The sequence below is a fragment of the Macromonas bipunctata genome (assembly GCF_002837135.1).
GTDB lineage: Bacteria > Pseudomonadota > Gammaproteobacteria > Burkholderiales > Burkholderiaceae_C > Macromonas_A > Macromonas_A bipunctata.
The window spans coordinates 1-48,252 of the sequence record NZ_NWBQ01000038.1 but is presented as its reverse complement, the minus strand read 5'-3'; the positions used below and the strand labels follow the sequence as shown (position 1 = coordinate 48,252).

The window sequence follows — 48,252 nt, the reverse complement described above, 5'->3', positions numbered from 1 at the left end:
TTCAAATGCGATTGCCCTGGTACGCGCAAGGCCCCTGGCAGTGGGGCGGCGTGTACCAGACCCTGCAAGCCCCCACCACCACCAGCGGCCAACCCGCCCGCTGGACGGGCCAGACGCAACAGCGCGAGGATGTGTTGCTGGGCCTGCGCCATACCTTGCCACGCTGGTCGTGGAGCGCGGGCGTGTACCAGGCCCGCACGCAGGTGGCGCAGCGCAACCTGTGGCTGGGCGCGGCCTGGCCACTCAATCCAGCGTCGCGCGTGGCCACGCAGGTGCAACGCCTGCGTGCCGAATCGGCCACCGGCGGCGCCACGGCCCACGCCACTGTGTGGGGCGTGAACTACGTGCAGCAGTTGTCCAAACGCACCGCCCTGTTCGCCACCTATGGCCGCACCTACAACGACGCCCACGGCAACTTCTGGCTGTTCGGCGGCGATCTGGTCGTGATGCCCACCGCCACCGGCCAGCAGCCCCGCGCGCTGGGGCTGGGTGTCTCGCACCGTTTTTAAGGTGACGTCAGGGGCGCTGGCGCAGTAGCGGCCATCTGTGCCACGGCCCAGCCCCGCAGCGCCAGCGCCAGCGCGTCGCTGGTCTGGCCTAAAGCCTGTACCGCTTGTGCCACGCTGGTGCCCGCCAGGGGCTGTTGCAGGTCAAAACGGCGGCTGGCCACAATGCGGCCGGTATCGGTGCGCACCAGGCGGGCGTCCAAGCGCAATACAGCGTAGGGCGCGCCGCTGCGGTACTCGACTTGGAACGCGCGCAGGTCGCTGTCGATCTCGAAGTCGGCCTGCAGGATGCGATCGTCGCTGCTCAGGGCGCTCAGGCGGGCATCGGCCTGGAACACGTCCAGCAGCCGGTTGCGCACCAGCAGCGGCGCCGGGTCGTTCCAGCTTGCGCCTTGGTACACGCTCAGGCGGCCGTCGGGCGGCAGCACCGCAATGCGCCGCCCCGCCAGGTGTCCGGCGCTGGCGGGGCGCGTGATCCGCAGCGACCACGGCCAGCGCGCAGCACCCGCTTCGGCAGGCGCAGCGGCAACGGTGCCCGCCGGGGTGGCGGCTTGGGCCAAGGCCGCACCGGGCAACAGGTACACCTCCACCGGCTCGCGCTCAGGCAGGATGGAGCATCCGGCCAGCGCACACGTGGCGCCCCACAGCAGGGCGTGGCGGCGCCACGTGGGCCACCGCTTCAAGACAGGCAAATTCACGGTTGAAACTCCCGGGTCGGTTCGGCGCCCAGCACGTAGTCGGCCGGGCTGTCTTCGAGCTGGCGCGTGATGACGCGCAACGACGCCAGCGTGCCGCGCAGCTCGCCCAGCGCCGGGCCAATCTGCGTCAGGCCATGGGCACCGCTTTGCAGCGCGGCGCGGTTGTCGGCCACTAGCTGCTCCACCCCGCCCAGCGTGCGCTCCAGCGCCTGCAAGGAGCGTTGTGCCTGCACCAGCGTCTGTGCGCCCGGGCCTTCCAGTAGCCGCTGGCTGCTTTGCAGCGCCTGTGTGGCCTCCAGCAGCGCGGTGTTGGCCTGGGCGCTGGCCTGCGTCAGGTTGTGCAGCAGCAGCTCCACCTGCTGGCGCTGCCCGGCCAGGGCGCGGCTGCCTTGCTCCAGGTGTTGCAGCGTGTTGGCGATGCGCTGCACGTTGCCGTCGGACAGCACCGCGCGCGCCTGCACCAGCAGCTCGTTGACGTTGAACACCACGTCCTCGCCGTTGGCCAGCAGCTTGCTCATCGGCGATGGTATGGCCACGATGACCGGCACCGGCTGGTCAGGTTGGGCCTGCAAGGGCTGGCTGGTGGCAGCGTTGCCGCTGCTCAGGCGGATCAGCGACAACCCGGTGATGCCCGCTGGCACCAGCCGCGCGCGGGTGTCGGTGCGCATGGGCGCGCTGGCGTCCACCTGGATGCGGGCGCGCACGCGGCGTGGGTCCTCGGGGTCGAGCTGCAGCTGCGCCACCTCGCCCACCTTGATGCCGTTGAACTCCACCGTGCTGCCCTTGGACAGGCCCGACACCGCTTCCTCGAACACGATGTCGTACTGCCCACCGGGCTGGCGGCGCTCGCTCTGGCCCAGCCACAGGCCAAACAGCAGCGCCGCACCCACCATCAGCACCGTGAACAACCCTATCAGCACATGGTGTGCGCGTGTTTCCATCCTGTTGCCTTCTTCTGTTGTTTATGCCGTGCGGTCAGGCGTCAAACTGCCCCGGGTGGCAGCACCTGCCGCCGCCCGGCCACGCGGCCCGTGAAAATACGCCTGGATCCAGGCGTCGTCGGTGGCGGCCACCACCGCCAGCGTGTCGTTGACCAGCACCCGTTTTTGCCCCAGCACCGCCACGCGGTCGGTGATGGTGTAGATGGTATCGAGGTCGTGCGTGACCATGAACACGCTCAGGCCCAGCGCGTTGCGCAGCGTCAGGATCAGCTGGTCGAACGCGGCGGCGCCGATGGGGTCGAGCCCGGCGGTGGGCTCGTCGAGCAGCAGCACCTCGGGGTCCAGCGCCAGCGCGCGGGCCAGCGCAGCGCGCTTGACCATGCCGCCCGACAGCTCCGCCGGGTACTTGGCCCCGGCGTTGGCGGGCAGGCCCACCAGCGCGATCTTGAGCGCCGCCAGCCGCCGCGCCTGCGCCTTGGGCAGCCGGGCGTGCTCCAGCAGCGGCAGCATCACGTTCTCGGCCACCGTCAGCGACGAAAACAGCGCCCCCTGCTGGAACAGCACCCCCAGCCGGCGCTCCAGCTGCGAACGCTGCGCCGCGCCCAGGCTCAGCAGCTCCTGCCCCAGCACCCGCACCGACCCCACCGCTGGCCGCTGCAGCCCGATCAGCGTGCGCAGCAGCACCGACTTGCCCGTGCCCGAGCCGCCCACCACGCTCAGGACCTCGCCCCGGCGCAGATCCAAGTCCAGCTGGTCGTGCACCACCTGGGGGCCAAACTGGTTGCGCAGGCCGCGCACCTCAATCACGTTCCCGTCCATGCTCACCAGCCCATCTGCATGCAGAACAGCGCCGCCAGCGCGTCCACCACAATCACCACAAAGATGGACTGCACCACCGCCGACGTGGTGTGCTCGCCCACCGACTGCGCGCTGCCCTCCACCTTGAAGCCTTCCAGGCAACCAATCACCGCAATCAGGAACGCAAAGATGGGCGCCTTGGCCATGCCAATCACGAAATGGCGCAGCGCCACGTGGCTTTCCACCACCGACACAAACAGCGTGGGCGCAATGTCCAGCGCCAGCGCGCACACCAGCAACCCGCCCACCAGGCCGCTGGCCATGGCAACAAAACTCAGCATCGGCAGCGCCAGCAGCAGCGCGCACACCCGTGGCAGCACCAGCAGCTCCACCGGGTTGAGGCCCTGCACCCGCAAGGCGTCGATTTCCTCGTTGGCGCGCATGGAGCCTATCTGCGCCGTGAACGCGCTGGCGGTGCGCCCCGCCACCAGAATCGCCGCCAGCAGGGTGCCGAACTCGCGCAGGAACGAGAACGCCACCAGATCGACCGTAAAGATGCTGGCACCAAAGCGCGACAGCACCGTCGCGCCCAGAAACGCCACCACCGCCCCCACCAGAAACGTCAGCAGCGCCACGATGGGCACCGCGTCCAGCGCCGTGCGCTCCAAGTGCGCCGCCCAGGCCGTCAGGCGCCAGCGCCGGGGTTGCCACAGCAGCCGGGCCACCGTCTGCAAAACCAGCCCGATGAAGCCCAGCAGCTCCCACAGGTGGCGGCCCAGCACCAGCACCGTCTGTCCGATGTGGGCCAGCACCTCCAGCACCGCGTTGCCCGCCGGGGCCTCGGGGGCGGGGGGCGCTTCCAGCGCCTCGGCCACGGCACACAGCAAAGCGCGCTGCGCCGGTTGCAGCGCGGTGGCGTCCTGGCTCATGGCGCACAGACGCTCCTGGCCCAGCAGGGTGTGCAGCAGGCTGGCGCCGGCGGTGTCGATGCGGCCCAGCGCCTGTGTGTCGATCTCGGTTTCGGGCGGCAGTGGTGTAGGCAGCGGCGCCAGCTGGCGCGTCAGGCGGGCGTGGTGGGCCAGCGTCCAGTCGCCGCTCAGGCGCAACCGCGCCGCGCCAGCGTCCGCCGACGCGCCCTGCCACTGCACCTGTCCTGCTGCACCTTGTTCCATTGCCATGGGGGCAGACTATACCCAACCGTTGCCACGTTGCACAAAAACTATGGAGCAGATTGGCATTTGCCATCCAACATACTCCGGGGAGTGTGTACACTAAGTCCTGTCGGTGGTTGATGCAGGTGCCCGGCACCCGCCAAGCACCACTGGCATCCGGTATTTTGTTTGCACCTACACACAGGAGTCACCTCATGAGCAACGTTTCCGTCGGCCTGCCGCGCATCAACGAACCCGCGCCCGCCTTCAACGTCAAGACCACGCACGGCGAGCGCAGCCTGGCCGACTACAAGGGCAAGTGGCTGATCCTGTTCTCGCACCCGGCCGACTTCACCCCCGTGTGTACCACCGAATTCATCGGCTTTGCCAAGGCCGCCGACCAGTTCAAGGCCATGAACTGCGAGCTGCTGGGCCTGTCCATCGACAGCATTTACTCGCACCTGGCCTGGATGCAAAGCATCAAGAACAACTTTGGCGTCGAGATCCCCTTCCCCATCATCGACGACATCAAGATGGAAGTGGCGCAGGCCTACGGCATGATCCACCCCGGTGCCGCCGACACGCAGGCCGTGCGCGCCACCTTCTTCATCGACCCCAACGGCACGCTGCGCGCCATGGTGTACTACCCGATGAGCAACGGGCGCTCCATTGACGAGTTCGTGCGCCTGCTGACCGCAATGCAGACCAGCGACGCCAACCAGGTCGCCACCCCGGCGGGCTGGACGCCGGGCTGCGACGTGATCGTGCCCCCGCCCAAGACGCCTGAAGCGATTGCCAAGCGCATGGGCGAAGGCTACGACACCAAGGACTGGTACTTCTCCACCAAGTCGCTGTAACCGCGCCTGCAGCACCGGCTTGCCGGTGTGAGGTTGATGGCCCGGCGCTTTGCCGGGCCTGTTTTTTTTGCGGATCGCACCTTGACCGCCACCGCTTGTACCCGAGGACAATGGCGTCAGCTACCTCAAGATCCCCCTGAACGCCCTCTGAAAGCCGCACCATGCGCCCTACCCTGACCCAATGGCTGCCCATCCTCGGCTGGGGCCGACGCTACCGGGGTGAACACCTGGCCGCCGATGGCGTGGCCGCTGCGGTGGTCACGCTGATGCTGATCCCGCAAAGCCTGGCCTACGCGCTGCTGGCAGGCCTGCCGCCCCAGGCCGGGCTGTACGCCAGCATGGCACCGCTGGTGCTGTACGCGCTGTTTGGCAGCAGCAGCACGCTGGCGGTGGGGCCAGCGGCGGTCACATCGTTGATGACGGCGGCCGCCGCTGGCTCGGTGGCGGCGGCAGGCAGCATGGGTTACGCGCAGGCCACGCTGTGGCTGGCCTTGCTCAGCGGTGCCATCATGACGCTGATGGGGGTGCTGCGGTTGGGCTTTATCGCCAATTTTTTGAGCCACCCGGTGGTATCGGGGTTTGTGTCGGCCTCTGGGCTGCTGATTGCCTCCAGCCAACTCAAGCACCTGCTGGGCGTGCCGCTGCACGGCGAAACGTTGCTGGAACTGTTGCCTCAACTGGCGCAACGCTGGCCGCAGACCCACCTACCCACGCTGGCGATGGGCCTGAGTGTGCTCGGATTTTTGGTCTGGGCCCGCAAGCGCGTCAAACCCTTGCTGCGCGGCTGGGGCGCATCCCCCTTTGTGGCCGACCTGGGCGCCAAGGCCGCGCCAGTGTTGGCGCTGCTGGCCAGCATCGCCGTGGCGTGGCAGGCCGACCTGGCCGCGCACGGCATGAAGGTGGTGGGCCACGTGCCCGGCGGCCTGCCCGGCTGGAGCTGGCCCGGCTGGGACGCCCAGACCTGGAGCGCCAGTGTGCAACCGCTGCTGGTGCCTGCGCTGCTGATTTCCCTGGTCGGGTTTGTTGAGTCGGTGTCGGTGGGGCAGTCGCTGGCGGCGCGGCGGCGTGAACGCATCGACCCCGATGCCGAACTGCGTGGGCTGGGCCTGAGCAACCTTGGCGCGGGGCTGACCGGCGGCTTTCCTGTCACGGGGGGGTTCTCGCGTTCGGTGGTCAATTTTGACGCAGGCGCACGTACCCCAGCGGCGGGGGTCTATACCGCCTTTGGGCTGGCGCTGGCCGCACTGTGCTTGACCCCAGCGCTGTACCACCTGCCACAGGCCACGCTGGCCGCCACCATTGTGGTGGCGGTGCTGTCGTTGGTGGATTGGAGCGCCTTTGCGCACACGTGGCGTTATTCGCGCACCGACTTCACGGCCTTGGCGCTCACCTTTGGCCTGACGCTGACCGTGGGTGTGGACGTGGGCTTGCTGGCGGGCGTGGGCAGCTCCATCCTGTGGTTGCTGTACCGCAGCAGCCGCCCCCACATCGCCACGGTGGGCCAAGTGCCGGGCACCGAACATTACCGCAATGTGCAACGCCACGCCGTGCTGACGCAGCCGCACATCCTGGGCCTGCGGGTCGATGAAAGCCTGTACTTTGCCAACGCGCGCTACTTGGAAGACCACATCGCCGCCGCCGTGGCCGCGCAGCCAGCGCTGCGCCACGTGGTGCTGCAATGCACCGCCGTCAACGACATCGACGCCAGCGCGCTTGAAAGCCTGGAGGCCATCAACGAACGCCTGCGCGAGGCCGGGCTGCAGCTGCACCTGTCCGAAGTCAAGGGCCCGGTGATGGACCGCCTGCAACACAGCCACCTGCTGCAACACCTTGGCGGCCAGGTGTTCCTCAGCCACCACCAGGCGATAAAAACCCTGCTGGCGCCCGCACAGGCGGGGGCGGTGCAGCAGGGTTGAGTGCAACCGGTCGGCCCGATAGGCCAATGAACCGATCAGTTAAACGGCGTCGGGCGCGGTGTGTTGTCGGCCGACGGCGGCAGGATCGGCAGCATGAAGCTGGGCTGCTGGCCGGTCAGGGTCTTGAGGAAGGCCACGATCTTCTGGTTCTCGTCGGCGGTGAACTTCTTGCCCAGCTGCAGGCGGCCCATCACGTCCACGGTCTCGGCCAGGGTGTTGGCCGCACCGTCGTGGAAGTAGGGATAGGTCAGCTCGACGTTGCGCAGCGTGGGCACCTTGAAGTTGAAGCGGTCGGCGTCCTTGCCGGTCACGCCGGCGCGGCCCGCCACGGTGGTGTCACCCTTGTAGGGCTCCACGATGCCCATTTTCTGGAACGAGTTGCCGCCCAGGTTGGGGCCGTTGTGGCAGCCCACACAACCGCTCTCGTTGAACAGCTTGTAGCCCGCCAGTTCGTCGGGTTTGAGGGCGGTCTTATCGCCCAGCAGCCATTGGTCGAAGCGCGCGCCCGGTGTGACCAGGGTTTTTTCGAACTCGGCAATAGCCTCGGTCACCTGGCCAATGTCCATCTTGTCTTTGCCAAACACCAGTTTGAACTCACGTGCGTAGGCTGGGATGGATTCAAGCACGTCGATGGCCAGTGTGTGGCTAAAGGCCATCTCGCCGGGGTTGGCAATCGGGCCACCGGCCTGTTCTTTGAGGTCAGCGGCGCGGCCATCCCAGAACTGGGCCAAGTTGAGGCTGGAGTTAAGCACCGTGGGCGAGTTGATTGGGCCTTGCTGCCACTTGTCGCCAATCGAAGTGCGGATGTTGTCGGCGCCGCCCATGCTCAGGTTGTGGCACGAGTTGCACGAAATGAAGCCGGACTTGGACAGGCGCGGATCGAAGAACAGCTTCTTGCCCAGCTCGGCCTTGCCCACGTCGATGGACTTGGGTGGGCTGATGGGGGAGTACAGCGCCTCGAACTGCTGTGCAGCGGCGTAGCCGCCCAGGCTGGCCACACTGGCCACAGCCAGCGACATCGCGATTTTCTTGAGTTTCATGGTGTTTCTCCTGTGGTTCTTGTGCAAAGGAACGAACCGCACAAATACTACCATTGGTATTGTGCATTGGGTAGCAATGCTATACCCCCGGCAGTGTGTATACTTTGACGTATGACAAAACCTGCACCCTTCGCCCCCGCCGCTGCGGGCCACACCGCCCCGCTGGCCGATCGGCTGGCCCATTTTCCGGTGGCGCTGTTTTCCAGCGTGATGGGCGTGGCCGGACTGGCGCTGGCCTGGACCAAGGCGCACCACGTGCTGGGCGCACCCGCCGAGCTTGGCCTGGCACTGCGCTGGGCGGCCACCGCGCTGTACGTGCTGCTGTGGGCGCTGCTCCTGGTCAAGTGCGTGCGGCATCCGCAAGCGCTGCGCGCCGACCTGGGCCACCCGGTCAAGATCAACTTCTTTGCCGCCATCTCCATCGGCTTGCTGATGCTGTCCATGCTGTGGTGGCCCAGCCAGCCGCAGCTGGCGCAGTGGTTGTGGGGCGTGGGGGCGCTGGCGCACTTGCTCGTCACGCTGTACGCGATGAGCAGCTGGATCTTCCACACCCACTACGCCATCCTGCACGCCAACCCGGCGTGGTTTATGCCGGTGGTGGGCAACATCCTGGTGCCGGTGGCCGGGGCCGCGTTTGCGCCGCTGGAGCTGCGCTGGTTCTTCTTCAGTATCGGGTTGGTGTTCTGGCCCATGATGAAAACCATCGTCCTGTACCGTCTGTTCTTCCACGAGCCGCTGCCGCCCAAGCTCATGCCCACGCTGTTTATTCTGATCGCGCCGCCGGCGGTGGGCTGCCTGGCCTACATCGGGCTGGTGAACGACCTGGACGCGTTCGCGCGCATCCTGTACACGGTGGCGCTGTTCATTACACTGCTGCTGGCCAGCAACATGCTGCGCTTTGTGCGGCTGCCGTTTGCCATATCGGCCTGGGCCTACACCTTCCCGCTGGCGGCGATGGCGCTGGCCTCCTTCACTATGGCCGCGCGTACGGGCGTGGCGGCCTACGGCTGGCTGGCCCAAACCTGTCTGGCAGTATTGAGCGTACTGGTGCTTTTGCTGGCCTTCAAGACCGTGCAGGCCGCGTGGCACGGGCACGTGCTGGTAGCCGAATAAAAAAAGAGCCGGTCAATGCCGGCCTTTTCCATGCCTTGCGCAGAGGTCAGCGGCGGTCGACGCGGAACACCTTGTCGGGGTTGAGCTTGCTGCTCCAGGGCAGGCCACTGTTTTGCCAGCCGTTGAGGGTGCGCATGCCTTTTTGCGGCCCGTCCTTGCGCGCGTCGCCCTGGAAGCCGTGGATCACGTAGCGCGCATTCGCAAAACCGTTGGCGCGCAGGAAGGCTGCGCTGGGTTCACCCCGGTCGTTGCCAGAACGGCACAGGGTGATGATCTCGGCGTCCTTGCCCAGGCCGCGCCTGGCCAGCTCGCGCTCCAGCTGCGCCACAAAGTCCGGATTGGGCTCCAGCGCAAAAATGCCACGCTTGTCGTCCCACTGCTGGCGGTTGATGAGCAGGAATGGCACGTTGACGTGCGCCACGTCGGTGCCACCGATCAGCATGATTTCCACCGGATCGCGCACGTCCACGAACAGCACCTGGCTGTTGGGCTGCTGCACCTTGGCCAGGGTGTCGGTGGCGGAGATGGGCATCTCCACCGCCCAGCCCGCAGCGGCGGCGGTGGCCAAACCGATGGCCAGTGCCCAGGGCTTGAGTTGCTTGAGGCTCATTTTTTCATCCTTTCAGTTTTTGGAATCAGCGCGCCAGGCCCAGCGCCGCGCGCAGTTCGGCTTCGGTCTTGGCGTAGCGTACGGCGCGCACCACCTGTTGCTCCAGCTCCAGCAGCGTCACGCTGTCGGGCTGGGTGGGCCAGCCGCTCAGGGCGTTGTCCTGCGTCGACACGCCCACCACAAATGGCTGCTCGCGCAGGGCCGGCAGCGCAAAGGTGCGGGTGATGAAGCCTGGCATGCGGCTCATGTCGGCCAGGTACACCGCGCGCTGGCTGGCCAGAAAACCCTTGGGCTGGCTCCCCAGTACCGTCAGCACGGTGTTGGAGGCGGTGCGCCCTGCGGCCAGCAACACCAGCCGCGTGTCGGGTTGGATGCGCCAGTCCTGACCGTGCTGGTCTTGCAGTGTCAAGGTCGGCAGGGGCTGGCCCACCGCCACCGGGCTGGCGGCGGCGGGCAGGGCCAGCGACAGCGCCAAGCCCATCAGGCACAAAAGTTTCTTCATGGTGTGGGGTCTCCGTGGTGTGGCCCGGGTCAAGCGGGGATGCCGTTGGCGTCCTCGCCAATGACCAGCGTGGTGTCGCCGGTGTACATGTGTGGCGGAATGTCGAGGTTGGTGGGCGCGGGTTTGTTGACGAACACACGTCCGGCCAAGTCGAACGTGGAGCCGTGGCAGGGGCAGAAAAACCCGCCCGGCCAGTCGGCGGGCACACTGGGGTTGTTGCTGCCCTTGGCCACGTGGCTGGGTGAGCAACCCAAGTGGGTGCAGATGCCCACCGCCACCAGCACCTCAGGCTTGATGGAGCGGTGCGTGTTGCGCGCGTACTCGGGCTGCACGCTCTTGGCAGAGGCGGGGTCGGCCAAGCCGTTGATCTTTTCCAGATCGGCCAGCTGTTCGGGGGTGCGCTTGAGCAGCCACACCGGCTTGCCGCGCCATTCCACCACCTTGGTCACGCCTGGCACCAGTGCGCTGGTGTCCACCTCGACCGCTGCGCCCATGGCCTTGGCGCGTTCGCTGGGGGCCAGGCTTGATACGAGTGGCAGCGCCACACCAGCGGCAGCGGCCACGCCCAGCGCAGCCGTGCCTTGCAACCACTGGCGGCGTTGCGGGTCGTTGCCAGCATTGGCGGGAACATCATGCCTCAATGTTGCAGTTGTCATGTCCATCTCCTTCATGTGGCCCCCATCGGGGCCGGTTCACCACAGCCAGCGCCAGGACAGCGCGGCTCCCAGACTCAAGGCGCAGGCCCAGCCGCCAAACAGCCAGCGCCATCCCCTCCAGCACGGCACAAACCCCACACCGCGTATAAAGCCTGCACTCATAGACCAAAAATACAGCAGGGCCAGCCCGTGGTGGGCCTTGCCCTGTGCATCGGCCAGGTAGACAGGGGCTACCGAGCCCAGCACCATCAGCCCCAGCGCCACCAACAAGGCGGGCAGGTGCATCCCCGGCATGGGTGGCTCGGTGTCAGTGCGGGGCAGGTCGGTCATGGTCTGCCCCTACACCACGGTCTGGCGGGCCGTCGTGCGCTGCTGCCAGCGCGCGCGCGTCCTCGTTTTCCCCCCACATGGCGTTGATGATGGCCAGCAACACCGCAAAACCCACCCCCAGTACCCAAGCGAAATACCACATCGTTGTTTCCTTTGGTTGTTGCGTTCAGTACGCGCTGTGCTCGTTGGCGTGGATGTGCGCCTCCGTGACCTTGCCGCGCATCACGCGGTAGGCCCAGCTGGTGTACATCACGATCAGAGGCATGAAAATCACCGTGGCCCCCAGCATGATGCCCAAGGTCAGGTGGCTTGAAACACTGTCCCACACCGTCAGCGAGGCGTTGGGCATGGTGGAGGACGGCATCACGAACGGGAACATGGCCGCCCCGGCGGTGCCAATAACCCCCACCACCGCCAGCGACGAGCTGATGAACGCGCACAACGTGCGGCGCGCCTGCACCAGCACCGCCGCCAGCAGCGCCCCGACCACCCCCAGCGCGGGCAACAACCACAACGCCGGTGCGGCCTGGTAATTGCGCCACCAGCCATCGGCGCTGCGCACCACCGTCTTGGTCAGCGGATCGGGCAAAGCGGCACGGTCCACCACCGACGTGATGGCAAAACCTTCAATGCCACCCCAGCGCAACCACAGCCCGGCGGCCACAAACGATGCGACCATCACCAGCGCCGCGCCCACCGTGGCCCGCACCGTGCGCGCCTGCACCACGCCCTCGGTGCGGTGGGCCAGGTAGGTGCCGCCTTGCAGCGTGATCATGGCGCTGGACACCACCCCGGCCAGCAGGCCAAACGGGTTGAGCAACTGCCAGAAACTGCCGGTGTAGTGCGAGACCAGGTTGTCGTCAAAGTGGAACGGCACCCCCTGCAACAGGTTGCCAAACGCCACGCCAAAAATCACCGGTGGCACAAACCCGCCAATGAACAGGCCCCAGTCCCACGTGCTGCGCCAGGTGGCGTTGTGGATCTTGCTGCGGTAATCAAACCCCACCGGGCGAAAGAACAGCGCCCACAGCACCGCCAGCATGGCCCAGTAAAAACCGCTGAACGCGGTGGCGTACACCAGCGGCCAAGCCGCAAAGATGGCCCCGCCGCCGGTGATGAACCAGACTTGGTTGCCGTCCCAATGTGGCCCCACGGTGTTGATCACAACACGGCGTTCGGTGTCGCTGCGGCCCACAAACGGCAGCAGCGTGCCCACACCCATGTCGTGACCGTCCATGATGGCAAAGCCCACCAGCAGCACGCCCACCAGCAGCCACCAAACAATCTTGAGGGTTTCGTAGTCGATCATGATGTTGTTTCTCCCGGTCTCAAGCGTGGGCAACGTGGTGTACGTCGCGGTCGTAGCGGCCCGTGCCCAGGCTGCCCGGCCCTTGGCGCGCAAACTTGACCATCAGGTACATCTCGACGATCAGCAGCACGGTGTAAAAGCCCACAAATCCGGCCAACGAGCCGTACAGGCTCTCCACGCTCAAGGTCGAGACACTCAAGTGTGTGGGCAGCACACCGTAGATCGTCCAGGGTTGGCGGCCATACTCGGCGACAAACCAGCCCACCTCACACGCAATCCACGGGGCGGGCAGCATCCACAGCGCCCATTTCAGCAGCCAGGGCCGCTGCGTCATGCCGTTGGGCTTGAAGGTGCTGGCAAACGCCAGCGCAAACAGCAGCAACATGGCAAAGCCCAGCCCCACCATCAGGCGGAAAGCCCAAAACATGGGGGCCACGCGCGGCACCGTGCTGTCCACCGCCTTCTGGACCATCTCGGGCGTGGCCTGGCGCACGTCCACCACGTACTTCTTGAGCAACAGGCCAAACCCCAGATCGGCTTGGTGACGCTGGAACACCGCCAGCGCGGCCGCGTCCTGGCGGTTCTTGCGCAACGCTTCCAGCGCCACGACCGCCTCGATGCCGCTGACAATGCGCTCGCGGTTCTTGGCCTTGATCTCGCGGATGCCTGGAATCTCCTTGTCCAGCGAACGGGTACCGATGATGCCCATCACCCACGGAATGTGCACGGCCCAGTCGTTGGCCTGCTTCTCCTCGTTGGGCCAGGCGATCACGTTGAAGCCTGCCGGGGCCGGTTCGGTTTCCCACATCGCCTCAATCGCGGCCATCTTGGTTTGCTGTGCTTCGCCCACCACGTAGCCCGACTCGTCGCCCAGTACGATCACACTCAGCACCGAGGCCAGGCCGAACGCCGAGGCCACACGGAAGCTGCGTTTGGCAAATTCCACATTGCGGCCCTTGAGCAGGTACCAGCTCGAGATCGACAGCACAAACATGGCCCCGGTCACGTAACCGGCCGATACGGTGTGGACAAACTTGGCCTGCGCGTCCGGGTTGAACACCACGGCCCAGAAGTCCACCATCTCCATGCGCATGGTGTGGAAGCTGAACTCCGCCCCGACCGGGTTTTGCATCCAGCCGTTGGCGATCAAAATCCACAGCGCGCTCAAATTGGTGCCCACCGCCATCAGCGTCGTCACCAGCAAGTGCTGCGGCTTGGACAAGCGATCCCAGCCAAAGAAAAACAGGCCGATGAAGGTGGACTCCAGAAAGAAGGCCATCAAGCCTTCAATGGCCAGCGGCGCACCAAACACATCGCCCACATAGTGCGAGTAGTAGGCCCAGTTGGTGCCGAACTGGAATTCCAGCGTGATGCCGGTCGTCACGCCCAGCGCAAAGTTGATGCCAAACAACTTGCCCCAGAAGCGCGTCATGTCCTTCCAGATGATGTTGCCTGTCATCACGTACACACTTTCCATGATCACCAGCAGCCAGACCATGCCTATCGTCAAAGGCACAAACAGGAAGTGGTACATGGCCGTGGCGGCAAACTGCAGCCGCGAGAGATCCACCAATTGATCGGAAATCATGGGGTTGCCTCCTTTGAAGGCGTGCTGGCCGGGGTGGTGCCAGAAGCAGCTTGGCCGCTGATGAGGTGCGCCGCTGCACGTTCATGGTCCACCGCCACCCGGTGCTGGCTGAAGAACGCCCACCACAGGGCGGTGATCACGCACAGCTTGACCACAACGGCCAAGGCGAGCTTGCGTACCAGGACGCGGTGATGGTGGTGCATGGCGTGGCCATCCCAACACAGAAGAAACTGAGGAAAAATCCAGCCCCAGCAAGGGGCTGGCAGAGGCGGCAAGGAAACGAGGAGCGTTTGCCGCAGAACTTTGGAGAATGTTCCGAACCACACGCACCAGCGTACGGGGTGTGGCCAAGGAAAGCTAAAGAAATAGCCAGTAAATCAGGAGAGCGCAGTGCCCAGCGGCGGCGCGCGTGATTGCGACGGTTGCCACACCGCCACCAGCGCCGCGTTGCGGTACATGGACTTCAACCAGCGCGCCGACGACACATCCACCAGCGCCACATCCAGCACGCCAGGGGGCGTCAGGCCCAAGTCACCGTGGTGCAGGCAGCACCACACACACGAATCCGCGGTGTGCGGCACGGTATCGCCGCCCGCATCGGCATCGGCCACCACACGCACCATGCCTGAGCTGGTGCAGACCTCCAGCCAGGCTGGCAAGGGAGCCGCCCCCGCCAGATCCGGCAGCACGCGGTTGAGGCCAGGCACCAGCGCCGCGCACAACAAGCACCACACAGCAAACCATGCTGTCCATCGGTGGTGTGTGCGGTTGTTCGACATGGCGTCCATTCTATGACAAACCAGGCACCCCTGGGGGTATATTGACGGTGGGTGGCCTGCAAATAGTCGAGGCTTTGACTAAGGTATTGCCTGGCGCTGGCCAAGCGACACCTGGCCGTCACATAATACGCGCGCCAGTATCTCCTGGTGCTTTTCCGTTCGGTTGTCCATCATGAATTCCACCACCCACACCTCCAAGTCCAGCCGTCGCGTGTTCATGCTGCAAGCCGTGGCCGCCACCGGCGCGCTGGCTGCGCTGGGTTCGGCCCACGCCGCTGCACCGATGCTGGCCGAAACCGACGCCCAAGCCACCGCGCTGGGTTACAAGGCCGACGCCACCAAGGTCGACAAGACCAAGCAAGCCAAGTTCGTGGCTGGCAGCAACTGCGCCAACTGCGGCCTGTACCAAGGCAAGGCCGGTGACGCTGCTGGCGGCTGCCCGCTGTTTGCTGGCAAGCAGGTGTCGGCCAAGGGCTGGTGCAACGCCTGGGTGAAGAAGGCCTAAGCCGCTTTCCCCCAGCCTTGCCGCAGGCACAAGCACGGGTTGTCCCGTGCTTTTTTTTTGAACCTTCCGTTTGCCACCATGCACCGTCCCTTTCCGCTGCTCCTGACCACCACCCTGTTGCTGGCGGCCTGCCAGCCATCGTCCGAGCCCCCCGCTGCCGCCGCAGCCCCGCCGCCCTGGGTGCGCACCGCCAGCCTGGGCACCGACCAGGCCAGCGCCGAACTGGGCTTGTCGGGCACGGTGCGGGCGCGGGTGGAGTCGCCGCTGGCGTTCCAGGTGGGCGGGCGCATTGCGCGCCGTCTGGCGGATGCGGGCCAGAGCGTGCCAGCGGGCCAGCCCCTGTTCGAGCTGGACAAGCGCGACCTGGAGCAAAGCGTGCTGGCCGCCCAGGCCGATGTGGCCGCAGCCGATGCCGCCTTGGCCACGGCAGACGCCGAACTGGCGCGCCAGCGCCAGCTGCACAGCCAGCAATTCGTCAGCGCACAGGCGCTGGAGCGCGCGCAACTGGCCCGGCGCGAGGCCCAGACCCGCCGCGACGCCACCGCCGCCCGCCTGGTGCAGGCGCAGCACGCGCTGGGCTATGGCCGCCTGAGCGCCCCGCACGCGGGCGTGCTGGTGGACGTCAGCGGCGAGGCTGGCCAGGTGGTGGGCGCCGGGCAGCCGGTGGCGCTGCTGGCCCAGTCCGGTGAGCGCGAGGTCGAAGTCCACTTCCCCGACGGCGCCACCCCGCCCGCCCGTGGCACCGTGCTGGTGGATGGTGCCACCGAATGGCCGCTGCAACTGCGCGAGACCGCCGGCGCCGTCGATGCGCAAAGCCGCACCCGCCGCGCCCGCTACACCGTGCAAGTGTCCGCCCAGGCCCCGGCGCTGGTGCTGGGCGCCGTGCTGCGCACCCGTTTTGCCACTGTTGCCAATACGGCAACCGCACCATCCACCACCACCTGGCGCGTGCCGATGGGCGCCATCGACGAACGTGGCCAAGGCCCGCGCGTGTGGCAGGTGCAGGCCAAGGGCGAGCAAGTCCACGTGGTGCCGGTGCCGGTGCAGGTGCTGGGCCTCAACGGCGACAGCGCGCGCATCCAGGCCGCGCTGCCAGCCCAGACGCGGGTGGTGGCCCTGGGCACCCACCTGCTCACCCCCAACATGCTGGTGCGGGAGCTGCCGCAATGATGGCCTTCAACCTCTCGGCGCTGGCGGTGCGCGAGCGCGCCGTCACGCTGTTCTTCCTGATCCTGGCGGTGTTCGCGGGCATGTACGCCTTTGTGGCGCTGGGCCGCGCCGAAGACCCCGCCTTCACCGTGCGCGTGATGATGGTCACGGCCCAATGGCCCGGCGCCACGCCGCAACAGCTGCAGGAGCAGGTGGTGGACCGCCTCGAAAAACGCCTGCAGGAAGTCGAGAACCTCTACCGCATCGACACCACCATCCGCCCCGGCCAGGCCACGCTGCAGGTGGAGTTCGAGGACTACACGCCGCAGCGCCAGATCCCCGAGCTGTTCTACCAGGTGCGCAAGCGCATGCAGGACGAGGCCGCGCAACTGCCCGCTGGCGTCATCGGCCCATTCGTCAACGACGACTTTGGCGATGTGTACTTCAAGCTGATCGCCGTGACCGCACCGGGCCTGCCGCTGCGCGAACTCAGCCGCGAGGCCGAACACATCCGCGACCGGCTGCAGCGCGTGCCTGGCGTGCAAAAGGCCGTGCTGCTGGGCGAGCGCGCCGAGCGCGTGTTCATCGAATTCAACGCCGCCCAGCTCAACAACCTGGGCCTGAGCCCGCAGGCCGTGTTCGACGCCATTGGCGCGCACAACCGGCTGCAACCCGCCGGGCGCATGGAAACCTTGGGGCCGCGCCTGTACCTGCGCCTGGACGCCGACCTGGCCGACCCCGAACAGCTCGCCGCCGTGCCGCTGCGCGTGGGCCAGCGCGTGTTCAAGCTCTCCGACATCGCCACCGTACACCGGGGCTACGAAGACCCGCCGTCCTACCTGGTGCGCTCGCGCGGCCAGGATGCGTTGCTGCTGGGCGTGGTCATGCAAAAAGGCCACAACGGTCTGGCGCTGGGCGAGCGGCTCGACGCCTTCCTGGCCGCCGAACGCGCCGCGCTGCCGCTGGGCCTGTCGCTGGAGGTGCTGACCAACCAGGCCGACGCCATCAAGGGCGCGGTCAACCTGTTCCAGGTCAAGTTCCTGGTCGCGGTGGCGGTGGTGGTGGCCATCAGCATGCTGGCCATCGGCGTCAAGGCCGGGCTGATCGTGGGCATTGCGGTGCCGCTCACGCTGGGCATCACCTTTTTGGTGATGCTGCTGATGGGCATCAACCTGGACCGCATCACGCTGGGCGCACTCATCATTGCGCTGGGGCTGCTGGTGGACGACGCCATCATCGCCGTGGAAATGATGCTGGTGAAAATGGAAGAAGGCTGGGACCGCATCCGCGCCGCCGCCTACGCCTGGAGCGTGACCGCTGCGCCCATGCTGTTTGGCACGCTGGTGACGGTGGCCGGTTTCTTCCCGATTGGTTTTGCACGCTCTGGCGTGGGCGAATACGCGGGCAACATTTTTTGGGTGCTCGGGATTGCACTGCTGGTGTCGTGGCTGGTGGCGGTCACGTTCGTGCCGTACCTGGGCGTCAAGATGCTGCCCGAGGTGGACAAGGCGCACCAGCACGGCCACGACGGCATCTACCACACCCCCCTGTACCGCCGCCTGCGTGCGGTGGTGACGTGGTGCGTCACCTACCGCAAGACCGTGGTCGGTGCCACGGTGGGCCTGCTGGCGCTGTCGGTGGCGGGCATGGCGCTGCTGGTCGAAAAACAATTCTTCCCCGGCTCCGACCGCACCGAGGTGCTCGTCAGCATCTACCAGCCTCCGGGCAGCAGCGTGGAGGCGTCCAACCGCACCGTGCGCAAGATCGAGGCCATCCTCAACCCGATGGAGGAGGTCAAGACCTTGTCGACGTATGTGGGCGCGGGCGCGCCGCGCTTCTTCATCTCGGCCAACCCCGAGCCACCGGACCCGGCCTTTGCCAAGGTGCTGGCCGTCACGCACGACGTGGCCGCGCGTGAGCGTGTGATGCAGGCGCTCAACGACCAGATTGCCGCCGGCGCGTTCCCCGAGGCGCGCGTGCGCGTGTACCGGCTGCTGTACGGCCCGCCGGTGATCTGGCCGGTGGCGTTCCGTGTGCTGGGGCCGGACCTGGTCAAGCTGCGCGAGATCGCGCACCAGGTGCGCAACGTCATGGCCGCCCACCCCAACGTGGTCGATCCGCACCTGGAATGGGACAACCGCACCCCTGCCCTGCACCTGGCCATGGAACCTGAGCGCCTGCGCCTGCTGGGCCTGACGCCGCAGGACGTGGCGCAGCAGCTGCAATTCCAGCTCGACGGCGTGGTGGTGACACAGGCGCGCCAGGACATCCGCACCGTCAACGTGGTGGCGCGCGCCACCGAAGCGGGCCGCCGCCTCGACGCCGACACCCTGCACACGGTCGAGATCCGCACCCAGGACGGCAAGAAACTGCCGCTGGGCCAGCTCGGCCAGCTGGAGGTGCGCTTCGAGGATCCCGTCATCAAGCGCTACAACCGCCAACCCTACATTGCGGTGCAGGCCGACATCCAAGGCGCCCAGCCCAACGACGTCACCGCCGCCGTGGAACAAGCCCTGGCCGGGCTGCGCGCCCAGCTGCCTGCGGGCTACCGCATCGACACCGCCGGTTCGGTCGAGCAATCCGGCAAGGCCAACGCCTCGATCCAGAAACTGCAACCGGCCATGCTGGCCTTCATGCTGATCTTCATCATGCTGCAGATGCGCTCGTTCTCGGGCATCTTCATGGTGGTGGCCACGGCGCCGCTGGGCCTGATTGGCGCGGTGCTGGCGCTGCTGCTGTTCGGGCAGCCGTTCGGCTTTGTGGCGCTGCTGGGCCTGACCGGGCTGGCGGGCATCCTGATGCGCAACACGCTGATCCTGACGCAGCAGGTGGCCGACAACTTCGAGGCCGGCATGCCCCCCTTCGACGGCGTGGTGGAAGCCGCCGTGCAACGCTCGCGCCCGGTGGTGCTGACGGCGTTGGCCGCCGTGCTGGCCTTCATCCCGCTGACGCAGGACAGCTTCTGGGGCCCGCTGGCCTATGTGCTGATTGGCGGCGTGGCGGTGGGCACCGTCATCACGCTGCTGTTCGTGCCCGCGCTGTACGCCTGGTGGTTCCGCCTGGCCACGCCGGGCGCAGCCCCGGCGCACTGACGCTGCGGTCAACTACCCATCCGCGCGGCCAGCGTGCCTCACGGTGCAATGGCCGCCAGCAACGGCGCCGCCGACACCGCCACCGGGTGCTGGAACGGGTTGCCCTGCACCAGCACGATCGCGGCCGTGGGCGCCGCCGAGAGCGCAAACAGCACCATCGCGGCGGTGGCGGCGCGGGGGTGTTCCACATGCACCAGCGCCACCGCCAACAGTGTCAACAGCCCCAGAAACGCCATTGCCAGCCACTTGAGCGGGTTGATGTGGATCTGGCTCAGGCCCACACGCAGGTTGCGCTCGTCGCGCATGCTGGAGGCCTTTTGCAGCATCAGCGCCTGCACTTGCGGCCCTGCCGCTGCCGTGATCTGGGGGCTGCCCAGCAACAGCAACAGCGCGTCGGCCTGGTCGGCCACCGCCGCGCTGGACTGGCGCCGCGCCAGCAACGGCCATTCGGCCACGCTGGCCTGCGCGTAGGCGCGCAAGTCCAAGTGCAAGCGGTGCTGCAGCAGCGGATCTTGCACCCGGGCGCTCAGCACCACCAGGCTGCGCAGGGCATCGGCCTCGCGGAACACAGCGTTGGTGGCACGGTCGTGCGCGTTCCAGGTGTCGTTGGCCACGAAGGCCAGCGTCAGGCCAAACAGCACCCCGGTGATGTTGATGAAGGGCGGTACCACACCGCGCAGCGCGTGCAAGCTGGCCTGCCAGCGTGGCACCCGCATGGCCCAGGCCACGATCCACAATGCCAGCAGCGTGCCCAGCAAGGCCACCGCCGCGTAGCCGTAATGATCGTAAGTCAACAAGGTTTGCATGCGGCCGATTGTCCGGTATCGCACCGGTTACCATTCCGGCCCATGATGAAACCAGCTGTTCTTCACCGCTTGCGGTGCGGCGTGTGGCCGTTGCTGCTGGCCGCTGCCCTGTGCGGCCACGGTGCCCTGGCCCAGGCGGCGCAGCGCGCAGGTCACGCACCGGCAGCGAGCTCCGCCAAGGCCACCCAGGCAAGCCCCAAGCGCCATGCGACTCGATCCCAGACCACGGCCAAGCCCGGGGTCAAGCTCCGGCAGCGCCAGGCACCCGCCGTCCTGTCCCAGCCGCCACGGCGATCCGCCGCAGGGCGCATGGTGTCGGCTGCCCGTACGCCGTCGGCGGTGCCGCAACGTGTGCGCACCGTTCTCAAGAAGCGCGCCCGGCCTGTGCGGCCCAGTACCTACCGCATCCAACGGCGCATGGCGCTCAAGCGCCAGGACTTTCAGTGCCTGGCGCGCAACATCTACCACGAGGCCCGGGGCGAGCCCAGAGTGGGCAAGCTGGCGGTGGCACAGATCACGCTGAACCGGGTGCAGGCGGGCACCTGGGGCAAGTCGGTGTGCCAGGTGGTCTATGCCCCGGCCCAGTTTTCCTGGACGGGTCAGCCCAGCAAGCGCCGCGCCAAGCCACAAGGCCCGGATTGGGACGAAAGTGTGCGCGTGGCACAGGCGTTTCTGGGCGGTGAGCGGGTGCGCCAGCTGGAGGCCAGCACCCACTTCCACAGCCAGTCCATCCGGCCGCCAGGCTGGACGCGCCAGATGCGGCTGGCCCAGCAGGTGGGCCAGCACATCTTCTTCTACGACCGGCCGCTCGACGCCTCCTGAGCCCCACTACACCCCGCGTTGGGCCACGTCGTGGCGCACCAAGGTGTAGCCTTGCCCGCTGTACCAGCGCCAGCGTTGCCGCGCACTGTGGCGCTCCGCCTCGTCCAGGCCCACGATCTCCAGCACGCGCGCAAAGCGCTCAAACCCCGCCGGCACCTCCGGCAAGGTGTTGATGAGCACGTCGGCGTGCGCCACCTCGCACGGCGCGCTGGCCAGCAGCACAGGGGAACGCATCCGCACCAGCTCCGGCGCCGACGCCAACGCGTGCGGCACAAAGTCCTGCTGAGAAAACGTCCACAAGCCGCGGTCCAGCGTCTCCAGCATCGACTCTGGCACCAGCACCAGGGCCTGACGCTGTGCCGCCAGCACCTTGCGCAGCAGGCGGCACAGGTAGTCCATGCGGTCGGCCACGTTGAAGTGGAACGCCACCTCGGGTGTGGCGGCGTTCGCGGCAGTGGTGGCGCTCAAGCCGCGCCCTTGCGTTTCTTGGCGGGCTTGGCGGCCTTGTCGGTTTTCTTGGCCTCGCTGCTGGCGCTGTGGGCCTTTCTGGCGCTGGCCTTGGCGGCCAGTTTGGGGCTGGGCGCGCTGTCGCGGGCCGGTGCCTGGGCCTGGATGCGCGCCGCCTCGTCCAGCAGGTACTGCACCAGCAGCGCCACGGGGCGCCCGGTGGCGCCCTTGGCCTGTCCCCCCTTCCAGGCCACGCCGGCAATGTCCAGGTGCGCCCAGTTCAGGCCCTGCGTGAACTTTTGCAGGAACTTGGCCGCCGTTACCGCCCCCGCCGGGCGCCCACCCACGTTGCCCATGTCGGCAAAGTTGGACTTCAACCCTTCGGCGTACTCGTCGTCCAGAGGCATGCGCCAGCACGGATCCAGCGCCGCCGCACCGGCTTCCGTCAGGTGCTGCGCCAACTCGTCCTCGGGCGAGAACAACCCCGCACGCACGCTGCCCAGCGCAATCACGCAGGCCCCGGTCAGGGTGGCAATGTCGATCACGGCGCGCGGCTTGAAGCGTTGCGCGTAGGTCAGCGCGTCGCACAGGATCAGGCGCCCCTCGGCGTCGGTGTTGAGGATCTCGATGGTCTGGCCGCTCATGCTCGTCACCACATCGCCGGGCTTGATGGCGCGGCCGTCGGGCATGTTCTCGCAGGCCGGAATCAGCCCCACCACGTTGATGGCAGGCTGCAGCTCGGCCAGCGCGGCAAAGGTGCCCAGCACGCTGGCCGCGCCGCCCATGTCGAACTTCATCTCGTCCATCTCCGGTCCCGGCTTGAGCGAGATGCCGCCAGTGTCAAAGGTGATGCCCTTGCCCACCAGCACCACCGGCGCGTCGTGCTTGGCGCCGCCCTGGTACTTGAGCACGATGAAGCGCAGCGGCTGCTCCGAGCCCTGGGCCACCGCCAGGAACGCGCCCATGCCGAGCTTGGCCACCTCCTTGGGGCCCAGCACCTCCACCGCCATGCGGTTTTTCTTGCCCAGCTGCTGCGCCACCGTGGCCAGGTGCGTGGGCGTGGCGTGGTTGCCGGGGCGGTTGGCCCATTCCTTGGCCAGCTCCACCCCCTGCACCGTGGCGCAGGCGCGCTCGAACGCCCCTTGCACGGCCAGGCTGTCGGCCACCGCGAGCACCACATGCTGCAGCTGGCGCGGCTTGGGCTTGGACAGCGTGGTGGTGTAGCTGTACGAGGCATCGGCCAGCGCCTGCATGGCCGCCTGCAGCGCCGGGCCCGTCACCGCACCCAGGTACAGCCCCAGCCGTGCGGGTGCGGGCGACTTCAGCGCCGCCCAGGCCGCCGCCACGGCCTTGCGGATCTGGGCCGGGCTTTGCGCGCCGGTGCGCACCAGCACCACGCGGCGCGCCTGCACGCCGGGCAGGCGGTGCGCCACCAGGCATTGGCCCACTTCGGCCCCAATGTCGTGCTGCGCCACGGCGTCCTGCGCCCAGTCGTGCAGCGGGCCACTCGCCGGTGCTTCTGCCGCCACCGGGCCGCACGCATCCGGCCACAACACCACCCACGCATCGACCGCCAACGCGCTTGCCTGCGACCCACCGAGGTCTTGAAGTTCAAAGTCCATAATACACACCCAAATTAGAACCGCAACATGTTATTCCATTCCTCTGTCCGGCAAGAGCTGGCCCGCAGTTTCGGCGCCACTTTGCTGATCCTGTTCACCATCGTCATCACTATGCTGCTCATCCGCACGCTGGGGCTGGCCAACAAGGGCAGCGTCAACCCGCAAGAGATCGTGCTGGTGCTGACCTACACCGTGCTGGGCCGTCTGCCCATGGTGCTGACGCTGGCGCTGTTCATCGCCATTGTCTCCACCCTGTCGCGCATGTACCGCGACAGCGAGATGGTGATCTGGTTTGGCAGTGGCAGGGGCGTGCTGCACCTGGTGCGCCCGGTGCTGGCCTTTGCGTGGCCGGTGCTGGTGGCGGTCACGGTGCTGACGCTGTGGGTCTGGCCGTGGGCCAACCGTCAGATCGACCAGTTGACCGACCGTTACGAGCGCCGGGGCGATCTGGAGCGCGTGGCGCCGGGCCAGTTCCAGGAATCGGCCGATGGCCGGCGCGTGTTCTTCATCGACAAGGACGGCACCCAGGGCCGGGAAGGCCGCAACGTCTTCATCTCCAGCGTGGAGCCCGACGGCAGCGAAAGCGTGACCTCCGCCCGCGCGGGCCGCATCGAATGGCTGTACGACAGCCAGTTCCTGGTGCTCGACCACGGCCAGCGCCTGGACCGCGCCCCCGACGGCGGCCTCAAGATCAGCGAATTCGAGCGCTACGGCCTGCGCATTGGCGACAAGCCAAGCGCACAGACGGGCCAGCTGCAGCTCAAGTCGCTCTCCAGCATCAGCCTGTGGCAGCGCCCCGACCGCGCGCGCCTGGCCGAACTGGGCTGGCGCATCGGCATGGCGCTGACCGCGCTCAACTTCACGGTGCTGGGCATTGCGGTGGCGGCGGGCAACCCGCGCGCCGGGCGCGGCGGCAACCTGGCCTTCATGCTGTTTGCCTTCATCTGCTACTACAACCTGCTCAACGTCGGGCAGACCTGGGCCAGCCGGGGCCTGGTGGGCTTCTGGCCGCTGATGCTGGGCCTGCACGGCAGCGTGCTGGCGCTGTCGGTGGCGTGGCTGCTGCTGCGCCACCACAACCTGAGCCTGACCCACCCCTGGGAAGCTTTGCAACGCTGGAGGGCCACTCCATGAAAACCATGCGCCGCCTCATCTATGGCGAAATCCTGCGCGCGGTGGGCTTTGTGCTGCTGGCCTTCATCGCCCTGTTCTCGTTTTTTGACCTGGTGGACGAACTCTCGGCGCTGGGCCGCGTCTCGCCCTTCAACCCCGAGCTGGTGTACGGCCTGCAGCACGCGCTGTGGTACGTGACGCTGTTCACGCCCAACCGCATCTACGAGCTGCTGCCGATCTCGGTGCTGATTGGCACCGTGTTCGTGCTGGCGCGGCTGGCCGAAAGCTCCGAATACACCATCCTGCGCACCAGCGGGCTGGGGCCGTGGCGTGCACTGCGCCTGCTGCTGGGCCTGGGCGCCGTGTTCGTGGTGCTGACCTTTGCCATGGGCGACTACGTGGCACCGTGGGCCGACCGCCAGGCGCAGCTGCTCAAGGCCCAGTTCAAGGGCGGCATCAGCATCGGGCGCACCGGCGCTTGGCTCAAGGAGCGCGACGACGCGCGGCAATACTCCGTCAACGTGGGCGCGCTGCAGCCCGACGGCACACTGGAGCAGGTGCGCCTGTTCGAGTTCACGCCCGAGGGGCGCCTGCTGTCCACCACCCAGGCCCAGCGCGGGCGCATTGTGGCCACGGACGGGCGCACGCACTGGGCGCTGGCACAGGTGCAACGCCACATCTTCCACACCCAGGCCGCCAGTACCGCCTACATCGAGACCCAGGCCCTGCCACAGTACGACTGGCCCACCCACATCAGCGCTGACATGGTGTCGGTGGCTCTGCTCAAGCCCGACCGCATGCGCACGCTCGACCTCTTCACCTGCATCCAGCACCTGCAGGCCAACAACCAGAACGCCCAGAGCTACGCCATCGAGTTCTGGCGCAAGGTGTTCTACCCCCTAAGCTGCCTGGTGATGGTGGTGCTGGCGCTGCCGTTCGCCTACCTGCATTTCCGCAGCGGTGGCGTGGCCGCCTACGTCTTTGCCGGGGTCATGATCGGCATCAGCTTCTTCCTGCTCAACAACGTGTTCGGCTACATCGGCAACCTGCGCCAGTGGCAGCCGTGGCTGGCGGCGGCGTCGCCGTCGCTGCTGTACTCGCTGGCCTCGCTGGGTGCGTTTGGCTGGCTGGTGCTCAAACGCTAACAACCCCTTTTACGAAAGAAAACCCCCATGCTTGGTGTGATTGTGTTTGCCCACGGTTCGCGCGACCCGCTGTGGCACCTGCCGGTGGAAGCGGTGGCCAACGCCGTGCGCCAGCGCGACGCAGGCGTGCCCGTGGCGTGCGCCTACCTTGAACTGTCCACGCCCGACCTGCCCACGGCGGCGGCACAGCTGGTGGCCCAGGGCTGCAGCCACGTGCGCGTGCTGCCGCTGTTCTTTGGCATGGGCAAGCACGCCCGCGAAGACCTGCCCCAGCTGATGCAAGACCTGCAGCACGCCCACCCTGGCGTGCGCTTCGAGCGCCTGCCCGCCGCCGGTGAAGACCCGCGCCTGACCGCGCTGCTGGCCCACATCGCCCTGGGCACCAGCGCATGAACCTGCACCAGTTCCGCTTTGTGCAGGAGGCGGTGCGCCGCAACCTCAACCTGACCGAAGCCGCCAAGGCGCTGCACACCTCGCAGCCCGGCGTGTCCAAGGCCATCATCGAGCTCGAGGACGAGCTGGGCGTGGACATCTTTGCCCGCCACGGCAAGCGTATCAAGCGCGTGACCGAACCCGGCCAGCACGTGCTGCGCAGCATCGACATCATCCTGCGCGAGGTCAGCAACCTCAAGCGCATCGGCGAGCAGTTCTCGGCGCAGGACAGCGGCACCCTCAGCATCGCCACCACCCACACCCAGGCGCGCTACGTGCTGCCCGGCCCGGTGGCCAAGCTGCGCCACGCCTACCCCAAGGTCGCCATCAGCCTGCACCAGGGCACACCCGACGAAGTGGCCAAGATGCTGCTCGACGACGTGGCCGACATCGGCATGGCCACCGAATCCCTGAGCCAGTACGAGGAACTCATCACCCTGCCGTGCTACGACTGGCAGCACGTGCTGGTGCTGCCCTTTGCGCACCCGCTGCTGGACAAGGAGCGCATCAGCCTCGAAGACCTGGTGCAGTACCCGCTCATCACCTACCACCCGTCGTTCACCGGGCGTACCCGCATCGACCTGGCCTTTGCCCAGCGCCAGCTCAAGCCCAACGTGGTGCTCGAAGCCATCGACTCCGACGTCATCAAGACCTACGTGCAACTCGGGCTGGGGGTGGGCATCGTCGCCGAAATGGCGATGCAGGGCGAAGAGCGCAACCCCGAACTGCAGTCACGCCCGGCAGGCTACCTGTTTGGCCAGAACGTGGCGCGCGTGGCCTTCAAGCGCGGGGCCTACCTGCGCCAGTTCGTGCTGCGCTTTGCCGAATTCCTCAGCGACCGCCTCTCGCGCGACCTCATCACCAAGGCCATGCAAGGCCACGGCCCCGACTACACCATGTAAGCCCGGTGGGGGCGCAAAAACCCGCGGGGCGCTACCTGCTGCCAGATACCGCCCCGCCGTGGCCCAGGATCAAACGCTGGGCCGTGGTTGTTCCGGCCGTCAGGCCGGGCAATGCGCCGCGATGTAGGCCTTGACCTGCGCCACATCGGCGGGCATCACCTGCACGCGCTTGGGCAAGGCTTCAATGCCCTCGAACTTGGCCGGACGCTCCGGCTCGCGACCCAGCGCCTCCACCAGCGTGGCGGCAAACTTGATCGGCAACGCCGTTTCCAGCACCACCATCGGCACGTTGTCGCGGATGTATTCGCGCGCCACCTTCACGCCGTCGGCGGTGTGGGTGTCGATCATCTGGCCAAAACGCTCCCACGTGTCGCGGATGGTGTCCAAGCGGTTGGCGTGCGTGCTCTTGCCGCTGACAAAACCGTAGCGGCTGGCCGCCTGCGCAAACAGCGGATCCGCACTCAGGTCGAACTGGCCGTCGCGGGCCAGCGCCTGGCCAAACAGCACCTGCGTGCGCGCTGCGTCGCGGCCCAGCAGGTCGAACACGAAGCGCTCGAAGTTGCTGGCCTTGGAAATGTCCATCGACGGGCTGGAGGTCTCGAACGTGTCGGCGCTGCCGCGCACGCGGTACACGCCGGTGCGGAAGAATTCGTCGAGCACATCGTTCTCGTTCGTGGCCACCACCAGCTGGCGGATCGGCAGGCCCATCATGCGCGCCACGTGCCCGGCGCACACATTGCCAAAGTTGCCGCTGGGCACCGTGAAGTCCACCACCTGCTCGTTCGACTCGGTGGCCTGGATGTAACCTGCAAAGTAGTACACCACCTGCGCCAGCAGCCGCGCCCAGTTGATCGAATTCACCGTGCCGATCTTGTAGCGGCGCTTGAATTCCAGATCGTTCGACACCGCCTTCACGATGTCCTGGCAGTCGTCAAACACACCGTCAATGGCGATGTTGTGGATGTTCTCGTCGAGCAGGCTGAACATCTGCGCCTGCTGGAACGGGCTCATGCGCCCGTTCGGGCTGGTCATGAACACGCGCACGCCCCGCTTGCCGCGCATGGCGTATTCCGCTGCGCTGCCGGTGTCGCCGCTGGTGGCGCCAAAGATGTTGAGCTCCTCGCCCCGGCGCGCCAGTTCGTACTCAAACAAGTTGCCCAGCAACTGCATGGCCATGTCCTTGAACGCCAGCGTGGGGCCGTTCGACAGGGCCTCGATCCACAGGCCATTTTCCAGGTGGCGCAGCGGCACAATCTCGCCGGTGCCAAACACCTCGGCGGTGTAGGTCTTGGCGCACAGGGCGCGCAAGTCGGCGGCGGGAATGTCGTCGATGTACAGCGACAGGATGCGGAACGCCAGCTCGGCGTAACCCTGCTTGTGGTAGACCTCACGCCATTCGGTCAGCGTGGCGCCCGAAACTTGCGGGTACGACTCGGGCAGGTACAGCCCGCCATCGGGCGCCAGGCCCTCCAGCAGGATTTCACAGAAATGCTTGCGGTCGGGGTGGCCGCGTGTGGACAGGTACAACATCTCAGGCCAACTCCTCTTTGCGGATGCGGGTGATGGCACCCAGCACGGTCGGCAGACCCTGCATCTGCATCTGCGCCAGCGCCGCGTCCATCGTGCCTTCGCGGGTGTCGTGCGTCAGGATGATCAGGTCGGTCTGGGTCGAACCCTCGCCGCCCACCTCATCGGCTTCGCGCTGCAACATCGCGTCAATGCTGATGCCCGCCCCGGCCAGAATCCCGGTCACTTGCGCCAGCACGCCCGCCTGGTCGGCCACACGCAGGCGCAGGTAGTAGCTCGTCACCACCTCGCTCATCGGCAGCACCGGCAGGTCGCTGAGCGCGCTGGGCTGGAACGCCAAATGCGGCACGCGGTTCTGCGGGTCGGCGGTGTGCAGCCGCGCAATGTCCACCAGATCGGCAATCACCGCGCTGGCGGTGGGCTCGGAGCCCGCACCCTTGCCGTAGTACAGCGTGGTGCCCACGGCATCGCCCTGCACCATCACGGCGTTCATCGCACCTTCCACATTGGCAATCAGGCGCTTGGCGGGCACCAGGCAGGGGTGGACGCGCAATTCGATACCCTGCGCCGCACGCTTGGCAATGCCCAGCAGCTTGATGCGGTAGCCCAGTTGCTCGGCGTACTTGATGTCGGCCGCGCCCAGCTTGGTGATGCCTTCGACATACGCCTTGTCAAACTGCACCGGAATGCCGTAGGCAATCGCGCTCATGATCGTGGCCTTGTGTGCCGCGTCCACGCCTTCAATGTCAAAGGTTGGGTCGGCCTCGGCATAACCCAGACGCTGCGCTTCCTTGAGCACCACGTCAAAGTCCAACCCCTTGTCGCGCATTTCGGACAGGATGAAGTTGGTGGTGCCATTGATGATGCCCGCCACCCACTCGATGCTGTTGGCCGTCAGGCCCTCGCGCAGCGCCTTGATGATCGGGATACCCCCGGCCACCGCCGCCTCGAACGCCACCATCACGCCCTGGGCCTGCGCAGCGGCAAAGATCTCGGTGCCATGTACCGCCAGCAGCGCCTTGTTGGCCGTCACCACATGCTTGCCTGCCGCAATGGCTTCCAGCACCAGCGCCTTGGCAATGCCGTAGCCACCAATCAGCTCCACCACAATGTCGATCTCTGGGTTCGCAATCACGGCGCGCGCGTCGTTGACCACCTGCACGCCCTCACCCACCACCGCACGGGCGCGCTCGACGTCGAGGTCGGCCACCATCGTGATCTCGATGCCACGCCCGGCGCGGCGCTTGATCTCTTCCTGGTTGCGCTTGAGCACGTTGAACGTGCCGCTGCCCACGGTGCCAATGCCCAGCAGGCCTACTTGAATCGGTTTCATCGTTTTGGGTTCCAGTTCAAATCAAAAATAAAAATCGGGGGACTCAATCAAGTGCCGTGGCGCTTGCGGTAACCGGCCAGAAAGCGCGCAATGCGGCCCACGGCCTCGCCCAGATCGTCCTCGTGCGGCAGGAACACCAGCCGGAAATGGTCCGGCGTCGGGAAGTTGAAGCCCGTGCCCTGCACGATCAGCACTTTTTCCTCGGCCAGCAGCTCGTAGGCAAACTGCTGGTCGTCCGCAATCGGGTAGACCTCGGGATCCAGGCGCGGAAACATGTACAGCGCCGCCTTGGGCTTGACGCACGTCACCCCTGGAATCGCGGTCAGCAGCTTGTGTGCCAGATCGCGCTGGCGGCACAGGCGGCCGCTGGGCGCCACCAGATCGTTGATGCTCTGGTAGCCACCCAGCGCGGTCTGGATCGCCAACTGGCCCGGCGTGTTGGCGCACAGCCGCATCGAAGCCAGCATGTTCAGGCCCTCGATGTAGTCGCCAATGCGGCGCTTGTCGCCCGACACCACCATCCAGCCCGCGCGGTAGCCGCAGCTGCGGTAGTTCTTGCTCAGGCCGTTGAAGGTGATGAACGGCACATCGTCTGCCAGCGACGCAATCGAGGTATGAACATTGCCGTCGTACAGCACCTTGTCGTAGATCTCGTCGGCAAACACAATCAGGCCGTGCTTGCGCGCCAGCTCCACAATCGCCAGCAGCACCGCGTCGGGGTACAGCGCGCCGGTGGGGTTGTTGGGGTTGATGATCACGATGCCCTTGGTGCGGGGCGTGATCTTGCGCTCGATGTCGGCCAGATCCGGGTTCCAGTCCGCCTGCTCGTCGCACATGTAATGCACCGGGGTGCCACCCGAGAGCGACACCGACGCCGTCCACAGCGGGTAGTCCGGCGCGGGCACCAAAATCTCGTCGCCCGGGTTGAGCAGCGCGTTCATCGACATCGCAATCAGTTCGCTGGCGCCGTTGCCCAGGTACACATCATCCACCGTCACGCCCGCCACCCGCTTTTGCTGCATGTAGTGCACGATGGACTTGCGCGGTGCAAACAGGCCCTTGCTGTCGGTGTAGCCCGCCGCCTGCGGCAGGTTGCGGATCATGTCCTGCACGATTTCTTCGGGCGGCTCCAGACCGAACACCGCGAGATTGCCAATGTTGAGCTTGATGATCTTGTGGCCATCCTCTTCCATCTGGCGCGCTTTGTCCAGCACGGGCCCGCGGATGTCGTAGCAGACATTGGCCAGTTTGGCGGATTTCGGAATCGTGTTCACAGGCATAGACGGCAGGGAATGGGTGAAACCTATAATTTCACCACACTTTGGCCCCCAACCCCAGACTTGCCAGCATGAAACTGCAACCCGACCGCTCCGACAGCCTCACCATCAACGCCCACGGCCCGGGCTGGATCGCCGTCAACGGTCAGAAGTACCACCAGAGCGTGCTCATCAGCGCCCAGGCCGAGCTCGTGCTGTGGGACTGCCACCGCTTCGAGGCCATCGAGGCGCGCCACTTCGACCAGCTGGGCGAGAGCCAGCCCGAGCTGGTGCTGTTTGGCAGCGGCCAGCGGCTGCGCTTTCCGCATCCCAGCCTGCTGCAAGGCCTGATCGGGCGCCGCATCGGCGTCGAGACCATGGACAGCCTGGCCGCCTGCCGCACCTACAACATCCTGGCCGCCGAAGGGCGCAAGGTGGCATTGGCATTGCTGCTGGAAAACGCCTGACGGGCAAAAAAGCACCCACACCCCTATGCTACTGGTGCTTCACGGTAAAATAGAGGGCTAACCCACCGGACGCCTCACTTTCATTTCAAGCGAAGCGCGCGTGCCGGCTCAGAACAAGCAACAACCACCATCTCTCCAGGGTACCCGCATCTATGGCAGTCGTCGTCAACAAACACATTCCCGAATTTGAAGCCAACGCGACCAACGGTGTCAAGGTGACCCACCAGTCGCACGTGGGCCAGACGGTGGTGCTGTATTTCTACCCCAAGGACAACACCCCCGGTTGCACCACCGAGGCCATGCAGTTCCGCGACAAGTACGAAGATTTTGTCCAGGCCGGCGCGCTGGTGTTTGGCGTTTCGCGCGACAACATGAAATCCCACGACGAGTTCAAGGCCAATCTGGGGCTGCCGTTCGAACTCATCGCCGACACCGAAGAGAAGATGTGCCACATGTTTGGCGTGGTCAAGAACAAGATCATGTACGGCAAGAAGGTCAAGGGTATCGAGCGCAGCACCTTTCTCATCGGCGCCGATGGCGTCCTCAAGCAGGAATGGCGTGGCCTCAAGGTGCCCGGCCACGTGGAGGAAGTGCTGCAGGCCGTACAGGCTCTCAACGCCACCGCCTGAGCCTTTTCAGCCTTGTTTCCCCTGCTGCAGGGGCTGGTCACTGCTGGTGCATAATGTTTGCATGCAAGCCACACCGGTGACCCTGGTTTTCATGTTTTGATCAAGCCGTTTGGCACAGCAGTGCCGGACGGCTTTTGTTTTTCCCGGTTTTGAACGGAACAATCCACCATGCCACTGCCTCCTGCCCCCACCAAGAAAGCCGCTCGCCTGGCGTCGCATGTGTTTGAAGCCGCTGCCACCACCGCCGCTCCGGTTGAACAAATGGACGCTGTGGCAGTGCCAGCACCCGATACCGTTGCCACGCCCCCCCCTGGTCGTGCGGGCAGCAGCACCCGCCGTGCCCGACGCGTTGCCGCCTCTGCCGACAACCTGTCCGTCAGCGCCGTGGCTGCGCTGCAGGAAGCTGCCGCGCCTGCAATGTCCGAGGAGGTCGTCTCGCCTATGTCGGTTACTGCGGAGGCCGCGCCACCTGCGCCCGTTTCAAAGCGGGCCTCGCGCCGTACGCGCCAGGTCGCTGCTGCGGCACTGGCAGCCTCTGCTGCCACCGGGCTCGCTACCCAGCAAGCCAATCGTGTTCCAGCACCGGCGCCGGAGCCCGTAGCACCGCCCCCCGTGGTTGCTGCCGCGCCAGCACCCGCTGCCACTTCCTCGTCCACACGCCGCCGCAAGACCGGTGCAGCGGCATCCCGCCAGACCCAGACCAAAGCTGCAACGGCGCCCTCCAGCCTGGCTGCCGCCGTTTCCAATGTCGTATCGCCCGCCACCAACGACAGCAAGCGTCTGTTTGTGCTGGACACCAACGTGCTGATGCACGACCCGATGAGCCTGTTCCGTTTTGAGGAACACGACATCTACCTGCCGATGATCGTGCTCGAGGAGCTTGACAGCAACAAGAAGGGCATGAGCGAAGTCGCCCGCAACGCGCGCCAGGCCAGCCGCTCGCTCGATACCCTGGCCAGCCAGTCCGGCGCCGACATGGCCCACGGCCTGCCATTGGCCGCGCTGGGCAACCGCGAGGCCACTGGCCTGCTGTTCTTCCAGACCGAGCCGCTGCATTACGATCTGCCCAACAGCCTGCCGCAGGGCAAGGCCGACAACCAGATCCTGGGCGTGGTGCATGCCCTGTGCCAGCGTTACCCCAGCCGCGAAGTGGTGCTGGTGTCTAAGGACATCAACATGCGCGTCAAGGCGCGTGCGCTGGGTCTGGCCGCCGAGGACTACCAGAACGACAAGGTGCTGGGCGACGACGAGCTGCTGTACTCCGGCGCGCTGGCGCTGCCCACCGACTTCTGGAGCCGCCAGAGCAAGAACCTCGAAAGCTGGCAACAGCAAGGTCAGACCTACTACCGCGTCAGCGGCCCGGTAGTGGACCAGTTCACCATCAACCAGTTCGTGTACTTCGAGGCCCCCGGCGAGCCCGCGCTGTACGCCCGCGTGACAGAAATCCGGGGCAAGCAGGCGGTGCTCAAGACCCTCAAGGACTACACCCACCTCAAGAACGCCGTCTGGGGCGTGAGCAGCCGCAACCGCGAACAGAACTTCGCGCTTAACCTGCTGCTGGATCCCGAGATCGATTTCGTCACGCTGGCCGGCACCGCCGGTACCGGCAAGACACTGATGGCGCTGGCCGCTGGCCTGACCCAGGTGCTTGACGAACGCCGCTACACCGAGATCATCATGACCCGCGCCACCGTCAATGTGGGCGAGGACATTGGCTTCCTGCCAGGTACCGAGGAAGAAAAGATGGGCCCCTGGATGGGCGCGCTGGACGACAACCTGGAATTCCTGGCCAAGGGCGACGGCGGCAACGCCGGTGAATGGGGCCGCGCCGCTACCAATGAGCTCATCCGCAGCCGCATCAAGGTCAAGAGCATGAATTTCATGCGCGGGCGCACCTTCATGAACAAGTACGTCATCATCGACGAAGCACAGAACCTGACGCCCAAGCAGATGAAAACCCTCATCACCCGCGCCGGGCCGGGCACCAAGATCGTCTGTATGGGCAACCTGGCACAGATTGACACGCCCTACCTAACGGAAGGCTCCTCGGGCCTGACCTATGCCGTGGATCGCTTCAAGGGCTGGCCGCATGGCGGCCACATCACCTTGGCTCGCGGTGAACGCTCACGGTTGGCCGACTACGCCAGCGACGTGCTCTGAACCGGACAGCCGCCCTTCCCATCTGATCCGTTAACGTAAGCCCCCTGTGCGCTGAGCCGCAGGGGGCTTTTTTCTGCCCAGCTTGCGCGTAGCACCACCTTGCTTCCACTGCACCCGCGCCGCTGCCGCGCGTGGTGCCGTGTTGGCCGGGGCGGCGGGTGCGCTTGCCAGCTGTAGCTCGGTCAACGCCTGTTGCAACTGGTGGGTCTTGTCCTTTTCTTCCTGCCAGTAGCGTTCCAATGTCTGGCGCGCCTGGAGTGTGGCTTGGTGGCGTTCTTTCTCACGGATCAGCTCCTGTTCCTGTACCCGCAGGGTGTCGAGCAACAGCAACCGCTCCTTGCGTTCCGCATCTTCCGCTTGTTGTGCCGCCTGCAGGGCCTGCTGCGATTGCGTCAGCTGGTTGTCCAGTTGCTGCAAGGTTTGTTGCTGCGCCTGTGCTTGCTGCGTGCTGGCCGCCAAACGCTGTTGCAAGGTCTCTGCCATCACCTCTAGCCGCTCAATTTCCTGTGCCTGGGCACTTAAGGTGTTTTCCAGAGCGTGCCGCTGATTTTCGCTGGCGCTGAGTGCCGACTGGGTGGCATCACACGCGCTTTGCAACTGCGCCAGCTGCTGGGCGTGTTGCTCGGCCAAACGTGTGCTTTCTTCGGTGGCCTGTGCGCGCAAGGCGGCCAGCTCCTGCGTGAACTCCCGCTGCAACCCGGCGTGCGTGATGTCCACCAGCCGCTGCAACCATGCGTTGAACTCCTGCAGCAAGTCCGCTGGCAAGGTCGGATGACCAACGTCGTGCCGGACAATGCTTTGCACCAACTGGCGCCGGTAACTGGTCACGCATTCCTGCGCCACACCTGCGGTGCCAACAGGAATGCGCGCCATGCCCGCGGGGCGGTTGGCGTTGAACCACTGCACACAGTCCACCAATCTGGCGCCCGTCGGCACATCCCCGTCATGGCTGGCCAATGCGGGCAGCAAGGTTGCATAGGCCTCGCGCGCCGATGGCGCTTTTTTTTCGGACAACCCGCCCAGAATAGTCAGAACCAGCTGGTGTGCAGCGGCGTCGTGAGCGGCAGAAGAGGCAACAGGATCAAGGGACATGGTGAATAACACAACAAACGTAAAAACCTTGATTTTACGTAAAAAAATGACGTAATACGTCAATTTCTAACTGATTTATGCATCCTACTTCCGATAATGTAATTTATCGGAAATAACGTGGCAAAATACCGTCTTCAGCCGTGTTTAGGCAGTGGACTACCCCTTTGAAAGTTGCACCATGAGTCTGTTTGACAAGAAAGCCGCTGTTGATGCTTCCGCGCTGCAATTGACGGCAGATGCCGTACCGCTTTTATCCCAGACGCCATTGGCAGCATCTCTTTCTGATGAAGCGTGGCCCGACAAGACGGCGGTGAACAACTGGCTGGAACCGTTCCGGCTCAAGAGCCCGCACACCTACCGTGCCTACCAGCGCGCGGTGGTGTACTGGCTGTACTTTCTGGAACAGAGTTACGGCCACCACCCAGATTTGCTGCGGCGTGCCCACACGCTGGACACGCACCGCTTTGTGCAGACGTTGGGGCACGACACCCCTGCCATCGCGGCAGAGCAGATTGCCAACTTGTATGCCGCCCCCAACCATGTGGGGCTGCAGAAGAACCCTTTTCACCGTGCCAAGTCACCGCGTTCGGTAACACAACTGGTGGCGGCGCTGTCGTCCCTGTACCGCTTCAACAACGCCAGGCGTGTGGCCCACACCCCCGCCCTGCTGGACTTCAACCCATTTGCACAAGTGGGCAAATTCCTGACCCCGACACAAGTCCGCACCGACCGTTTGTTTGAACCTGAAATTTACACGCACTTCCTGCACACCATTGCCTGGTTGCAAGCCCAGACCAGCTTACAAGTTGAACAACAACGGCTGCAGCGGTTGCGCTGGATCACGGTCGCATTGTTCAACCTGTGGTTACGGGTGTCGGAACTGGCCCAGCTCAGGATGGCGGATTTCCGTCAGCTGGGCAAGGACATGTGGGTTGTGAATGTATATGGCAAAGGCCGCAAGTTGCGCACTGTCGAAATCACGCCGCAAGTGTTGCAGGAACTGATGGTGTATCGCACTTCGTTGGGCATGCGTCCACTGCCGTCACCCCATGAAAAAGATCCGGCTGTACTACCTTTGCGACCACGGCCAGGTACAGCACTTGATCAGCCTGTACAAACGCTGACATCGCGTACCTTGTTCAACGAAGTCAAATACTTGGGAACGCAAGCGGCGAATTTTCTATTGCAATCTGAAACTGAGCATGGCGCTCCTTTTGACAAGCTGAGCCTTTCTGAACGCAATACCTTGGCACAGCGTTTGTGCCAGATCTCGCCCCATTGGTTTCGCCATTCTGGGGCTTCTGAAGCCATCAATGCACAGTTCTCGATTGCCGATGCTGCCGAACGCTTGGGACATCATGATCCAGCAATCACGGTGCGCATGTACTACCATGGCGACATGAAGCGCAGGTTTTCTGCGCTTTCCATCATTGAAAACTCCCGCTAATTTCTCTTCTTGTTTCTTAAGACCATTTATGTTTGTTTTTTAAAAATTTTACATAACATATATTGTTAATATAAAATTAAACAGGACTCCGGGGTGAATACGCACTTGGCTACATACGAACAACCAGGAGCACTTTGATTCAGGAGTCAATCGCATTACGTAGGCAACAAAAAAGCACTTAGGCTGTTATACCTAAGTGCTTTTTATTTGGTGGGACGTGGGCGACTCGAACGCCCGACCTACGGATTAAAAGTCCGCCGGATGATGTTTTCAGGTATATTCCGAAGTGTTGATTTACGAGGCACTTCCCCGCCGTCAAGGGGGAAAACCATCCCGCCATGTGTTGATTGGTGTGTGCCTCTGTGGATCCAGTTTGCCTACAGATTGCCTACAGATTCCAAAACACCACCATCATGGCCACCAACACCCCCACCACCAACCGCGTGCGCCTGACCGCGGGCCGCGTCGATTCCTTCGCCTGCCCGCCCGGCAAGGCTCAATCATTCCTATGGGACACCGACGCCCCGTCCCTGCTGCTGCGTGCTACGCCTGGTGGGCGCAAGACCTACGCCTTTGAAGCTCGGCTGCACGGCAACACCATCCGCATAGCCATTGGCACCACACTGGAATGGACGCTGGGTGATGCGCGCAAGCGTGCGAACGAACTCAAGCAACTGGTGGACAACGGCCAAGACCCCAGAGAGGTGCAGCAACAGCAGCGCCAAGACCTTGAGGCCAGCAAGCGCCAAAGGGCCGTAGAGGCCACCACAGTGGGCAGTGTTTGGGCCGAGTACCTGGAAGAGCGCCGCGCCGTCTGGGGAGAGCGCCACTACGCTGACCACCTCAAGATGGCCGATGCCGGGGGCAGGCCCGCCAAACGTGGCAAGACCATCGGCAAGGACGGAGCCGCACCAACCACCCTGCCCGGCCCCATCCATGCGCTACTGGGGCTGAAGCTGAAGGAACTCACGTCCGACGTGATCGAAGCGTGGGCGGTAGAGCAAGCCAAGACCCGCGCCACCTACGCCCGACTGTGCTGGCGATGCCTCAAGGTGTTTCTTGGCTGGTGTGCCGAGCATCCGCGCTACGCCAGCGCCTTGCCATCCGAGAACCCAGCCAAGACGAAGAAAACAAGGGAGGCACTGGGCAAGTCCACCGCCAAGACCGACGCACTGCTGAAGGAGCAATTGCCCGCGTGGTTTGGCGCTGTGCAGCAACTGGGCAACGCCACCGCCGCCGCCTACTTACAGGTGCTGCTGTTGACCGGCGCAAGGCCGGGGGAGGTGCTGGGCTTGAAATGGGAGGATGTAAACACCCAGTGGCGTGGCCTGACCATCCGGGACAAGGTAGAAGGGCAGCGCGTGATCCCGCTCACGCCCTACGTGCACCACCTGGTAGCCGCCCTGCCCCGGCGTGGCGAACACGTCTTCGCCAGCTCACGCGCCGATGGCCCCATATCAACGCCCACCAAACTGCACGCCACCGCCTGCCAAGTGGCTGGGGTTGACGTGACGCTGCACGGCCTGCGCCGCTCATTTGGCAGCTTGTCCGAGTGGCTGGAAATTCCGGCAGGTGTGGCCGCGCAGATTCAAGGCCACAAACCCAGTGCCACGGCAGAGAAGCATTACCGCGTCCGCCCGTTAGACCTACTGCGCGTCCATCATGAGGTGATCGAAGCGTGGATTCTGGAACAGGCCGGGGTGCAGTTCGACCGCAACGCCACGCCTGGCGCGCTCACGCTGGTGGCCTGAAACATTGCCAAAGGTGGAAGTATTGCCCTGTCGCTCAATCACACTATACCCTTAGATACCAAAATGATAAATATATATATAAATATAGGTGAGAAGGGTTTTTCAGGGCCATTTACACCCCTTTGGCATGGTGTGCGACGGTGCGACAGGTGCGACAGGTGCGACAAATGCTGATAGGCTGAAATTCAACTGCGATTGTGTGCGACAGTGCGACACGTGCGACACGTGCGACAGTGTGCGACACGTGCGACAGAAAACCGCCCACCGCCCACCAGCCAAGTGCAGTAACATCACGGCAACGCACCTAGCCCACGGCTGATCCCCGCTGGCGAAAACCGGACACCCTGACCGGCGGTGCGTTTTTTCATTTCAGGGGTGCATCGAACAGGGGTGATGCCATGAGGCCCAAGAACAGCAGCGCCGCGCCAAAGCAGCGTGAAACCGTGACGATCCCGAAGGGCGGTAGGCCCAAGAACAGCAGCGCCGCGCCAAAGCAGCGTGAAACCGTGACGATCCCGAAGGGCGGTAGGCCCAAGAACAGCAGCGCCGCGCCAAAGCAGCGTGAAACCGTGACGATCCCGAAGGGCGGTAGGCCCAAGAACGAAGCCCGCGATGTGGCTGTGTTGCTTGCGCGCTGGTGGCGTATAAACGTCATTGGCGAACAGGTGAAGCAGGCTGACGGTTGGATCGCCCAGCATTGGACAAGCCGCAAGGCCAAGGGGCTAACCGAGGATGCAGCCGTACGAAGATCGATTCGAAAAGCAAAGTACGCGATGAAGTCTGACCGCTACACGATCCTTCGCACAGAAGGTTTGCCGCTGGTATTTGCGGTCAAAAACCCAGCAAGCGAAGGCTCACAGGTTTGGTCGTGGTACGAGGGTTTGCTTGACGCGCAGTTGGTCGAGGTGGAGGGACTTCAGGTGAAGCCGGACGAAGGAACGCCGTTTTTCAATATCAGCTTCAAGCTTCCAATTCACAACGGTGGTGCTGTGCCAGACTGGTTTCAACCAGGCGAATTGAAGGGAGATGCTGTTTATTCGCCGCTGGACACAAACGGTTTTTGTCCCCGGACATAAACTGTTTTTGCTATAGGAATTTGGTGCCAACCCCGGCACCATTGCGCCATATCAACAACGAGGAACCTCTCGGTATGGCAATGGCAACCACATTCCCCCCACTTGAGGCTGTGACGGCCCCAGTCTTGGCAACGGCCCCGGCGGCACACTACCTGAGCCGCGCGCCCCAGACCTTGCGTGCCTGGGCATCCAGCGAGGCAGGCCCGATCCGCCCGCTCCGCATCAATGGCCGTCTGGCATGGCCTGTGAAGGAAATCCGCCGCCTGCTGAGGGGTGCGGCGTGATCGAAGCCCGCAACAAACCACCTCGTCGCGACGAACGCCGCCGCGCCCGTGACCAAAAACGCCATCCGGGCAAGGCTGAAATGAGAAAAGCCCACCACCAGGGCACGGTGGCAGGCTTCAAAATGAACAGTCAAGAACAATCGACTGAGGCAAATTCTAAGGCAAAACCAATGATTGCGCGCGTTGTGGTGTGCCACAATGGCCGCAAGCCGAGAGGCCCGGTGCTTGAAAACACCTATTGCAAAGCGTATGCAGCCCACGACGAAACAGTGGGTTTTGTTGCGCCCAAATTTCATAGCCCGCTCAATTTTGAGCCGGTTGACCAATGTCCGAATTCGGACATCGGCATGGTTTTTTGGCGTGGTGGGGGCTACCCGCAAGGATGCCCGCATGGCTTTGCACATGTTTTCAACCACCACGCCCACCCGCAGTGCGTGAAAACGCTGCGAGTGGTTCCGAAAGTTCGCAAAGGAACCAAGACCATGCAACTGGCAACTACTGCCCTGCGCCCCAGCGCGCAAACCGCCCACCACGGGCACATCACCACCGCCCACGCTGGCAACCACTTCAACCGCGATCTTTTCGCCGTGGCCAATGCCGAGAACGCACTGGCCCGCGTGCTGGCCGAGCTGCGCAAGCCCCGCCCCGACAACGCCCGCGCCCTGAAGCTGGCCCAGTCCGCAATGCTGGCCATCGGCCTGGTAGGGGAGGTGCTGCAATGACCGCCGTTGCCAACACCACCACCACCGTGGAAGTTTTGGACGTGGGCCAATCATCCGCCTCCGAACTGGCTACCCGCATTAGCTACCGCTTGCAAGCACTTGAGGGGCACGCCCGCAAAGCCACCGAATACGCATTCGAGGTGGGTCAACTGCTGATCGAAGCCAAGAAACAGGTTCAGCACGGAGAGTGGGCCAGCTGGCTTGAAACCGACTGCAACTTGGCACCGCGTACGGCCCGCGCCTACATGCAATTGGCCAAACAACTGCCCGCCTTGTCCGATGAAAAACGGCAACGCGTTGCCGAATTGCCAATCCGCGAGGCGCTTAAGGCCATCATCACCGACCCGACACCGCCGGTTAGGTATGAGTCAACCCGACGCATCCGCACCGAAGACGAACGCAAAAAGGTTAAGGAGGTGTTTGTCAAGGCGCGGAACCAACTGACCGAGGCCGCGCGCGAATTTGAGCACGGCTTTCCAGTTAAGGGCAACAAAGTGGAGAGGCTTCGCAAACAGCTTCAGGCGGTGTTGGCCCAGTTGGACGACCTGCAAAACGCCCAGCCCCCGATTGAAGGCGGTGCCCAATGACCGCCAAGACCACCGCCCTGCACCCTGACGCGGCAAGCCTGATCCCGCTGATCCGTCACAACTTGGTCAAAGCGTTGAACGCCATGCCCGAAGGTGGCGAAGAGCCGACGCTGGCACACCTGCACGCCATTACTGGCCTGATCCTGCGCAGCGCAACCGCCATCAAGCGCGCCCACACCTTCCAAAAATCCAACGCCTGAAGGGGCACCAAAATGAACGCCGAGAACAAGACCGCAACAGCCGGTCAAGCCGCTGCATTGCCCAAAACCCGCAAAAGCGTGACCAACATCGATGTTTTGCACCTCAAGTCTGTGGTGCAGGTGTGCGCCTTTGCCAGCGAAGCGCAGCGCATCCTTAAAGGTATCGACCACGCCGCCAAAATCCGCCCTGAGATTGCTGATGGCATCAGTGCCCATGTTGATGCGCCCCGCAACTGGGGTAGCTTTGAAGCGCCCATTGCCAGCGCGCTGGCGGAGGTGGCCCTCCAACTGGAACAGCTTGCCGACGATATCGAACGCGCGGAGGACTGAAATGAGCTTGAATCCGATTGAAATGGTTTTGAGCCGCCTTGAGAAGGTGCGGCAACGGCAGGCTGGACAGTGGAGCGCGCGGTGCCCTGCGCACGCCGACAAGGGGCCATCACTTTCTGTTCGCGAAACCCCGGAAGGGGCAGTGCTGCTCCATTGTTTCGCTGGGTGCAGCGGTGCGGAAGTGGTTTCGTCTCTCGGCATCGAGATGACCGACCTGTTCCCGCCGCGCGAGCGCACGGGCCGCGAGCCAAAGCGCATATCGCGCGTAATTGCCCCAGCGCAGTCGCTGGAAATTTTGCAGCGTGAGTCTATGTTTGTGGCCATCGTGGCGGCCGACATGGTCAAGGGCGAGCGCCCCACCCCAGACACCCACCAGCGACTATTGCAGGCCGTTGGGCGCATCAACGACTTGGCTTTTATCACGAAGGTGGGCGTATGACCGCGAAGTACAACGACAGCTATTTGGGCGAGGTACTTTCGCTTCAACAGAACCGCAGATCCACCAAGTGGGATGAACTGCCCGACGGCGCAAGCGTTGCAGCGGGCCGCGTCACGCCGCAGCAAGTCGAGGCCATCTTTCCAACGATTGAGGATGCGCCGTGGCCTGAGCTGGTGCCCTTGCAAGACGATCCGGCCACCGACCGCCCCGGCCCGTTCCCGTTTCACGGGCTGGGTGTGCTGCTGGGCTGCGCCGCCTACGCCATTGCGCGCGATGTTCAAGCGCCGGATGCGATGGCCGCCAGCAGCGTGTTGGCAGCGGCATCCCTTGCGGTGCAGCCTTTGGCCGATGTGGTGATGCCGCACGGGCAGCGCGCGCCCTTGTCGGAATACTTTGTGACCGGCGGGGGCAGCGGAGACCGCAAGAGCGCAGTGGACGATGTTGCCTGCCACGAGATCAACCGCCACCGCAAGGAACAGGCCCGCAACTACCACCGCGCCCACGAGCAATACAAGCGCGACCGTGCCCAGGTCAAGAAGGGCGACGAGGAACCAGCAGAGCCGTTGCCGACGGCTATCACCACCAGCAACGCCACCGTGGAGGGCATTGCGCGGCTGCTGCGTGGCCAATCGTCCATCGGCATCTTCTCGCCCGAAGGTGGGGAAATGCTGGGAGGCCACAGCATGCGCGAACAGCAACGCATGGCGTCCATGGCGTTTTTCCTCAAGGGCTGGAGCGGTGAATCGCTGGATTCTGTACGAGGTGGCAACGGCTTTGCGTCATTGCTGGGCAGGCGCATGGCCATGCACATCATGGTGCAGCCGCTGATACTCAAGCAACTGCTGTCCGACCCGCTGGCAGCCGACCAAGGGCTGTTACCGCGGTGCCTCATAGCCATGCCTGAGACTTTGGCCGGTAGCCGCATGTTCAACGGTGCCGACCCCAAAGCGGATACCGATGTGTTGGCCTATAACGAGCGCGTGGCCGAGCTGCTGCGCATGGCCCCGACCCTCTGGCCCGAAGGCGACGGCTACGAACTCAAGCCGCGCGCGCTGCACTTCAGCGAAGAAGCGACGGCCCTCTGGGTGGCGTTTTACAACGAAGCCGAGAAGGAGCAAGGCCCTGGTGGCAGGCTGGAAAACGCCCGCGGTTTCGCCAGCAAGGCAGCGGAACACCTTGCCCGCGTGGCAGGCATCATTGCCATGTTCAACGATCCGCATACCCACCTGATCGACGGAACGACGGTAGAAGGCGCAATGGAGGTGATCGACTTCTATCTGAAGGAACACGTACGCCTGACCGGGGCAGGCCGCGAACAGCGCAAGGACGCCAGCTTGCGCCGCCTGGTGGACTGGTTGCAAGGTTTGGACGCCCTGCCCACGGTGCGCCACATCGTCCGCAACGTACCCTACCGCGACCTGCGCAAGCTCAAGACCGATGGCATTGTGGCCATGCTCAACGAACTGCACCAGCGTGGCTACGTGCGCCCCGTCGGTGACGCATGGGAGGTGCGCCAAGATGCTTAACCTTGAAGCCATCCGCGCCACCGCCAAACGGCAGACCCCGGCACGGCCCGCTGTCGCACATGTCGCACATGTCGCACTGTCGCACACCATCCAAACGGAAATTGAAGCGCCCACCGAAGCGCCCTCATCCGGCCTGACACCCGCCGTCGGCACCGTCGCCACCAGCCCGACGGCATCAACACCACGCCCAATCCCGTGGTTTCACCTGAATGCCGACTGGCGCAAAGCCTGCGCCGCCTGGAACGACCACCGCAACGCCTGCCCGACGTGTCGCACCAGCGAACGCACCGCCGCCACCGCTGGCACGGGTATCCGCTGCGCTGAAGGCCAACGCCTGCACGCGGACTATGCGGCCGCGCTGGATTCAAGCCCAGCCTGATCGAACACGGGGTGTCTGGTTTCTCCCGGACACCCCGCCACACCCGCAAGACAAGGAACAAGAAATGATCGACGGACTGATTCGAGGCAAGCTCATCAAAGCGCCCGAGAGCCGCGCCACAAAAGCAGGCAGGCCCTACGCCACCGCGCGCTTGCGTGTACCCACCAGCAACCCAGCCGAAACCCTCTTCGCCAGCGTGGTGGCCTTTGGCCCCGAAGCCGTGGCCGCACTGCTGGCACTGGGTGAAGGCGACGCCGTAAGCGTGGCCGGTTCGCTGAAGGTGGGCACCTGGACGGACAAGGAAGGCAACGCCCGCCCCAGTCTTGACCTGGTAGCCGACCGCGTACTGTCGGTGTACGCCATCCGCAAGCAACGCGCCGCCGCTGGTGGCGGTCAACCCGCCCACGTCCCCTCGTCCGTCGTTTGGGTTTGACGGTGCCGACGATTTGGATTTTTGATGCAGGAGGAAACCACCATGAAACCGCTTGAAGCCAAAAAGATGGCCGAGGACAGTCTCGAACTGTTGTCGGCAAACCAGCCACTCACACCGCACCTCATGCACTGGCTTGTTGGTGCCCTGCGGCAGTGCGTCAAGGCGCCTCACAAAACCCGCCTGGACAAACTGTTGGGCATCCGCAGCAACAAGGGAGGCATCTTGCATGCCGGTAGCCAACTGCCAGCGCGCAACGCCGCTTTGAAGCAACTGGCCAGCGAACGCCAGTTGTCGGCCAAAGCGTTGTTGGCCCAAATTCAAGCGCACCGCGCCGGGTGCCCAGATGCCACACTGTCGGCCATTGAAGCCATGCACAAATTGCCCACCAGCGAAAAGCAATTGGCCCGAATTCTGAAAGGGCAAACCGTGGCCGGACAAATGGAATAGCGGGTTTATGTCTTTTTTGAATTCAAGTCTAAAATTCAGGCATGAACCCAAACCAGCAATATATCGAGCTTCATTCCGGCCCACCCGCCGGATTGACTGTGCGATCAAATTCCGAAGGCGCAACCATTGGCATGTGGACAAGCGGACGCGAATTGATCGCGTCCCTCAATCCGCATCAAGTTCAATGGCTGGTATCTGCCCTGACCTCGCCCACCAGTTTGGTGCAGTTGACCGGCAATATCAAGGAACTCGTTTTCCCGCCAAGCCACCCATTCAAAGCCCATTGAACCAAATGAAGCAAGACACATCATTGCGCGAAACAATCGCCACCAAAATGCACAAGCTGCGCCTTGAGGCCAGCCGCAGCATGGAAGCGGTTGACAGTGCCATCCGCAGCAAGACCGAGCGCCTGACCGCGGTAACGACCTTCTCTGTCAACCAAACCGATGCTGCTGCACTGATCGCCGCCGACATCAAACGCACGCTGGAAGAACCCCGTCGCAAACTGGCACAGCGCGCCGCCCAGGCAGGGCACCTGTTCAACCATCGGCCCGTGGCCAAATTTGGTGCCATCAACGCCAAAGGCGAAATTCAGGAAACCACCAGCGAGCCGCGCCCGCTTAATATCCTGTCGCACAATTTGACCGTGCTGGAATTGGCCGCGCTGACTTTGACCGATGCCCAGATTGACGCGTTTGCTCAACAAGCTGTTGCCGACTGCAAAACATCCGGCCCCAGCGTTGAGCAATTGAAGGCAGAAGCCGACGGGCTGGCCAATGAATTGCGCGAACTGCACCGCCAGCGCCTTGAGGTCAAAACCGAATTCGGGCAGTTGATTAACGCCACCGCTTCGCCGCTGGTGCCGGATTCATTTTTCAAATTCAAGGATTGACCGTGCAAGCCATTTACCCCCATTTGGCCGCGCGCATTTTCAATACGCCACTGCTGATTCACCCGCAGAAATTGGACGCGATGATCGCCGCCGTCGGTCAACGCCTGCTGGGGCAACCCGTGGCCACCAACGCCCACGCTGCGCCCGAAGCGTTCAGCACCCGCCCCGATGCCCAGCGTGGTGAACCCTACGCCGTGCATGATGGTGTGGCCGTCATCAACATCTTTGGCGCGCTGGCACACCGTACCCGCATCAACGCCGACTGCACCGCCTTTACCGGCTACGACGACATCACCGCCCGCGTAGAGCACGCGATGCAAGACCCCAACGCCCACGCCGTGCTGTTGGCCTTTGACAGCCCCGGCGGTGAAGTGCAAGGGGTATTCGAGTGCGCTGAACGCGTGGCCGCGTTGCGCGGCCGCAAGCCCATGTTGGCCATTGCCGACGGTATGGCAGCGAGTGCAGCGTACCTGCTGGCCAGCGCCGCCGATGAAGTCGTGGTAACGCCCACGGGGTACGCCGGTTCCATCGGTGTCGTGACGCGCCATGTGGACACCAGCAACGCCTTGGCACAGGACGGCATCAAAGTGACGCACGTCTTCGCTGGTGCCCACAAGATCGACGGCAACCCGTACGAACCCCTGCCCGCGTCGGTGCGTGCCGACTGGCAAGCCGAGATCGACGGCATTTACACCGAGTTTGTGCAAGCCGTGGCCGCATACCGTGGCCTGAGCTTTGATGCGGTGCGTGGCACAGAAGCCCGCCTGTTCCGTGGCCACGCTGCGCAAGCCTCTGGCCTGGCCAACCGCGTGGGCACCACCGATGCCGTGATAGCGGAGCTGGCCAGCCGCCGCAACGAACCGAAAGTTTTCCTTCCCGCAACCACCACGGCACACGCCGCAACCACCAAAGTGAACCACCGCATGAACCACGCCACCGCCATCCACCAGCCCACCAACCACGCCAGTGCCACCCCCGAGGCGCAAGCTGAGGCATTGGCCGCGCAAGTGCTGCAAAGCGTCGGCATCAACATGGAGCCGCAACCGAAAAAGCCCAACGCCCACACTGAGGACGAATTGGTGGCTGGCATTTTGGCCGTAGCGGGGGTGAAGTAATGGACATCTTTCACCCCACCGTTGTAGCCAAGATCGTTAACCGCCTGGAACCGGCCAAACCCTTCCTGCTGAACTCGTTTTTCCCGAACGTGCAGACCGAAGCCGTTGAGGAAATCCGGTTCGACGTGGAACACCACCGCCCGCGCATTGCCCCGTTTGTCTCGCCCGTGGTGGCCGGTCAAGTGGTGCAATCCAAAGGCTACACGACCAAAAGCTTCAAACCGGCCTACATCAAAGACAAGCGCATCTTTAACGCCGAGCGCGCCCTCAAGCGTTCCATCGGTGAAGCGATTGGCGGGGAAATGTCGCCAGCGCAACGCATGGCAGCGGTGTTTGCCAATGAGCTGAACGACCAAATCAACATGCTCACGCGCCGCCAAGAATTGATGGCCGCTGAAGTGTTGCGCACGGGCAAAACCATCATTGAAGGCGACCTGTACCCGCGTGTCGAGGTGGACTTTGGCCGTGACCCAGACCTGACCCTTCGCCTGGTGGACACTGCGTGCTGGGGTGAAGGCGTTGCAGACCCGTTGGAAGACTTGGCCGCATGGTCGAGGCTGGTGACGAAAAAATCCGGCGCTACCGCCAACAACGTGGTGATGGATTTGAAGGCGTGGCAGCTTTTCAGCGCCACCCCCAGCGTGCAGGAGCTGTTGGATCGCCAGCGCGGCACCGCCACCGCCAACCCCGCCGTGACGGGTGAAGGTGGCCGTCTGGTGGCCACCATCGGAGACTTGAACATTTGGCTGTACCACTCTTGGTTCAACGATCCCGACACTAACGAGCAGGTGCCCTATCTGCCCGACTACACGGTGATTCTGACCGGGCCTGAGTTGGAAGGAACGCGTTGCTACGGGGCCGTCAAGGACTCCAAAGCCGGTTTTCAGGCGGTGCCCTTCTTTGCCAAGACGTGGAACGATGAAGACCCCGCCGTGCGTTACATGCTCATGCAATCGGCACCGCTTGTCGTGCCCTACCGCGTGAACGCCAGTATGTGCGTGACCGTGCGCTGATTCACCACCATCCCAACACCACACCCGGCCCCGTGCCGGGTTTTTTCGTTGGGCGTGGTGCGGTGTGATGTGGTGGCACCGAACCAGACATAGTGATGTTCCGACCGAAGCGGGCAGGGCTGGAGCCGATGGAGCTGGCTTGTTACGCAGTAACGAACGCTGTACGATGTTGTTACGCAGTAACGGAGACACCCACATGGCAACGACAAACGCGCAACGGCAACAGGCATACCGTGCCAACAGGCATACAGCCGGGCAGGACGGGACCGGTGAGCTTCGCATCAATACCTTCGTGAGCAGGAGCGCGGCCCTTGGACT

General features: G+C 64.5%; 51 protein-coding genes. 30 read left to right on the top strand and 21 right to left on the bottom strand.

Features of this window, described 5'->3' with window-relative positions; all coding sequences use genetic code 11:
- Positions 1-509 (top strand): porin (locus CON76_RS06130; protein ID WP_145995352.1); only part of this gene is annotated, 509 nt, incomplete at its 5' end.
- Here the strand turns inward: CON76_RS06130 and CON76_RS06125 are convergent.
- From CON76_RS06125 to CON76_RS06110, 4 genes are read right to left on the bottom strand one after another with little or no spacing between them, the layout of a single operon-like run.
- Complete coding sequence (locus CON76_RS06125; RefSeq protein WP_101102487.1) at positions 506-1,204, bottom strand: ABC-type transport auxiliary lipoprotein family protein; 699 nt, start codon at positions 1,202-1,204, stop codon at positions 506-508. The two genes, CON76_RS06130 and CON76_RS06125, sit on opposite strands and share 4 nt — an antisense overlap.
- Positions 1,201-2,145 (bottom strand): MlaD family protein, encoded by a 945-nt coding sequence (locus CON76_RS06120; protein ID WP_101102486.1) that lies wholly within the window; start codon positions 2,143-2,145, stop codon positions 1,201-1,203. The genes CON76_RS06125 and CON76_RS06120 overlap by 4 nt, the downstream gene beginning before the upstream one ends.
- 21 nt (positions 2,146-2,166) lie before the next feature.
- The gene (locus CON76_RS06115; protein WP_101102485.1) at positions 2,167-2,964 is read right to left on the bottom strand and encodes an ABC transporter ATP-binding protein; all 798 of its coding nucleotides are present in this window, start codon (positions 2,962-2,964) and stop codon (positions 2,167-2,169) included.
- A gap of 2 nt (positions 2,965-2,966) precedes the next feature.
- Positions 2,967-4,115: an MlaE family ABC transporter permease gene (locus CON76_RS06110; protein WP_205758192.1), complete on the bottom strand. Its 1,149-nt coding sequence runs from the start codon at positions 4,113-4,115 to the stop codon at positions 2,967-2,969.
- Positions 4,116-4,309: 194 nt separating this feature from the next.
- Between CON76_RS06110 and CON76_RS06105 the strand changes: the two genes are divergently transcribed.
- On the top strand, positions 4,310-4,951 hold the full coding sequence (locus CON76_RS06105) for a peroxiredoxin (RefSeq protein WP_101102483.1): 642 nt from the start codon (positions 4,310-4,312) through the stop codon (positions 4,949-4,951).
- A 161-nt stretch (positions 4,952-5,112) separates the two neighbouring features.
- On the top strand, positions 5,113-6,867 hold the full coding sequence (locus CON76_RS06100) for a SulP family inorganic anion transporter (RefSeq protein ID WP_101102482.1): 1,755 nt from the start codon (positions 5,113-5,115) through the stop codon (positions 6,865-6,867).
- Between the two features lie 35 nt (positions 6,868-6,902).
- Here the strand turns inward: CON76_RS06100 and CON76_RS06095 are convergent, their stop codons facing one another.
- The gene (locus CON76_RS06095; protein WP_101102481.1) at positions 6,903-7,907 is read right to left on the bottom strand and encodes a cytochrome-c peroxidase; all 1,005 of its coding nucleotides are present in this window, start codon (positions 7,905-7,907) and stop codon (positions 6,903-6,905) included.
- Positions 7,908-8,018: 111 nt separating this feature from the next.
- Here CON76_RS06095 and CON76_RS06090 point away from each other — a divergent pair, with 111 nt between their 5' ends.
- Positions 8,019-9,020, top strand: coding sequence for an SLAC1 anion channel family protein (locus CON76_RS06090; RefSeq protein WP_101102480.1), 1,002 nt, complete (start codon positions 8,019-8,021; stop codon positions 9,018-9,020).
- A 46-nt stretch (positions 9,021-9,066) separates the two neighbouring features.
- On the opposite strand, the gene CON76_RS06085 is transcribed toward CON76_RS06090, so the two are convergent.
- From CON76_RS06085 to CON76_RS06045, 9 genes are all read right to left on the bottom strand, one after another.
- Complete coding sequence (locus CON76_RS06085; protein ID WP_101102479.1) at positions 9,067-9,630, bottom strand: rhodanese-like domain-containing protein; 564 nt, start codon at positions 9,628-9,630, stop codon at positions 9,067-9,069.
- 25 nt (positions 9,631-9,655) lie between these two features.
- Positions 9,656-10,132 (bottom strand): hypothetical protein, encoded by a 477-nt coding sequence (locus CON76_RS13900; RefSeq protein WP_240592784.1) that lies wholly within the window; start codon positions 10,130-10,132, stop codon positions 9,656-9,658.
- Positions 10,133-10,161: 29 nt separating this feature from the next.
- A complete protein-coding gene (gene petA, locus CON76_RS06075; protein ID WP_101102497.1) occupies positions 10,162-10,788 on the bottom strand; it encodes a ubiquinol-cytochrome c reductase iron-sulfur subunit in 627 nt (208 codons plus the stop codon).
- A 36-nt stretch (positions 10,789-10,824) separates the two neighbouring features.
- Positions 10,825-11,118, bottom strand: a complete 294-nt coding sequence (locus CON76_RS06070) for a cyd operon YbgE family protein (RefSeq protein WP_240592783.1) — start codon at positions 11,116-11,118, stop codon at positions 10,825-10,827.
- Complete coding sequence (cydX, locus tag CON76_RS13275) at positions 11,096-11,260, bottom strand: cytochrome bd-I oxidase subunit CydX (RefSeq protein ID WP_205758190.1); 165 nt, start codon at positions 11,258-11,260, stop codon at positions 11,096-11,098. The genes CON76_RS06070 and cydX overlap by 23 nt, the downstream gene beginning before the upstream one ends.
- A gap of 24 nt (positions 11,261-11,284) precedes the next feature.
- Positions 11,285-12,427 carry a cytochrome d ubiquinol oxidase subunit II gene (gene cydB / locus CON76_RS06060; RefSeq protein ID WP_205758189.1) on the bottom strand — a complete coding sequence of 381 codons (1,143 nt, stop codon included), beginning with the start codon at positions 12,425-12,427 and terminating at the stop codon, positions 11,285-11,287.
- Between the two features lie 19 nt (positions 12,428-12,446).
- The gene (locus tag CON76_RS06055; protein ID WP_101102477.1) at positions 12,447-14,015 is read right to left on the bottom strand and encodes a cytochrome ubiquinol oxidase subunit I; all 1,569 of its coding nucleotides are present in this window, start codon (positions 14,013-14,015) and stop codon (positions 12,447-12,449) included.
- Complete coding sequence (gene cydP / locus CON76_RS06050) at positions 14,012-14,218, bottom strand: cytochrome oxidase putative small subunit CydP (RefSeq protein ID WP_101102476.1); 207 nt, start codon at positions 14,216-14,218, stop codon at positions 14,012-14,014. Before cydP ends, CON76_RS06055 begins: the two co-directional genes overlap by 4 nt.
- Before the next feature lie 174 nt (positions 14,219-14,392).
- Positions 14,393-14,794, bottom strand: a complete 402-nt coding sequence (locus tag CON76_RS06045; protein ID WP_169928998.1) for a DUF2946 domain-containing protein — start codon at positions 14,792-14,794, stop codon at positions 14,393-14,395.
- 172 nt (positions 14,795-14,966) lie between these two features.
- Between CON76_RS06045 and CON76_RS06040 the strand changes: the two genes are divergently transcribed.
- The 3 genes from CON76_RS06040 (at position 14,967) to CON76_RS06030 (ending at position 19,540) form a co-directional block, all read left to right on the top strand.
- The gene (locus tag CON76_RS06040; protein ID WP_101102474.1) at positions 14,967-15,299 is read left to right on the top strand and encodes a high-potential iron-sulfur protein; all 333 of its coding nucleotides are present in this window, start codon (positions 14,967-14,969) and stop codon (positions 15,297-15,299) included.
- Positions 15,300-15,377: 78 nt separating this feature from the next.
- Positions 15,378-16,469 carry an efflux RND transporter periplasmic adaptor subunit gene (locus CON76_RS06035; protein ID WP_101102494.1) on the top strand — a complete coding sequence of 364 codons (1,092 nt, stop codon included), beginning with the start codon at positions 15,378-15,380 and terminating at the stop codon, positions 16,467-16,469.
- Positions 16,466-19,540 carry an efflux RND transporter permease subunit gene (locus CON76_RS06030; protein WP_205758188.1) on the top strand — a complete coding sequence of 1,025 codons (3,075 nt, stop codon included), beginning with the start codon at positions 16,466-16,468 and terminating at the stop codon, positions 19,538-19,540. The genes CON76_RS06035 and CON76_RS06030 overlap by 4 nt, the downstream gene beginning before the upstream one ends.
- A gap of 38 nt (positions 19,541-19,578) precedes the next feature.
- Here the strand turns inward: CON76_RS06030 and CON76_RS06025 are convergent, their stop codons facing one another.
- The gene (locus CON76_RS06025) at positions 19,579-20,346 is read right to left on the bottom strand and encodes a bestrophin-like domain (RefSeq protein ID WP_101102473.1); all 768 of its coding nucleotides are present in this window, start codon (positions 20,344-20,346) and stop codon (positions 19,579-19,581) included.
- A gap of 45 nt (positions 20,347-20,391) precedes the next feature.
- On the opposite strand from CON76_RS06025, the gene CON76_RS06020 reads away from it, so the two are divergent.
- On the top strand, positions 20,392-21,168 hold the full coding sequence (locus CON76_RS06020) for a cell wall hydrolase (RefSeq protein WP_169928997.1): 777 nt from the start codon (positions 20,392-20,394) through the stop codon (positions 21,166-21,168).
- A 6-nt stretch (positions 21,169-21,174) separates the two neighbouring features.
- On the opposite strand, the gene CON76_RS06015 is transcribed toward CON76_RS06020, so the two are convergent.
- Positions 21,175-21,636: a DNA polymerase III subunit chi gene (locus CON76_RS06015; RefSeq protein ID WP_101102471.1), complete on the bottom strand. Its 462-nt coding sequence runs from the start codon at positions 21,634-21,636 to the stop codon at positions 21,175-21,177.
- Entirely contained in the window at positions 21,633-23,237 is a 1,605-nt protein-coding gene (locus CON76_RS06010; protein ID WP_101102470.1) for a leucyl aminopeptidase, read from the bottom strand. The genes CON76_RS06015 and CON76_RS06010 overlap by 4 nt, the downstream gene beginning before the upstream one ends.
- Before the next feature lie 27 nt (positions 23,238-23,264).
- On the opposite strand from CON76_RS06010, the gene lptF reads away from it, so the two are divergent.
- Genes lptF through CON76_RS05990 form a run of 4 tightly spaced genes read left to right on the top strand, consistent with a single transcriptional unit; the run spans position 23,265 to position 26,829 of the window.
- Positions 23,265-24,371, top strand: a complete 1,107-nt coding sequence (gene lptF, locus CON76_RS06005) for an LPS export ABC transporter permease LptF (protein ID WP_101102469.1) — start codon at positions 23,265-23,267, stop codon at positions 24,369-24,371.
- The gene (lptG, locus tag CON76_RS06000) at positions 24,368-25,495 is read left to right on the top strand and encodes an LPS export ABC transporter permease LptG (RefSeq protein ID WP_101102468.1); all 1,128 of its coding nucleotides are present in this window, start codon (positions 24,368-24,370) and stop codon (positions 25,493-25,495) included. Before lptF ends, lptG begins: the two co-directional genes overlap by 4 nt.
- Before the next feature lie 27 nt (positions 25,496-25,522).
- Entirely contained in the window at positions 25,523-25,888 is a 366-nt protein-coding gene (locus CON76_RS05995; RefSeq protein WP_101102467.1) for a sirohydrochlorin chelatase, read from the top strand.
- Positions 25,885-26,829, top strand: a complete 945-nt coding sequence (locus CON76_RS05990) for a CysB family HTH-type transcriptional regulator (RefSeq protein ID WP_101102466.1) — start codon at positions 25,885-25,887, stop codon at positions 26,827-26,829. The genes CON76_RS05995 and CON76_RS05990 overlap by 4 nt, the downstream gene beginning before the upstream one ends.
- 99 nt (positions 26,830-26,928) lie before the next feature.
- Here CON76_RS05990 and thrC read toward each other — a convergent pair whose 3' ends face one another.
- Genes thrC through CON76_RS05975 form a run of 3 tightly spaced genes read right to left on the bottom strand, consistent with a single transcriptional unit; the run spans position 26,929 to position 30,963 of the window.
- Positions 26,929-28,359 (bottom strand): threonine synthase, encoded by a 1,431-nt coding sequence (gene thrC, locus CON76_RS05985; RefSeq protein ID WP_101102465.1) that lies wholly within the window; start codon positions 28,357-28,359, stop codon positions 26,929-26,931.
- 1 nt (position 28,360) lies between these two features.
- Complete coding sequence (locus CON76_RS05980; protein WP_101102464.1) at positions 28,361-29,689, bottom strand: homoserine dehydrogenase; 1,329 nt, start codon at positions 29,687-29,689, stop codon at positions 28,361-28,363.
- Positions 29,690-29,736: 47 nt separating this feature from the next.
- On the bottom strand, positions 29,737-30,963 hold the full coding sequence (locus CON76_RS05975; protein ID WP_101102492.1) for a pyridoxal phosphate-dependent aminotransferase: 1,227 nt from the start codon (positions 30,961-30,963) through the stop codon (positions 29,737-29,739).
- Positions 30,964-31,037: 74 nt separating this feature from the next.
- Between CON76_RS05975 and CON76_RS05970 the strand changes: the two genes are divergently transcribed.
- The 3 genes from CON76_RS05970 to CON76_RS05960 all read left to right on the top strand — a co-directional run bounded on the left by CON76_RS05970 (position 31,038) and on the right by CON76_RS05960 (position 34,201).
- A complete protein-coding gene (locus CON76_RS05970) occupies positions 31,038-31,412 on the top strand; it encodes an Mth938-like domain-containing protein (protein ID WP_101102463.1) in 375 nt (124 codons plus the stop codon).
- A 152-nt stretch (positions 31,413-31,564) separates the two neighbouring features.
- Positions 31,565-32,041, top strand: a complete 477-nt coding sequence (locus CON76_RS05965; RefSeq protein ID WP_101102462.1) for a peroxiredoxin — start codon at positions 31,565-31,567, stop codon at positions 32,039-32,041.
- Positions 32,042-32,209: 168 nt separating this feature from the next.
- The gene (locus tag CON76_RS05960) at positions 32,210-34,201 is read left to right on the top strand and encodes a PhoH family protein (RefSeq protein WP_420812919.1); all 1,992 of its coding nucleotides are present in this window, start codon (positions 32,210-32,212) and stop codon (positions 34,199-34,201) included.
- A gap of 30 nt (positions 34,202-34,231) precedes the next feature.
- Here the strand turns inward: CON76_RS05960 and CON76_RS05955 are convergent, their stop codons facing one another.
- On the bottom strand, positions 34,232-35,293 hold the full coding sequence (locus CON76_RS05955) for a coiled-coil domain-containing protein (protein WP_145995351.1): 1,062 nt from the start codon (positions 35,291-35,293) through the stop codon (positions 34,232-34,234).
- Between the two features lie 178 nt (positions 35,294-35,471).
- Between CON76_RS05955 and CON76_RS05950 the strand changes: the two genes are divergently transcribed.
- The 15 genes from CON76_RS05950 to CON76_RS05885 all read left to right on the top strand — a co-directional run bounded on the left by CON76_RS05950 (position 35,472) and on the right by CON76_RS05885 (position 47,934).
- Positions 35,472-36,740 carry a tyrosine-type recombinase/integrase gene (locus CON76_RS05950; protein ID WP_101102460.1) on the top strand — a complete coding sequence of 423 codons (1,269 nt, stop codon included), beginning with the start codon at positions 35,472-35,474 and terminating at the stop codon, positions 36,738-36,740.
- Positions 36,741-37,153: 413 nt separating this feature from the next.
- Positions 37,154-38,491: a tyrosine-type recombinase/integrase gene (locus CON76_RS05945; protein WP_101102459.1), complete on the top strand. Its 1,338-nt coding sequence runs from the start codon at positions 37,154-37,156 to the stop codon at positions 38,489-38,491.
- A 398-nt stretch (positions 38,492-38,889) separates the two neighbouring features.
- Positions 38,890-39,567, top strand: a complete 678-nt coding sequence (locus tag CON76_RS05940) for a hypothetical protein (RefSeq protein ID WP_101102458.1) — start codon at positions 38,890-38,892, stop codon at positions 39,565-39,567.
- A gap of 280 nt (positions 39,568-39,847) precedes the next feature.
- The gene (locus CON76_RS13075; RefSeq protein WP_169928996.1) at positions 39,848-40,573 is read left to right on the top strand and encodes a hypothetical protein; all 726 of its coding nucleotides are present in this window, start codon (positions 39,848-39,850) and stop codon (positions 40,571-40,573) included.
- Complete coding sequence (locus tag CON76_RS13070) at positions 40,570-41,160, top strand: DUF3102 domain-containing protein (RefSeq protein WP_169928995.1); 591 nt, start codon at positions 40,570-40,572, stop codon at positions 41,158-41,160. Before CON76_RS13075 ends, CON76_RS13070 begins: the two co-directional genes overlap by 4 nt.
- A complete protein-coding gene (locus tag CON76_RS05925; RefSeq protein WP_101102456.1) occupies positions 41,157-41,360 on the top strand; it encodes a hypothetical protein in 204 nt (67 codons plus the stop codon). The genes CON76_RS13070 and CON76_RS05925 overlap by 4 nt, the downstream gene beginning before the upstream one ends.
- Positions 41,361-41,372: 12 nt before the next feature.
- The gene (locus CON76_RS05920) at positions 41,373-41,690 is read left to right on the top strand and encodes a hypothetical protein (RefSeq protein ID WP_101102455.1); all 318 of its coding nucleotides are present in this window, start codon (positions 41,373-41,375) and stop codon (positions 41,688-41,690) included.
- Between the two features lies 1 nt (position 41,691).
- Positions 41,692-42,129: a hypothetical protein gene (locus CON76_RS12805; RefSeq protein ID WP_145995350.1), complete on the top strand. Its 438-nt coding sequence runs from the start codon at positions 41,692-41,694 to the stop codon at positions 42,127-42,129.
- A complete protein-coding gene (locus CON76_RS05910) occupies positions 42,126-43,655 on the top strand; it encodes a YfjI family protein (protein ID WP_101102453.1) in 1,530 nt (509 codons plus the stop codon). Before CON76_RS12805 ends, CON76_RS05910 begins: the two co-directional genes overlap by 4 nt.
- Positions 43,648-44,034: a hypothetical protein gene (locus tag CON76_RS12800; protein WP_145995349.1), complete on the top strand. Its 387-nt coding sequence runs from the start codon at positions 43,648-43,650 to the stop codon at positions 44,032-44,034. The genes CON76_RS05910 and CON76_RS12800 overlap by 8 nt, the downstream gene beginning before the upstream one ends.
- Positions 44,035-44,098: 64 nt before the next feature.
- The gene (locus CON76_RS05905; RefSeq protein ID WP_101102489.1) at positions 44,099-44,467 is read left to right on the top strand and encodes a single-stranded DNA-binding protein; all 369 of its coding nucleotides are present in this window, start codon (positions 44,099-44,101) and stop codon (positions 44,465-44,467) included.
- Between the two features lie 42 nt (positions 44,468-44,509).
- A complete protein-coding gene (locus CON76_RS05900) occupies positions 44,510-44,914 on the top strand; it encodes a hypothetical protein (RefSeq protein WP_145995348.1) in 405 nt (134 codons plus the stop codon).
- A gap of 184 nt (positions 44,915-45,098) precedes the next feature.
- Positions 45,099-45,806 (top strand): hypothetical protein, encoded by a 708-nt coding sequence (locus CON76_RS05895; protein ID WP_145995347.1) that lies wholly within the window; start codon positions 45,099-45,101, stop codon positions 45,804-45,806.
- Positions 45,807-45,808: 2 nt separating this feature from the next.
- Positions 45,809-46,921 (top strand): S49 family peptidase, encoded by a 1,113-nt coding sequence (locus tag CON76_RS05890; RefSeq protein ID WP_240592782.1) that lies wholly within the window; start codon positions 45,809-45,811, stop codon positions 46,919-46,921.
- Positions 46,921-47,934 (top strand): major capsid protein, encoded by a 1,014-nt coding sequence (locus CON76_RS05885; protein WP_101102449.1) that lies wholly within the window; start codon positions 46,921-46,923, stop codon positions 47,932-47,934. The genes CON76_RS05890 and CON76_RS05885 overlap by 1 nt, the downstream gene beginning before the upstream one ends.
- Positions 47,935-48,252 lie beyond the last annotated feature (318 nt).

Coding starts and splice junctions, on each gene's coding strand:
- CON76_RS06120 (WP_101102486.1), bottom strand. CDS start 2,145: ATGGAAACACGCGCACACCATGTGCTGATAGGGTTGTTCACGGTGCTG.
- CON76_RS06115 (WP_101102485.1), bottom strand. CDS start 2,964: ATGGACGGGAACGTGATTGAGGTGCGCGGCCTGCGCAACCAGTTTGGC.
- CON76_RS06110 (WP_205758192.1), bottom strand. CDS start 4,115: ATGGAACAAGGTGCAGCAGGACAGGTGCAGTGGCAGGGCGCGTCGGCG.
- CON76_RS06105 (WP_101102483.1), top strand. CDS start 4,310: ATGAGCAACGTTTCCGTCGGCCTGCCGCGCATCAACGAACCCGCGCCC.
- CON76_RS06100 (WP_101102482.1), top strand. CDS start 5,113: ATGCGCCCTACCCTGACCCAATGGCTGCCCATCCTCGGCTGGGGCCGA.
- CON76_RS06095 (WP_101102481.1), bottom strand. CDS start 7,907: ATGAAACTCAAGAAAATCGCGATGTCGCTGGCTGTGGCCAGTGTGGCC.
- CON76_RS06090 (WP_101102480.1), top strand. CDS start 8,019: ATGACAAAACCTGCACCCTTCGCCCCCGCCGCTGCGGGCCACACCGCC.
- CON76_RS06085 (WP_101102479.1), bottom strand. CDS start 9,630: ATGAGCCTCAAGCAACTCAAGCCCTGGGCACTGGCCATCGGTTTGGCC.
- CON76_RS13900 (WP_240592784.1), bottom strand. CDS start 10,132: ATGAAGAAACTTTTGTGCCTGATGGGCTTGGCGCTGTCGCTGGCCCTG.
- petA (WP_101102497.1), bottom strand. CDS start 10,788: ATGACAACTGCAACATTGAGGCATGATGTTCCCGCCAATGCTGGCAAC.
- CON76_RS06070 (WP_240592783.1), bottom strand. CDS start 11,118: ATGACCGACCTGCCCCGCACTGACACCGAGCCACCCATGCCGGGGATG.
- cydX (WP_205758190.1), bottom strand. CDS start 11,260: ATGTGGTATTTCGCTTGGGTACTGGGGGTGGGTTTTGCGGTGTTGCTG.
- cydB (WP_205758189.1), bottom strand. CDS start 12,427: ATGATCGACTACGAAACCCTCAAGATTGTTTGGTGGCTGCTGGTGGGC.
- CON76_RS06055 (WP_101102477.1), bottom strand. CDS start 14,015: ATGATTTCCGATCAATTGGTGGATCTCTCGCGGCTGCAGTTTGCCGCC.
- cydP (WP_101102476.1), bottom strand. CDS start 14,218: ATGCACCACCATCACCGCGTCCTGGTACGCAAGCTCGCCTTGGCCGTT.
- CON76_RS06045 (WP_169928998.1), bottom strand. CDS start 14,794: ATGTCGAACAACCGCACACACCACCGATGGACAGCATGGTTTGCTGTG.
- CON76_RS06040 (WP_101102474.1), top strand. CDS start 14,967: ATGAATTCCACCACCCACACCTCCAAGTCCAGCCGTCGCGTGTTCATG.
- CON76_RS06035 (WP_101102494.1), top strand. CDS start 15,378: ATGCACCGTCCCTTTCCGCTGCTCCTGACCACCACCCTGTTGCTGGCG.
- CON76_RS06030 (WP_205758188.1), top strand. CDS start 16,466: ATGATGGCCTTCAACCTCTCGGCGCTGGCGGTGCGCGAGCGCGCCGTC.
- CON76_RS06025 (WP_101102473.1), bottom strand. CDS start 20,346: ATGCAAACCTTGTTGACTTACGATCATTACGGCTACGCGGCGGTGGCC.
- CON76_RS06020 (WP_169928997.1), top strand. CDS start 20,392: ATGAAACCAGCTGTTCTTCACCGCTTGCGGTGCGGCGTGTGGCCGTTG.
- CON76_RS06010 (WP_101102470.1), bottom strand. CDS start 23,237: ATGGACTTTGAACTTCAAGACCTCGGTGGGTCGCAGGCAAGCGCGTTG.
- lptF (WP_101102469.1), top strand. CDS start 23,265: ATGTTATTCCATTCCTCTGTCCGGCAAGAGCTGGCCCGCAGTTTCGGC.
- lptG (WP_101102468.1), top strand. CDS start 24,368: ATGAAAACCATGCGCCGCCTCATCTATGGCGAAATCCTGCGCGCGGTG.
- CON76_RS05995 (WP_101102467.1), top strand. CDS start 25,523: ATGCTTGGTGTGATTGTGTTTGCCCACGGTTCGCGCGACCCGCTGTGG.
- CON76_RS05990 (WP_101102466.1), top strand. CDS start 25,885: ATGAACCTGCACCAGTTCCGCTTTGTGCAGGAGGCGGTGCGCCGCAAC.
- thrC (WP_101102465.1), bottom strand. CDS start 28,359: ATGTTGTACCTGTCCACACGCGGCCACCCCGACCGCAAGCATTTCTGT.
- CON76_RS05980 (WP_101102464.1), bottom strand. CDS start 29,689: ATGAAACCGATTCAAGTAGGCCTGCTGGGCATTGGCACCGTGGGCAGC.
- CON76_RS05970 (WP_101102463.1), top strand. CDS start 31,038: ATGAAACTGCAACCCGACCGCTCCGACAGCCTCACCATCAACGCCCAC.
- CON76_RS05965 (WP_101102462.1), top strand. CDS start 31,565: ATGGCAGTCGTCGTCAACAAACACATTCCCGAATTTGAAGCCAACGCG.
- CON76_RS05960 (WP_420812919.1), top strand. CDS start 32,210: ATGCCACTGCCTCCTGCCCCCACCAAGAAAGCCGCTCGCCTGGCGTCG.
- CON76_RS05955 (WP_145995351.1), bottom strand. CDS start 35,293: ATGTCCCTTGATCCTGTTGCCTCTTCTGCCGCTCACGACGCCGCTGCA.
- CON76_RS05950 (WP_101102460.1), top strand. CDS start 35,472: ATGAGTCTGTTTGACAAGAAAGCCGCTGTTGATGCTTCCGCGCTGCAA.
- CON76_RS05945 (WP_101102459.1), top strand. CDS start 37,154: ATGGCCACCAACACCCCCACCACCAACCGCGTGCGCCTGACCGCGGGC.
- CON76_RS05940 (WP_101102458.1), top strand. CDS start 38,890: ATGAGGCCCAAGAACAGCAGCGCCGCGCCAAAGCAGCGTGAAACCGTG.
- CON76_RS13070 (WP_169928995.1), top strand. CDS start 40,570: ATGACCGCCGTTGCCAACACCACCACCACCGTGGAAGTTTTGGACGTG.
- CON76_RS05925 (WP_101102456.1), top strand. CDS start 41,157: ATGACCGCCAAGACCACCGCCCTGCACCCTGACGCGGCAAGCCTGATC.
- CON76_RS05920 (WP_101102455.1), top strand. CDS start 41,373: ATGAACGCCGAGAACAAGACCGCAACAGCCGGTCAAGCCGCTGCATTG.
- CON76_RS12805 (WP_145995350.1), top strand. CDS start 41,692: ATGAGCTTGAATCCGATTGAAATGGTTTTGAGCCGCCTTGAGAAGGTG.
- CON76_RS05910 (WP_101102453.1), top strand. CDS start 42,126: ATGACCGCGAAGTACAACGACAGCTATTTGGGCGAGGTACTTTCGCTT.
- CON76_RS12800 (WP_145995349.1), top strand. CDS start 43,648: ATGCTTAACCTTGAAGCCATCCGCGCCACCGCCAAACGGCAGACCCCG.
- CON76_RS05905 (WP_101102489.1), top strand. CDS start 44,099: ATGATCGACGGACTGATTCGAGGCAAGCTCATCAAAGCGCCCGAGAGC.
- CON76_RS05900 (WP_145995348.1), top strand. CDS start 44,510: ATGAAACCGCTTGAAGCCAAAAAGATGGCCGAGGACAGTCTCGAACTG.
- CON76_RS05895 (WP_145995347.1), top strand. CDS start 45,099: ATGGCTGGTATCTGCCCTGACCTCGCCCACCAGTTTGGTGCAGTTGAC.
- CON76_RS05885 (WP_101102449.1), top strand. CDS start 46,921: ATGGACATCTTTCACCCCACCGTTGTAGCCAAGATCGTTAACCGCCTG.